This is a genomic window from Reyranella sp. (assembly GCF_036558665.1).
Lineage (GTDB): Bacteria > Pseudomonadota > Alphaproteobacteria > Reyranellales > Reyranellaceae > Reyranella.
The window spans coordinates 1-56,827 of record NZ_DATBFE010000154.1; the positions used below are offsets into that span (position 1 = coordinate 1).

Annotated in this window: 53 protein-coding genes, 1 tRNA gene and 1 pseudogene (1 of these 55 cut by a window edge); 29 read left to right on the plus strand and 26 right to left on the minus strand. The window is 65.9% G+C overall.

The features are described from left to right. Together VH499_RS22500 and VH499_RS22505 are read left to right on the plus strand one after the other, a co-directional pair. Positions 1 to 250 (plus strand): hypothetical protein (locus VH499_RS22500; protein WP_332055007.1); only part of this gene is annotated, 250 nt, incomplete at its 5' end. 125 nt (positions 251 to 375) lie between these two features. Next, entirely contained in the window at positions 376 to 1,464 is a 1,089-nt protein-coding gene (locus tag VH499_RS22505) for a site-specific DNA-methyltransferase (protein ID WP_332055008.1), read from the plus strand. On the opposite strand, the gene mutY is transcribed toward VH499_RS22505, so the two are convergent. Beyond that, a complete protein-coding gene (mutY, locus tag VH499_RS22510; protein ID WP_332055009.1) occupies positions 1,461 to 2,510 on the minus strand; it encodes an A/G-specific adenine glycosylase in 1,050 nt (349 codons plus the stop codon). The genes VH499_RS22505 and mutY overlap by 4 nt on opposite strands. 40 nt (positions 2,511 to 2,550) lie before the next feature. Between mutY and VH499_RS22515 the strand changes: the two genes are divergently transcribed. The 5 genes from VH499_RS22515 (at position 2,551) to VH499_RS22535 (ending at position 9,965) form a co-directional block, all read left to right on the plus strand. Continuing rightward, positions 2,551 to 3,657, plus strand: a complete 1,107-nt coding sequence (locus VH499_RS22515; RefSeq protein WP_332055010.1) for a DciA family protein — start codon at positions 2,551 to 2,553, stop codon at positions 3,655 to 3,657. A gap of 55 nt (positions 3,658 to 3,712) precedes the next feature. After that, a complete protein-coding gene (locus VH499_RS22520) occupies positions 3,713 to 4,381 on the plus strand; it encodes a DsbA family protein (RefSeq protein WP_332055011.1) in 669 nt (222 codons plus the stop codon). A 27-nt stretch (positions 4,382 to 4,408) separates the two neighbouring features. After that, positions 4,409 to 8,065, plus strand: coding sequence for an AAA family ATPase (locus VH499_RS22525; RefSeq protein WP_332055012.1), 3,657 nt, complete (start codon positions 4,409 to 4,411; stop codon positions 8,063 to 8,065). A gap of 120 nt (positions 8,066 to 8,185) precedes the next feature. Further along, entirely contained in the window at positions 8,186 to 9,373 is a 1,188-nt protein-coding gene (gene dapE / locus VH499_RS22530; RefSeq protein WP_332055013.1) for a succinyl-diaminopimelate desuccinylase, read from the plus strand. Between the two features lie 7 nt (positions 9,374 to 9,380). After that, positions 9,381 to 9,965: a hypothetical protein gene (locus VH499_RS22535; protein ID WP_332055014.1), complete on the plus strand. Its 585-nt coding sequence runs from the start codon at positions 9,381 to 9,383 to the stop codon at positions 9,963 to 9,965. Here VH499_RS22535 and truA read toward each other — a convergent pair. Then, positions 9,915 to 10,703 carry a tRNA pseudouridine(38-40) synthase TruA gene (truA, locus tag VH499_RS22540; protein WP_332055015.1) on the minus strand — a complete coding sequence of 263 codons (789 nt, stop codon included), beginning with the start codon at positions 10,701 to 10,703 and terminating at the stop codon, positions 9,915 to 9,917. The two genes, VH499_RS22535 and truA, sit on opposite strands and share 51 nt — an antisense overlap. A 3-nt stretch (positions 10,704 to 10,706) precedes the next feature. Beyond that, entirely contained in the window at positions 10,707 to 11,681 is a 975-nt protein-coding gene (gene fmt, locus VH499_RS22545) for a methionyl-tRNA formyltransferase (protein ID WP_332055016.1), read from the minus strand. Between the two features lie 51 nt (positions 11,682 to 11,732). Here fmt and zapE point away from each other — a divergent pair, with 51 nt between their 5' ends. From zapE to VH499_RS22560, 3 genes are all read left to right on the plus strand, one after another. Continuing rightward, a complete protein-coding gene (zapE, locus tag VH499_RS22550; RefSeq protein WP_332055017.1) occupies positions 11,733 to 12,896 on the plus strand; it encodes a cell division protein ZapE in 1,164 nt (387 codons plus the stop codon). A gap of 79 nt (positions 12,897 to 12,975) precedes the next feature. Further along, positions 12,976 to 13,857: a dienelactone hydrolase family protein gene (locus tag VH499_RS22555; protein WP_332055018.1), complete on the plus strand. Its 882-nt coding sequence runs from the start codon at positions 12,976 to 12,978 to the stop codon at positions 13,855 to 13,857. A 4-nt stretch (positions 13,858 to 13,861) separates the two neighbouring features. Next, entirely contained in the window at positions 13,862 to 14,722 is an 861-nt protein-coding gene (locus VH499_RS22560; protein ID WP_332055019.1) for an alpha/beta hydrolase, read from the plus strand. Between the two features lie 39 nt (positions 14,723 to 14,761). On the opposite strand, the gene VH499_RS22565 is transcribed toward VH499_RS22560, so the two are convergent. After that, positions 14,762 to 15,211 (minus strand): ester cyclase, encoded by a 450-nt coding sequence (locus tag VH499_RS22565; protein WP_332055020.1) that lies wholly within the window; start codon positions 15,209 to 15,211, stop codon positions 14,762 to 14,764. A gap of 172 nt (positions 15,212 to 15,383) precedes the next feature. On the opposite strand from VH499_RS22565, the gene mdh reads away from it, so the two are divergent. The 7 genes from mdh (at position 15,384) to VH499_RS22600 (ending at position 24,674) form a co-directional block, all read left to right on the plus strand. After that, positions 15,384 to 16,349, plus strand: coding sequence for a malate dehydrogenase (gene mdh, locus VH499_RS22570; RefSeq protein WP_332055021.1), 966 nt, complete (start codon positions 15,384 to 15,386; stop codon positions 16,347 to 16,349). Between the two features lie 165 nt (positions 16,350 to 16,514). Continuing rightward, positions 16,515 to 17,711: an ADP-forming succinate--CoA ligase subunit beta gene (sucC, locus tag VH499_RS22575; RefSeq protein WP_332055022.1), complete on the plus strand. Its 1,197-nt coding sequence runs from the start codon at positions 16,515 to 16,517 to the stop codon at positions 17,709 to 17,711. Continuing rightward, positions 17,711 to 18,586, plus strand: a complete 876-nt coding sequence (sucD, locus tag VH499_RS22580; protein ID WP_332055023.1) for a succinate--CoA ligase subunit alpha — start codon at positions 17,711 to 17,713, stop codon at positions 18,584 to 18,586. The genes sucC and sucD overlap by 1 nt, the downstream gene beginning before the upstream one ends. A gap of 80 nt (positions 18,587 to 18,666) precedes the next feature. Continuing rightward, entirely contained in the window at positions 18,667 to 21,567 is a 2,901-nt protein-coding gene (locus VH499_RS22585) for a 2-oxoglutarate dehydrogenase E1 component (RefSeq protein ID WP_332055024.1), read from the plus strand. A gap of 29 nt (positions 21,568 to 21,596) precedes the next feature. Beyond that, positions 21,597 to 22,856, plus strand: a complete 1,260-nt coding sequence (gene odhB / locus VH499_RS22590; protein ID WP_332055025.1) for a 2-oxoglutarate dehydrogenase complex dihydrolipoyllysine-residue succinyltransferase — start codon at positions 21,597 to 21,599, stop codon at positions 22,854 to 22,856. Between the two features lie 108 nt (positions 22,857 to 22,964). Then, positions 22,965 to 24,377, plus strand: coding sequence for a dihydrolipoyl dehydrogenase (gene lpdA, locus VH499_RS22595; RefSeq protein WP_332055026.1), 1,413 nt, complete (start codon positions 22,965 to 22,967; stop codon positions 24,375 to 24,377). A 30-nt stretch (positions 24,378 to 24,407) separates the two neighbouring features. Further along, positions 24,408 to 24,674, plus strand: a complete 267-nt coding sequence (locus tag VH499_RS22600; RefSeq protein ID WP_332055027.1) for a hypothetical protein — start codon at positions 24,408 to 24,410, stop codon at positions 24,672 to 24,674. A 16-nt stretch (positions 24,675 to 24,690) separates the two neighbouring features. Here VH499_RS22600 and VH499_RS22605 read toward each other — a convergent pair whose 3' ends face one another. From VH499_RS22605 to fsa, 6 genes are all read right to left on the minus strand, one after another. Continuing rightward, the gene (locus tag VH499_RS22605; RefSeq protein WP_332055028.1) at positions 24,691 to 25,497 is read right to left on the minus strand and encodes an anti-sigma factor; all 807 of its coding nucleotides are present in this window, start codon (positions 25,495 to 25,497) and stop codon (positions 24,691 to 24,693) included. Then, entirely contained in the window at positions 25,494 to 26,000 is a 507-nt protein-coding gene (locus VH499_RS22610) for a sigma-70 family RNA polymerase sigma factor (RefSeq protein WP_332055029.1), read from the minus strand. Before VH499_RS22610 ends, VH499_RS22605 begins: the two co-directional genes overlap by 4 nt. Before the next feature lie 78 nt (positions 26,001 to 26,078). Beyond that, positions 26,079 to 26,462 carry a hypothetical protein gene (locus VH499_RS22615; RefSeq protein WP_332055030.1) on the minus strand — a complete coding sequence of 128 codons (384 nt, stop codon included), beginning with the start codon at positions 26,460 to 26,462 and terminating at the stop codon, positions 26,079 to 26,081. 90 nt (positions 26,463 to 26,552) lie between these two features. After that, a complete protein-coding gene (locus tag VH499_RS22620) occupies positions 26,553 to 27,494 on the minus strand; it encodes a tyrosine recombinase XerC (protein WP_332055031.1) in 942 nt (313 codons plus the stop codon). 3 nt (positions 27,495 to 27,497) lie between these two features. After that, a complete protein-coding gene (locus VH499_RS22625; RefSeq protein WP_332055032.1) occupies positions 27,498 to 28,244 on the minus strand; it encodes a DUF484 family protein in 747 nt (248 codons plus the stop codon). Positions 28,245 to 28,261: 17 nt separating this feature from the next. Continuing rightward, positions 28,262 to 28,918, minus strand: a complete 657-nt coding sequence (gene fsa / locus VH499_RS22630) for a fructose-6-phosphate aldolase (RefSeq protein ID WP_332055033.1) — start codon at positions 28,916 to 28,918, stop codon at positions 28,262 to 28,264. 85 nt (positions 28,919 to 29,003) lie between these two features. On the opposite strand from fsa, the gene VH499_RS22635 reads away from it, so the two are divergent. The 7 genes from VH499_RS22635 (at position 29,004) to VH499_RS22665 (ending at position 37,180) form a co-directional block, all read left to right on the plus strand. Then, positions 29,004 to 31,211 (plus strand): primosomal protein N', encoded by a 2,208-nt coding sequence (locus VH499_RS22635; protein WP_332055034.1) that lies wholly within the window; start codon positions 29,004 to 29,006, stop codon positions 31,209 to 31,211. A 185-nt stretch (positions 31,212 to 31,396) separates the two neighbouring features. Further along, positions 31,397 to 31,960: a F0F1 ATP synthase subunit delta gene (locus VH499_RS22640; RefSeq protein ID WP_332055035.1), complete on the plus strand. Its 564-nt coding sequence runs from the start codon at positions 31,397 to 31,399 to the stop codon at positions 31,958 to 31,960. After that, complete coding sequence (gene atpA, locus VH499_RS22645; protein ID WP_332055036.1) at positions 31,961 to 33,487, plus strand: F0F1 ATP synthase subunit alpha; 1,527 nt, start codon at positions 31,961 to 31,963, stop codon at positions 33,485 to 33,487. A 4-nt stretch (positions 33,488 to 33,491) separates the two neighbouring features. Beyond that, a complete protein-coding gene (locus VH499_RS22650; RefSeq protein WP_332055037.1) occupies positions 33,492 to 34,370 on the plus strand; it encodes a F0F1 ATP synthase subunit gamma in 879 nt (292 codons plus the stop codon). A gap of 36 nt (positions 34,371 to 34,406) precedes the next feature. Continuing rightward, on the plus strand, positions 34,407 to 35,831 hold the full coding sequence (gene atpD / locus VH499_RS22655) for a F0F1 ATP synthase subunit beta (protein WP_332055038.1): 1,425 nt from the start codon (positions 34,407 to 34,409) through the stop codon (positions 35,829 to 35,831). A 3-nt stretch (positions 35,832 to 35,834) separates the two neighbouring features. Next, entirely contained in the window at positions 35,835 to 36,248 is a 414-nt protein-coding gene (gene atpC, locus VH499_RS22660) for an ATP synthase F1 subunit epsilon (protein WP_332055039.1), read from the plus strand. A gap of 113 nt (positions 36,249 to 36,361) precedes the next feature. Further along, positions 36,362 to 37,180 carry a ferritin-like domain-containing protein gene (locus tag VH499_RS22665; protein WP_332055040.1) on the plus strand — a complete coding sequence of 273 codons (819 nt, stop codon included), beginning with the start codon at positions 36,362 to 36,364 and terminating at the stop codon, positions 37,178 to 37,180. A gap of 1 nt (position 37,181) precedes the next feature. Here the strand turns inward: VH499_RS22665 and VH499_RS22670 are convergent, their stop codons facing one another. The 12 genes and pseudogenes from VH499_RS22670 to rplU all read right to left on the minus strand — a co-directional run. After that, the gene (locus VH499_RS22670) at positions 37,182 to 37,652 is read right to left on the minus strand and encodes an RNA pyrophosphohydrolase (protein WP_332055041.1); all 471 of its coding nucleotides are present in this window, start codon (positions 37,650 to 37,652) and stop codon (positions 37,182 to 37,184) included. Beyond that, the gene (locus VH499_RS22675) at positions 37,649 to 38,773 is read right to left on the minus strand and encodes a divergent polysaccharide deacetylase family protein (RefSeq protein WP_332055042.1); all 1,125 of its coding nucleotides are present in this window, start codon (positions 38,771 to 38,773) and stop codon (positions 37,649 to 37,651) included. The genes VH499_RS22670 and VH499_RS22675 overlap by 4 nt, the downstream gene beginning before the upstream one ends. A gap of 22 nt (positions 38,774 to 38,795) precedes the next feature. Further along, positions 38,796 to 40,214: a S41 family peptidase gene (locus VH499_RS22680; RefSeq protein WP_332055043.1), complete on the minus strand. Its 1,419-nt coding sequence runs from the start codon at positions 40,212 to 40,214 to the stop codon at positions 38,796 to 38,798. 130 nt (positions 40,215 to 40,344) lie between these two features. After that, complete coding sequence (gpmI, locus tag VH499_RS22685; RefSeq protein ID WP_332055044.1) at positions 40,345 to 41,940, minus strand: 2,3-bisphosphoglycerate-independent phosphoglycerate mutase; 1,596 nt, start codon at positions 41,938 to 41,940, stop codon at positions 40,345 to 40,347. Next, positions 41,940 to 42,536 carry a hypothetical protein gene (locus VH499_RS22690; protein WP_332055045.1) on the minus strand — a complete coding sequence of 199 codons (597 nt, stop codon included), beginning with the start codon at positions 42,534 to 42,536 and terminating at the stop codon, positions 41,940 to 41,942. Before VH499_RS22690 ends, gpmI begins: the two co-directional genes overlap by 1 nt. Before the next feature lie 56 nt (positions 42,537 to 42,592). After that, complete coding sequence (gene rlmH / locus VH499_RS22695; protein WP_332055046.1) at positions 42,593 to 43,051, minus strand: 23S rRNA (pseudouridine(1915)-N(3))-methyltransferase RlmH; 459 nt, start codon at positions 43,049 to 43,051, stop codon at positions 42,593 to 42,595. Between the two features lie 5 nt (positions 43,052 to 43,056). Then, entirely contained in the window at positions 43,057 to 44,109 is a 1,053-nt protein-coding gene (locus VH499_RS22700; RefSeq protein WP_332055047.1) for a nicotinate-nucleotide adenylyltransferase, read from the minus strand. A gap of 7 nt (positions 44,110 to 44,116) precedes the next feature. After that, complete coding sequence (locus VH499_RS22705; protein ID WP_332055048.1) at positions 44,117 to 45,397, minus strand: glutamate-5-semialdehyde dehydrogenase; 1,281 nt, start codon at positions 45,395 to 45,397, stop codon at positions 44,117 to 44,119. Positions 45,398 to 45,414: 17 nt separating this feature from the next. Continuing rightward, entirely contained in the window at positions 45,415 to 46,530 is a 1,116-nt protein-coding gene (gene proB / locus VH499_RS22710) for a glutamate 5-kinase (protein WP_332055049.1), read from the minus strand. After that, positions 46,527 to 47,552, minus strand: coding sequence for a GTPase ObgE (gene obgE, locus VH499_RS22715; protein ID WP_332055050.1), 1,026 nt, complete (start codon positions 47,550 to 47,552; stop codon positions 46,527 to 46,529). Before obgE ends, proB begins: the two co-directional genes overlap by 4 nt. Positions 47,553 to 47,624: 72 nt before the next feature. Further along, a complete protein-coding gene (gene rpmA, locus VH499_RS22720; protein ID WP_332055051.1) occupies positions 47,625 to 47,912 on the minus strand; it encodes a 50S ribosomal protein L27 in 288 nt (95 codons plus the stop codon). 31 nt (positions 47,913 to 47,943) lie between these two features. Then, positions 47,944 to 48,237 (minus strand): annotated as a pseudogene (rplU, locus tag VH499_RS22725) (50S ribosomal protein L21); the annotation flags it as partial. A gap of 237 nt (positions 48,238 to 48,474) precedes the next feature. Between rplU and VH499_RS22730 the strand changes: the two are divergent. Next, a tRNA-Ser gene (locus tag VH499_RS22730) sits at positions 48,475 to 48,564 on the plus strand. 163 nt (positions 48,565 to 48,727) lie between these two features. On the opposite strand, the gene VH499_RS22735 is transcribed toward VH499_RS22730, so the two are convergent. The 3 genes from VH499_RS22735 to VH499_RS22745 form a co-directional block, all read right to left on the minus strand. Next, the gene (locus VH499_RS22735) at positions 48,728 to 49,096 is read right to left on the minus strand and encodes a GFA family protein (RefSeq protein WP_332055052.1); all 369 of its coding nucleotides are present in this window, start codon (positions 49,094 to 49,096) and stop codon (positions 48,728 to 48,730) included. 8 nt (positions 49,097 to 49,104) lie between these two features. Next, on the minus strand, positions 49,105 to 50,277 hold the full coding sequence (locus VH499_RS22740; protein ID WP_332055053.1) for an iron-containing alcohol dehydrogenase: 1,173 nt from the start codon (positions 50,275 to 50,277) through the stop codon (positions 49,105 to 49,107). 174 nt (positions 50,278 to 50,451) lie between these two features. Next, complete coding sequence (locus VH499_RS22745; protein WP_332055054.1) at positions 50,452 to 50,784, minus strand: GYD domain-containing protein; 333 nt, start codon at positions 50,782 to 50,784, stop codon at positions 50,452 to 50,454. Between the two features lie 235 nt (positions 50,785 to 51,019). On the opposite strand from VH499_RS22745, the gene sbmA reads away from it, so the two are divergent. Beyond that, positions 51,020 to 52,276 carry a peptide antibiotic transporter SbmA gene (gene sbmA / locus VH499_RS22750; protein ID WP_332055055.1) on the plus strand — a complete coding sequence of 419 codons (1,257 nt, stop codon included), beginning with the start codon at positions 51,020 to 51,022 and terminating at the stop codon, positions 52,274 to 52,276. A gap of 99 nt (positions 52,277 to 52,375) precedes the next feature. On the opposite strand, the gene VH499_RS22755 is transcribed toward sbmA, so the two are convergent. Next, entirely contained in the window at positions 52,376 to 53,635 is a 1,260-nt protein-coding gene (locus VH499_RS22755; protein ID WP_332055056.1) for an acyltransferase family protein, read from the minus strand. 513 nt (positions 53,636 to 54,148) lie between these two features. Here VH499_RS22755 and VH499_RS22760 point away from each other — a divergent pair. From VH499_RS22760 to VH499_RS22770, 3 genes are all read left to right on the plus strand, one after another. After that, entirely contained in the window at positions 54,149 to 54,373 is a 225-nt protein-coding gene (locus VH499_RS22760; RefSeq protein WP_332055057.1) for a hypothetical protein, read from the plus strand. A 516-nt stretch (positions 54,374 to 54,889) separates the two neighbouring features. Beyond that, a complete protein-coding gene (locus VH499_RS22765; protein ID WP_332055058.1) occupies positions 54,890 to 55,894 on the plus strand; it encodes an aldo/keto reductase in 1,005 nt (334 codons plus the stop codon). Further along, positions 55,860 to 56,827 carry the 5' portion of a tetratricopeptide repeat protein gene (locus tag VH499_RS22770; protein WP_332055059.1) on the plus strand. Its footprint extends 946 nt past the window's final position, so only the first 968 of its 1,914 coding nucleotides appear in the window; it begins with the start codon at positions 55,860 to 55,862; the stop codon falls past the right edge of the window. The genes VH499_RS22765 and VH499_RS22770 overlap by 35 nt, the downstream gene beginning before the upstream one ends.

The window sequence follows — 56,827 nt, forward strand, 5'->3', positions numbered from 1 at the left end:
CATGGATGACAAGGGCAAGGTTCCAGCCGAGGCCGAGCATGGACAGCTCATCGCCGAGCTGCGCGCCTCGATCACCAGGCACACATCGGGAAAGAGGCGCGAGCGGCTGCTGGCACGGCTTGATCAGCTGGAAATGTCGGCAAGCACCTCGTCATTCGGCGAGCACGTGAAGGCCCTCGTCGAGGAGGCCGAGGAGGAGGCGGCCGCGATCGGTCCCTTCATGGCGAGACTCTCGAGCCTCCTGCCTTAGCGCTTCTCCCTAGCGCTGGTGTGTCTTCGCTCCGGGTCGACTCGATCTTGTGGATTGATGCTCTAAACAATTGAATCAATTGTAATTTCTTGACCGAGACTCGGTGGATGACTCATCTTCCACCGATGCCTGTGGATTATCTCGACCGCATTCTCGTCGGCGACTGTATCGAACTGATGAACAGCCTGCGGGAAGGCTCGATCGACCTGGTGTTCGCCGACCCGCCCTATAACCTCCAGTTGGGCGGCGAGCTGCTCAGGCCCGACAACAGCAAGGTCGATGCGGTCGACGACGAATGGGACAAGTTCGCCGATTTCGCGCGTTACGATTCCTTCACCCGCGCCTGGCTCGCCGCGGCGCGGCGTTTGCTGAAGCCCGAGGGCACGCTGTGGGTGATCGGCAGCTACCACAACATCTTCCGTATCGGCACGGCGCTTCAGGACCAGGGCTACTGGATCCTGAACGACATCGTGTGGCGCAAGTCGAACCCGATGCCGAACTTCAAGGGCAAGCGCTTCACCAATGCGCACGAGACACTGATCTGGGCGGCTCGCGAGCGGCGCACAAAGCGTTACACCTTCAACTACGATTCGATGAAGGCGCTGAACGAGGGTGTGCAGATGCGTTCCGACTGGCTGCTGCCGCTCTGCACGGGCGGCGAGCGGCTGAAAGGTGACGACGGCAAGAAGGCACACCCGACGCAGAAGCCGGAATCGCTGCTGTTCCGCTGCCTGATGGCGGCTTCCAATCCGGGCGACACGATCCTCGATCCGTTCTTGGGCACCGGCACGACCGGCGCGGTTGCCAGGCGCCTCGGCCGGCACTTCGTCGGACTGGAGCGTGACCGAACCTATGCGGCGCTGGCGCGCAAGCGCATCGCCGAGGTGACGCCGCTTACCATGGAGGACGTGACGCCCAAGCCCGCCAAGCGCCAGGAGCCGCGCATCCCCTTCGGCGTGCTGATCGAGGCGGGTCTGCTTCGGCCGGGCACGGTGCTGAGCGACCTGAGCGGTCGCCTGCATGCGCGGGTTCGCGCCGACGGCACGCTTTCGGCGGCCAACGCGCTCGGCGAGCATCGCGGCTCGATCCATCAGGTCGGCGCCGCGGTGCAGGGGGCGCCGGCCTGCAACGGCTGGACCTTCTGGCATTTCGACGGCGAGGGCGGGCGCCGGCCGATCGACCATCTCCGCCAGCAGGTGCGGGCGGGTCTCTAGCTCTTCACCGCGTGCGCGATCACCTTGCGCATGACCGTGGGCAGGGCGCGCTCGGTCATCCGATCGATCGTGCACCAGGCGCTGCCGGGCGCGAGCCGGGCCAGCCCCGAGGTCGTGGCGATGGCGTGCGCGACCGCAAGCTCGAGATGAAAATGCGTAAAGGTATGGCGCACGCCGCCCTCGAGGACTTTCCATTTGGCCGGCACGGGAGCTTCCTTCAGCGCCTCGGCGACCGACAGGGCGCCCTCGCGCCAGTCGCTCGACGGCACCTCGTCCATGCCGCCCAGCAGGCCCCTGGCCGGCCGCTTGCGCAACAGCACCGCGCCGTCCTTGCGCGACAGCACGAAGGCGACGCCCCGCCGCGTCGGCTTGTCCGCCTTCGGCGCGCGCCGCGGCAGCTCTTCGGCGTTGCCGCGTTTGCGCGCCTGGCAATCGGCCATTAAGGGGCAGATGACGCAGCGTGGGCGGCGTGGCGTGCAGACCGTGGCGCCGAGATCCATCATGGCCTGGGCGTAGTCGCCGGCGCGTTGCGTGGGCACCAGCTCCGCCGCGCGCAGGGCGATTACGGCCTTGGCGTCGGGCAGGGGCACTTCGATCGCGAACAGGCGCGCGATCACACGCTCGACATTGCCGTCGACCGCCGACGCCGGCTCGTCGAACGCGATCGCGCGAATGGCCGCCGCCGTGTAGGGCCCGATGCCGGGGAGGGCCCGCAATTCCTGCTCGCTGCGGGGGAAATTGCCGCCATGCTGTTCCGTCACGGCGCGTGCACATGCATGCAGGTTGCGGGCGCGCGCGTAGTAGCCCATGCCCGCCCAGGTCGAGAGCACGTCGTCGATCGGCGCTGCGGCCAACGCCTCGACCGTCGGCCAGCGCTTCACAAAGCGGTGAAAATAATCCCCGACCGTGGCGACGGTGGTCTGCTGCAGCATGATCTCCGATAGCCAGACGAGATACGGCGCAGCGCGTTTTCCGGCCACCGCCCGCCAGGGCAAGGTGCGGCGATGTCGATCGTACCAGTCGAGCAGGCGCGTGGCGTGGGTCATGGTCATGCGAGAGGCGGTGGCCTAGCATAAGGAGCAGGCTTTGAAAGGGTCCATGCGGGAAAACGGCTTTCGCGCCATCGGCGGACTTGCCCAGCAACTCGCCACGGGGCTCGCGCCGAAAGGCAGCAAGGGAGGAGCCGGGCGGCATGGCGTACCGCTCATGCGGCTCAAGGCCGAGTGGCCGGCCATCGTCGGTGCCGAGATTGCCCGCGTGTCGCGCCCCGAGGCCTTGCTTGCCGGTCGCGGCGCGCGCCTGGCGCAGGGATCGGGCAAGAAATTGCGGCTGCGCGTGGCGGGGAGCGCTTCGGTCGAGATCCAGCACATGACGGGCCGGCTGGTCGAGCGCGTGAATGCCTACTTCGGCTATCGCTTCATCGACGGGGTTCGGCTGGTCCAAGGCGGCATCGTGGCCTCGCCACCTGCAAGTGCCCTTCCCGCGCCTGACCCGGAGACGGCAAGGCGGATGGCCGAGCGGGCGAGCGCGGTGAAAGATCCCGACCTCAAGGCGGCGCTCATGCGGTTGGGCGCCCGCATCGCGGCGGGCCGCCGCTGTATGATGCTGGGCGGATTGGGGGCGCTGCTGTTCGCGCGCGAACCACATGCCCAGGACCTGACCGGGGAGCAGGAGAAAGCGCTGGCCGTCCGTCCCGGCGACCACGTTCTGGGCAAGGCCGAAGCGCCCAACCTGATCATCGACTATTTTTCGCTGACCTGTCCGCACTGCGCCAACTTTGCCGCCGCAGTCCTGCCGAGGGTGCGCAAGGAATTCGTCGATACCGGCCAGGCCCGTTTCGTCTATCGGCATTTTCCGTCCGACTCGATTGCCACCCACGCCAGCCAGCTTGCCGAATGCGCCGGCCCGGAAAAGTTCTTCGACACCATCGACGCCCTGTTCCGTTCCCAGGTGGATTGGCTGACCTCCGCGGAGCCGGAGGCGGAAATGGTCAGGATCCTGGAAAAGCGAGGAATGGCGGCCGGCCAGTGCCTCGCCAAGGACCAGCTTTTGGACAAGATCGTCGACGACGTGATGACCGGCCAGACGCTCGGCGTTCGCCAGACACCGACCCTGTTCATCAACGGCCAGAACTGCGGGAATCCTGGCGGGATCGATGCCATCGGCAAGATTCTGCGGGATATCGGCCGGTAAAGGTTTGACTCCCCACAGGCTAAATTCCCAAGATGTAGTAGAGAGGAAGTTGGGTATGCGGAATATCTTGATCGTCGCCGGCGGGCTCGTGGCGGTGGCCGCGATTGCGGCTGGCGTCTATTTCGGGACGCGCCCGGCTTCGACCGGTCCGGCGCCGACCCCGGCCGCTGCCACGGCGGCACCGGACAAGGCGGCGATCCTCAGCGTCCAGCCCGACGATCATGTCGAGGGTGACCCCAAGGCACCCATCACCCTGATTGAATATGCCTCCTTCACCTGCCCGCACTGCGCCCACTTCAACACGGTGGAATTGCCGAAGATCAAGGAGAAGTGGATCGATACCGGCAAGGTGAAGTTGGTCTATCGCGACTTCCCGCTCGACCAGACGGCGGCGCGCGCGGCGGAGCTCGCCCAGTGCGCGGGCAAGGACAAGTACTTCGCCGTGGTCGACATGATCTTTCGCGGCCAGGGCAACTGGGCGACGGCCTCTGATCCGATCGCCGAACTCTCGAAGTCGCTGCGCATCGCCGGCATGGGCGAGAACGAGGTCAAGGCCTGCCTCGCCGATCCCAAGGTCGCCGACGGCGTCATCGCCTCCTATCGCAGCGGCGAGGAAGTGGGCGTCGATTCGACGCCGACCCTCTTCGTCAATGGCGAGCAATTCAAGGGCGCGCGCTCGGTCGAGGAGCTCGAAGCGACCTTCAACAAGCTGCTGAACAAGTAACCCGGCAACCAGGCAGGCGTGGTGTAGATGGTCCAGTTCGACAAGCTCCGGCTCTCCGGCTTCAAGTCCTTCGTCGATCCGACGGAACTTGCCATCGAGCCCGGCATGACCGGGATCGTGGGCCCCAACGGGTGCGGCAAGTCGAATCTCGTCGAGGCGCTCAAGTGGGTAATGGGCGAGACCTCGGCCAAGCAGATGCGCGGCAGCGAAATGGAGGACGTGATCTTCTCCGGTGCCGGCACGCGGCCGGCGCGCAATATCGCTGAAGTCTCGCTGACGCTCGACAATCGCACCCGCACGGCGCCTGCGATGGTGAACGACGCCGACCAGCTCGATATCGCGCGGCGCATCGAGCGCGGGCAGGGCTCGGCCTATTCGGTCAATGGCCGCGAGATCCGCGCGCGCGACGTGCAGACCCTGTTCGCCGACTCGGCGACCGGCGCGCGTTCGACGGCTCTGGTAAGCCAGGGTCGCATCGGCGCGCTGATCGCCGCCAAGCCAGCCGACCGGCGCACGATCATCGACGAGGCTGCCGGCATCACGGGGCTCTATGCCCGTCGTCACGAGGCCGAGTTGCGCCTGCGCGCGGCCGAGCAGAATCTCGCACGCGTGCAGGACGTGCTGGTCGCGCTGGAGGAGCAGCACAAGGGTTTGAAGCGCCAGGCTCGTCAGGCTAGTCGCTATCGCAACCTGTCCGACCACATCCGTCGTGCCGAGGCCGCCGTGCTGGCGCTGAGACTCGCCGCGGCGGAACGCGAGCTCGCCGAAGCGGGCGAACGGCTGAAGGAGGCGGAGGCAGGGGTCGCCGATCTGACCCGGCTCGTTGGGCTGGCCACGACGGCGCAGGCCGACGCCGCAACCGCGCTGCCGCCGCTGCGCAACGACGAAGCCGCAGCCGCGGCGGCCCTCCAGCGGCTGCGCGTGGCCCACGATGCACTGGCGGCCGAGGCCGAACGTGTCGCCTCGGCCCAGCAGGACTCCCAGACCCGCCTGCAGCAGACCGACTCCGATCTTGCGCGCGAGCGCGGCCGCAAGGGCGACGCCGAAGCGGCCATCGCCGATCTCGCAGGGCAGCGGGCAAAGCTCGAGCAGGAGCGGGTGGGCGAGGACGACCGGGCCGCCGCCGCCCGGGCAGCGCGCGACGAGGCACAGGGCGCCACGAGCGCCGCAGAAGCCGAGCATGACCGGCTGACGCGACAGATCGCGGACGATGAGGCGTTGCGCGCCAGCGTCGGCCGCGAGATCGCCGAGTTGCAGGAACGCCTGGGCCGGCTCGATGCACGGCGTGCCGAGGTGGCGGGGCAGCAGCAGGCGATCGAGCGCGAGCTCAAAGCATTGCCGGGGCTGTCCGAGGTCGAGGCGGCGCTGGAAGCGGCGCGTGCCGCGCTCCACGAGGCGCGCCGTTGCAGCGCGCAAGCGGTCGAAAGCGCTCGCGAAGCCGAACGCTACGAGTCCGATGCCGCTCGCGCCGCCGTCGCCAAGGCGGAAGCCGAGCGCATCGAGATGGAGCAGGCGCGCGCTGCCGAGCGTCAGGCCGCCGAGCAGAGCCATGCCGCCGCCGCCGAACTGCTGCAGAAGGCCAACGCTCGGCTGACGAAGCTGCGTGCCGAGGAAGCGGGGGTGGCGGCGGCGCTGAAATCGGCCGCCGCCTCGCTCTGGCCGCCGCTACTCGATGCGCTGTCGGTCGATTCCGGCTTCGAGAAAGCGCTGGGTGCGGCTTTCGGCGAGGAGCTCGAAGCGTCGTCCGACCGCGGCGCACCGGTGCATTGGCTGCCGCTCGGTCCGATCGCCGATGCGCCGGCGCTGCCCGACGGGGTGACCCCGCTCTCCGCCCATGTGCAGGCACTGCCGGAGCTGGAACGGCGGCTCGCCTTCATCGGCCTCGTCGCCGACGATGCGACAGGTGCGGCCCTTCAGGAAAGCCTCAAACCCGGCCAGCAGCTTGTGACGGTGGAAGGCGCGGTGTGGCGCTGGGACGGCTACACGATACGCGCCGGCGCGCCTTCGGCGGCAGCCGTGCGCTTGAGCCAGCGCAATCGCCTGGCCGAGATCCGACAGCAGATCGAGGCCTTGGCGACCGAGCAGGCGGCGATCCAGACGCGAGTCGATGCGGAAGCCGGCTGGCTCGCCGCGGCGCGCGGCGCCGAGAAGGCCTGCGTCGAACGGGCGCGCCTGCACGAGCGGCGCATCGCCGAAGCGGCGCGTCGCAAGACCCAGGATGCGGGAGAGGCGACGCGCGCGGCGGAACGCGCGGCGCAGGGCGCCATCGCGGCGGCCGAGCATGTTGCGAGCGAAGCCCGCGACCGCCATGCTGATGTCGCGCGGCGCACCGACCAGCTCAATACGCATCTCTCGGCGATCGAGCGATTGGTTGCCGAGATCGCCGGCGAGTTCGCCGATGCCGAAATGCGGCGGACGTTTCGCCAGGCTCGGCTCTCCTCGATCTCCGACACCCAGACCGATCGCATCACGGCGGGGACGCTGCGGGCGCGGATCGCCGAGTTGCGCGCCGAGCTCGTCGAAGCCGAAAGCTCCTGCGACCGCCTCGCGCGCGAATGCGCGATGCGGGCCGAGCGGCTGAACCAGATCGGGCAGGACCATGACGGCTGGAGCAAGCGCCTTGCCGATGCCAGCGGCCAGATTGCCGAGCTCGACGCACGCCGCGAGCAGATCACGGCGGCGCTGGCCGAGCTTGCCGCGAAGCCGGCGGACATCGAAAGCAAGCAGCGCGCACTAGGCGAGGAGATTGCCAAGGCCGAAGACAAGCGGCGGGAAGCGGCCGACCGGCTCGCTGTCGGCGAGACGAGGCTGGGCGAAGCGGACAAGGCGCTGCGCCAGGCGGAAGGCGAGTTGGCCGGTGCGCGCGAGAGCCGGGTGCGCCGCGAAGGCCTGGTCGAGCAGGCGGCCAAGGACCGCGAGGCGGTGGTCGAGCGCATCGTCGAACGGCTGCGCTGCGAACCGGACGGCGTGCTGGCGCTGGCCGAAGTCCAGTCGCTGGAGGAACTGCCCGAAATCGAGAAGGCCGAGCACAAGCTCGAGCGGCTGATGCACGAGCGCGAAACGATGGGCGCCGTGAACCTGCGTGCCGAGGAGGAGGCGAACGAGCTCGAACAGCAAATCACCGGCATGACCACCGAGCGCGACGATCTGATCGCCGCGATCGGCCGTCTGCGCCAGGGCATCCAGAGTCTCAATCGCGAGGGCCGCGAGCGCTTCCTCGCCGCCTTCGACCAGGTGAGCGGTCACTTCCAGCAGCTCTTCACCAAGCTATTCGGCGGCGGCAAGGCCGAGCTGCGACTGACCGAGTCGGAGGATCCGCTCGAGGCGGGCCTCGAGATCCACGCCAGCCCGCCCGGGAAGAAGCTGCAGGTAATGTCGCTCCTTTCAGGCGGCGAGCAGGCGCTGACAGCGCTGTCGCTTCTATTCGCGGTGTTCATGACCAACCCGGCGCCGATCTGCGTGCTGGACGAGGTCGATGCGCCCCTGGACGATCTGAATGTGGAGCGCTTCTGTGCACTGGTGCAGGACATCGCCAGCCGCACCGACACGCGCTTCCTGATCATCACCCACCACCGCGTGACCATGGCGCGGATGGATCGCCTCTATGGGGTCACCATGGCCGAACGGGGCGTGTCGCAGCTCGTCTCGGTCAACCTGATGGAAGCCGACAGGATGGTGGCCTGATTTCGACAAGCAGGAGTTCAACAAGCAAAAAGACAATCTTCCTCTCACATCGACTTGGGCGTCGGCTTTGGCCAGCCGGCGCCCTTCTCTTTGGAAGGCGCCGGATGTAGTGTCCGGCCCATGCCCGACACACTGGTTCCTTCTGTCACCGACGTGGTCGAACTCACGCGTGCCCTGGTCCGCTGCGAGAGCGTGACGCCGCGCGAAGCCGGCGCGCTGCAGCTGCTCGAGCGCATCCTCACTCCGCTCGGCTTTCGCTGCGAGCGCATGGATTTCGCTCAGGTCGGCACGGATGACGTAGCGAACCTGTACGCGCGCATCGGCACCGGCGGGAAGCACTTCTGCTTTGCCGGCCATTCGGACGTAGTGCCGGTAGGCGATCTCTCGTCGTGGACGATCGGTCCCTTTGCCGCGGAATTGTCCGGCGGCTATCTGTTCGGCCGCGGCGCCGCCGACATGAAGGGCGCGATCGCGGCCTTCGCCGATGCAAGCGCTCGTTTCGTTGCCCGGCGTGGCCGCGACTTCGGCGGCTCGATCAGTCTCCTGATCACGGGCGACGAGGAGGGTCCGGCCGTCAACGGTACGGTGAAGATGCTGGAGCGGCTGGCCGAGCGCGGTGAGGCGATCGATGGCTGTGTGGTCGGTGAGCCGACAAGCGCCAAACGCTTCGGGGACATGATCAAGATCGGCCGGCGTGGCAGCATGACGGTCGACATGACGGTGCGCGGGGTGCAGGGCCATGTCGCCTATCCGGAGCGACTGGACAATCCGATCCATCGTCTCGCGGCCCTGATCGAGGCGCTGGTGCGCGAGCCGATCGACCAGGGCAGCATGCACTTCCAGCCGACCTCGCTGCAGTTCACGACCGTCGATGCGGGCAACAAGGCAACCAACATCGCCCCCGGCGTCGTGGCGGCACGCTTCAACACGCGCTTCAACGATCGCTGGAGCTCCGAGACCCTGCTGACACACTTGCAGGAGCGGATCGAGCGTGCCAATGCGGCGCTCGGCGGCAACGGCACCGTGGCATACAAGGTCGAGGTCTCGGGCGAATCCTTCTACACGCCGCCCGGGCCGCTTTCCGATCTCGTGGCTGGTGCAGTACGCGACGTTGCCGGCGTTGATCCCGAGCTCTCGACCACCGGTGGCACGTCGGATGCCCGCTTCATCCGCCGCTACTGTCCGGTGCTGGAGTTCGGTCTGGTCGGCGAAAGCATGCACAAGGTCGACGAGAAGAGCGCCATCGCCGATCTCAGGATGCTGGCCCGCGTCTACGAGACGGTGCTCGACCGCTACTTCGCGACCTGACGTCGTCGTGTTCGCGAAAGGCGAAATCGGCCGCAGCACGCAGGGCGTGCTCCGGCTCCTGCACCGCGATCCCGCGGCGCCATTCTACTTCGAGAACAGCACCGAAGCCTGCCTGCGCTCGTTCCAGGTCATGCTGCTGGTGGCGCCACTCTACATGCTCTATGTGGCGATTTCCTATTCGGGGCTCGAGGTTGCCGCAGATCCCGGCGAGATCGCGCTGGTCGAGGCGCTGCGCTACGTTGTCGACTGGCTGCTTTATCCGGTGGTGTTCTACGAGATCGCGCGTCGCCGCCGCTGGCTCGACCGCTATCCGCGGTATATCGGTGCGCTCAACTGGCTCGCCCTGCCGGCAATGACGGTGCTGCTGCTCGATTCCGTCGTCGCGAATGTGGCGCCCTCGCCGTTCCCCACGATCTTCGATCTCGCCGTGCAGGCGCTGCTGTTCTACTGGATCATCATCACGACGCGCATGATCTTGAGCGTCAACTGGTTCATTGCCGGCCTGTTGCTGATCGTGAACTGGGTGCCTTCGCTCTTCCTGTCACTCATCGTCAGCCGCATCCTCGGCGTGTCGGCCGCCGTCAGCGGATAGATCGTAGCGCACTTCCATCAGGCAGAGACCGAGCGGCGGGGCGGTCGGGCCGGCGCGTCTGCGGTCGCGGGCAGCCAGCGCCTCCTCGACATCCCGCTTGCTCCACTGGCCGCGCCCGACGAGCTGCAGCGTGCCGACCAGTATGCGCACCTGATTGTGCAGGAACGACCGGGCGCCGACCTCGATCCCGATCTCCTCGCCGTCGCGGCGAACACTCAGCCTGTCGAGGGTCTTGACGGGTGACGCTGCCTGGCAATTGATCGAGCGGAAACTGTTGAAATCGTGCCGGCCCACGAGCACCGACGCGGCCGACGCCATGGCCGCCGCGTCGAGCGGCAGGGGGACATGCCAGACGTGGCCGCGATCGAGCGCCGGCGGTGAACGGCGATTGAGGATGCGATAGCAGTAGCGCCGCCATGTAGCTGAAAAGCGCGCATGGAATGCGGCCGACACGATCTCGACCGTCGGCACGACGATAGGATGCGGCCGCAGATGAAAGCAGAGAGCACCGCGCACCGACTCGAGCGGCTGCTCGCGAGCGAGGTCGAAGTGAGCTACCTGGCCGAGTGCATGCACGCCGGCGTCGGTGCGGCCGGCGCCCTGCACGTGCACGCGCTCGCCCGTGAACGCGAACACCGCATCCTCCAGCACGGCCTGGATCGAAGGGCCGTTGTCCTGGCGCTGCCAGCCGACGAACGGGCCGCCATCGTATTCGACCGTGATCTTGTAGCGCGGCACGACTCAGCCGGGCCTGGTCTGCGGCAGGGGCACGACCGATGGCGAAGGCAAGACGGTGCCGGCGGGCATCGCGAAGCCCCGCAGGAACGCGTCGGCAGATTGGGCCGACTTGCCGGCACGCTGCAGCTTCAGGAGCCGCAACCCGCCATTGCCGCAGGCAATCACGGGATAGCCGTCGTCGCCAATGCGGACCGTGCCCGGAGCATTGGCCGCCAGCGCAAGACCGGCCTGCAGGACCTTGATGCGTTCGATGCCGCCAGCGTGCGGCGCATCGAACCACGTGCCAGGCCAGGGGTGGAAGGCGCGCACCTTGCGCTCCAGTTCCGCTGCCGGTTGCCGCCAGTCGAGGAGACCTTCTTCCTTGCCAAGTTTGTGGGCGTAGGTTGCGCCGTCCTCCAGCTGCGGCACGGGCTCGATCGCCCGGCGCATCAGTCCGTCCAGCGTGGAGACGATCAAGGTCGCGCCCAGGTCGGCGAGGCGGTCATGCACCGTCTCGGCAGTGTCGGCGGCCGAGATCGGCGTGCGTTCGGCCAGCAGCATCGGGCCGGTATCGAGCCCTTCGTCCATGCGCATGGTGGTGACGCCGGTCTCGGCATCGCCCGCCAGCAGCGCGCGATGGATCGGGGCCGCTCCGCGCCAGCGCGGCAGCAAGGAGCCATGGATGTTTATGCAACCCAGCACCGGCGCTTCGAGAAAGCCCTTGGGCAGGATATGGCCGTAGGACACCACCACCGCGGCGTCGAGATCGAGCGCCTCGAAGGCGGCTGCTTCCTCGTCGCTGCGCAGCGTCCTGGGTGTGCGTACGGGCAGGCCGAGGCTGGCGGCTGTCTTGTGCACAGGCGTCTTGCGTTCTTGCTGTCCACGGCCGGCGGGCTTCGGTGCGCGCGTATACACGCAGGCTATCTCGTGGCCCGCCTCGACCAGCGCCTCCAGGGCGGGAACGGCGAAATCCGATGTGCCGAGAAACGCAAGCTTCATCGCCGCATCTTATAGGCAGCCGAGCATGGGTGAGCTAGGTATCGGCGGCAAATGGACTCCGATACCCCCACCACCGGCAAGGGACCTGCCGCCAACCTTGCCGCCCGTCGCGCTGCGGGCCAGATCCGTGCCGATCCGGTGCAGGAAAAGGCCGTTCAGGGGCTCCAGCTCGTGCACGATCGACTTGCCGCACAGACCGCGCCGACTGCGCGGCCAAGCTTGCTTGCACGGCTGGGCCTGGGCCGGGCGGAGAAATCAATGGCCGGCCCGCGCGGGCTTTACATCTGGGGGCCGGTCGGGCGCGGCAAGTCGATGCTCATGGATCTGTTCTTCGCCGACGCGCCGATGGCGAGAAAGCGCCGCGTACACTTCCATGAGTTCATGCTCGAGGTCCACGATCGCCTGCATCGCCGTCGCGAGGCACTGGCGGCCAAGGGTGCGCCGCCCGAGGCGGATACGATAGTGCCGATTGCGAAGGAGATCGCGCGCCAGACCCGGCTCCTGTGCTTCGACGAATTCCAGGTCACCAACATCGCTGACGCGATGATCCTGGGCCGTTTGTTCGAGACGCTGCTGGACGAAGGCTTGATCGTGGTCGCCACGGCCAACCGTGCACCCGACGACCTCTACAAGAACGGACTGCAGCGCGACCGCTTCCTGCCCTTCATCGAGCTCATCAAGAAGCGGCTCGACGTCCTGGAGCTGGGCGGCGGACAGGACTATCGCCTCGGCCGAATGCGCAAGCTCGAACTCTACCTGACGCCGCTCGGTGCGTGGGCCGCCGCGAAGCTCGACGAATCCTTCCGCGCTTTGGCCGACGGCGCCGACGGCGAGCCCCGCGTGCTCCGCACGCAGGGCCGCGATGTCGAGGTGCCGCGCGCCGCGCCGGGCGTGGCCATGGCGCACTATGCCGATTGGTGCGCCAAGCCCATGGGAGCCGCCGACTTCCTTTGCATCGCAGACCATTTCCACACGGTGATCCTGGCGGAGATTCCCAGGATGGGACCCGAGAACCGGGACAAGGCGGCGCGGTTCGTGACCATGATCGATGCCTTTTACGAGCGGAGGGTGAAATTCATCTGCTCGGCCGCCGCAGCGCCTGACCGCCTCTATGTCGAGGGCGAGGGCGCTTTCGAATTCCAGCGCACGGTCTCGCGGCTGATGGAGATGCAGAGCCCGCAGTATCTCGCGCTCGATCACGCCGAGGCAGGCTGATCCTCTCCTACTTGTTACTGTAGCGCGAGCGCGGTGCGGCCCTAGGCTTCGGGTTCCGATCCACTCCAGGAGGCGCGGCATGGATGGCGATCGACGCTCCCTCGGCGATAATATTTCCCGCCGCGATGCGCTGTTCGGGACCGCTGCCTTCGGTGCCTCCTACGCGTTGGCGGTTCAGCCGGTCGAGGCACAGACGGTGATCGTGACGCCATCCGACGGTCTCGCCGCGGGCGCGGTCTCGGTAAAGACGTCGGACGGCAGGGAAATGATGGCCTATCGTGCCATGCCGGCTTCCGGCGAGGGCTTCGGCACGGTCCTGGTCGTGCAGGAGATTTTCGGCGTGCACGCCCATATCGCCGACATGTGCCGGCGCTTCGCCAAGGTCGGCTACTACGCGATCGCGCCGGATCTCTACTTCCGCCAGGGCGATGCCACGAAGGTTGCCGACTCGCAAGTCTTGATCAGGGACTACATGTCCAAGACATCCGATGAGCAGGTGATGGGCGATTTCGACTCCACGGTCGCCTTCGCCAAGGCCGAGGGCAAGGCCGACACGTCCAAGCTCGGCATCACGGGCTTCTGCTGGGGCGGCCGGATCACCTGGCTGTACGATGCACACAATCCCGGGATCAAGGCGGCGGTCGCCTGGTACGGACCACTCGGCAGCAAGGTCACACCGCTCACGCCCCGCAATCCGATCGACATCGTGAACCAACTGCACGGACCCGTCCTCGGCCTCTACGGCGGCACCGACAGCATCATCACAGCGGAGTCCATCGAGAGGATGCGCTCCGCCCTCAAGGATTCGAGCAATCCTTCGGCGACGAAGTCCGACATTCACATCTATCCGGATGCGGGTCACGCCTTCAATGCCGACAACCGCCCTTCCTATCGCAAGGAGGCGGCGGAAGATGGCTGGAAGCGCTGCCTCGCCTGGTTCAAGGCCAACGGTGTAACATGACCGGATGGTTGAAACCGTTGGATTGAAGACCCGTTCGGGATTCACGTTCACCGCTGACGTCACCGGTCCGGACGGCGGTGATCTCGTATTGCTGCTGCACGGCTTTCCCGAATCGCGGCACAGTTGGCGCGCCGCCCTGCCGGAACTCGCGAAAGCAGGCCATCGTGCCGTGGCTCCCGATCAACGGGGATACTCGCCGGGTGCGCGGCCGGATCCGAAGGTCCTTTCGAGCTATGCCTTCGGCAAGCTGATCGCCGATGCGGTCGACATTGCCGATGCATCGGGTGCCGCCGGCAAGCGCTTTCATCTGGTCGGTCATGACTGGGGCGGTCAGGTAGCGTGGGGCGTGGCGGGCAAGCATCCCGAGCGGCTCGCCTCGCTCACCGTCCTGTCGCGGCCGCATCCGTCATCGTTCCGCCGGGCGCTCCTGAAGGAGGACGGGGACCAGAAGCATCGCTCGCGCCATCACCGCAAGTTTCTCGAGCCCGAGACGGGACAGATGTTGCTCGAAGACAATGCCCGCCGGCTTCGGCGCAACCTTGCCCGGCAAGGCGTGCCGCAGGCAGCGATCGAGGAGCATCTCAGCGTGTTGGGAAGTCCGCAGGCGCTCGAAGCCGCCTTGGCGTGGTATCGCGCAAACAAGGGTCTGGCGGCCGAGGTCGGCGAGGTGAAAGTGCCGACGCTCTACATCTGGGGTGACGCCGATGCGACCGTTGGCCCCGATGCCGCCCATGGCACCAGGGAATTCGTCGGTGCCGCCTACGGCATGGAAGTGCTGCCGGGGGTCGGCCATTTCATCATGGATCAAGTGCCGGCCAAGGCCGTCGGCCTGCTGCTGGCGCATCTTGGCCGCCATCCGGTCTGACCCTTCCCCACCCAGCTGGGGAAGGGTCGTGGTGGCCGGTCAGGCCGCCTTCAAGAGGCCGAGTTGCTGGAGCGCCGTCACGCCGTCATCGAGGCCGATCTCCTCGGCGATCTTGCCGTTCGCGACGCGTAGCACCGTGGTTCCCGTGAAGTACATCTTGCGGCCGGACGCGGCAGGAAGGGAGCCGACGAGGAAATCGCTGAAGGCCGGCCCGGTGTGTGTGCCGCCGCCCTTCCAGCGCCCGACCACGTAGTCGTCTTCCGCAATGAGATCCGCTGCGCCCTCGAAATGCAGGTCGGGAAAGGCCTCGCGGAAGCCGATCATGAATTGCTTCACGTCGTCGCGACCGCGCCGCGGTTCATGCAGGGAATACTGCAGGAGAATATCGGATGCGGCGAGTTCCTCGACGATCGCGGGCCTCCAGGGATTGCCCCAGAAATCCTTGAACCAGCGACCAACGATGGCCTTGTTGTCCTGTTCCTTGGACATGGTGAGCTCCTTTGCGTTATTGCGGGCGTGGACATAGCCCGGCGGGAGTTCTCGAAATATCCGGCGGCCGCGCCGTATTCGGATGGGACGCGGTGAGACTCGAAGGAGCCTGCCTTGCCGCTTCAGCCGAATCGCGCTACCACGCGCCGCCCTTGGAAAAATGGAGATTCGCATGGCTCGCAAGAAGATCGCGCTGATCGGCGCCGGACAAATCGGCGGCACCCTCGCTCTACTCGCCGGCCAGAAAGACCTGGGCGACATCGTGCTCTTCGACATTCCCGACGCCGAAGGTATCGCCAAGGGCAAGGCGCTCGATATCGCGCAGCTCTCGCCGGTCGAGGGCTTCGACGCGAACTATTCCGGTTCGGCCAATTACAAGGACATTGCCGGCGCCGATGTCGTGATCGTGACGGCGGGCGTGCCGCGCAAACCCGGCATGACGCGTGACGACCTGGTCGGCATCAACGCCAAGGTGATCAACGCGGTCGGCAAGGGCATCAAGGAGAATGCGCCCAACGCCTTCGTAATCGTGATCACCAACCCGCTCGATGCGATGGTCGGGCTGATGCAGGAAGTCACGGGCTTCCCTGCCAAGCGCGTGGTCGGCATGGCGGGCGTGCTCGATTCATCGCGCTTCCGCCTGTTCCTCGCCGAAGAGTTCAAGGTGTCGGTGCAGGACGTCACGGCCTTCGTGCTGGGCGGCCACGGCGACACGATGGTGCCGCTGGTTCGCTATTCGACGATCGCAGGAATTCCGCTGCCCGACCTCGTCAAGATGGGTTGGACCTCCCAGGAGCGGCTCGACAAGATCGTTCAGCGCACGCGTGACGGCGGCGCAGAGATCGTGGGCCTGCTCAAGACCGGCTCGGCCTTCTATGCGCCGGCGGCTTCCGCGATCTCGATGGCCGAGGCCTATCTCAAGGACAAGAAGCGCGTGATCCCCTGCGCCGCCATGCTGAATGGCGAATATGGGGTGAAGGGTCTCTACATCGGCGTGCCGGTCGTGATCGGCAAGGATGGCGTCGAGAAGGTGGTCGAGGTGTCGTTCAACGCCGACGAGAAGGCGATGTTCGACAAGTCGGTCGCGGCCGTGAAGTCGCTGGTCGAGGCGACGAGAAAGATCGTTGCCGGAGCGTAGTTTGCACGCACCGTGCGCCGCGTTCGTGCGGCGGCAAAAGGGTCATCAGTCGGTCGTTGCAAAGCCGCTGTGGCACCCATAAAGTGCCGCAGGCATCGATAAGTTGCGTTTTGCAACTTAAAGCCTTCGACGCTTCTTGCACTCGGTCCCGAACGACAGGACTCCATGAATATTCACGAGTATCAGGCCAAGGCTTTACTGGCCAAGTTCGCCGTTCCCCTGCTGAAAGGGGGCGTTGCCTACACCAGGGACGAGGCGATGGACGTCGCGCGGAAGCTGGGCAGTCCGGTGACGGTCGTGAAGGCCCAGATCCATGCCGGAGGTCGGGGGGCGGGCAAATTCAAGGACGATCCCAAGGGCAAGGGCGGCGTGCGGGTCGTGAAGTCGCTCGACGAAGTGGGCGAGAACGCCGCTGCGATGCTGGGCCATGAACTCGTCACCAAGCAGACCGGCCCGGCCGGCAAGACGGTGAGGCGGCTCTATATCGAAGAAGGCTGCGACATCAAGCGCGAGCTCTACCTCTCGCTGCTCGTGGATCGCGCGGTCGGCCGCATCTCCGTCGTCGCCTCGACGTCCGGCGGCATGGATATCGAGACGGTGGCGCACGACACGCCGGAGAAGATCGTCACGCAGGCGATCGATCCCGCGGCGGGCTATCAAAGCTACCAGGGCCGCAAGATCGCCTTCGCGCTCGGCCTTGCCGGCAAGCAGGTCAACAATTTCGTCAACCTGCTGGGCGGCCTCTACCGGGCCTTCGTCGAGCTCGACTGCTCGCTGATCGAGATCAATCCGCTGGTCGTGACGGAAGCCGGCGATGTGATCGCACTCGATGCCAAGATTAACTTCGACGACAACGCGCTCTACCGGCACAAGGAGCTGGAGGATCTGCGCGACGTCGACGAGGAGGATCCGGCCGAGACCGAGGCCGCGAAGTATGCGCTGAACTACGTCAAGCTCGACGGCGAGATTGGCTGCATGGTGAACGGCGCGGGCCTCGCCATGGCGACCATGGACATCATCAAGCTCTACGGATCGGCCCCCGCGAATTTCCTCGATGTCGGCGGCGGCGCCACCAAGGAGCGGGTGACGGCGGCCTTCAAGATCATCCTCAAGGATCCCAATGTCGAAGGCATTCTGGTCAACATCTTCGGCGGCATCATGCGCTGCGACGTGATCGCCGAGGGCGTGGTGGCCGCCGCGCGCGAGGTCAATCTGCACGTTCCGCTGGTAGTGCGGCTGGAAGGGACCAACGTCGATCTGGGTAAGAAGATCCTGAAGGAGTCCGGCCTCAAGATCACCTCGGCGGAAAATCTCGCCGATGCCGCGCAGAAGATTGTCCAGGCGGTCAAGGAGTCCAACTGATGGCCGTCCTCGTCGACAAGAACACCAAAGTCATCTGCCAGGGCATCACCGGCAGCCAGGGCACCTTCCATACCGAGCAGGCGATCGCCTATGGCACCGCGATGGTCGGTGGTGTCACACCGGGCAAGGGTGGTACTACCCATCTCGATCTGCCTGTGTTCGACACGGTGGCCGAGGCGGTCGCCAAGACCGGCTGCACAGCGAGCGTCATTTACGTGCCGCCGCCGTTCGCCGCCGACTCGATCCTGGAGGCGATCGACGCGGGGCTTCCGCTGATCGTCTGCATAACCGAGGGCATTCCGGTCATCGACATGGTCAAGGTGAAGCGTGCGCTCACCGGCTCCAAGTCGCGACTGATCGGCCCCAACTGTCCCGGTGTCATCACGCCGGGCGAGTGCAAGATCGGTATCATGCCGGGCCATATCCACAAGCGCGGCAAGATCGGCATCATCTCGCGATCGGGCACGCTCACCTACGAGGCGGTGGCGCAGACCACTGCGGTCGGCCTCGGCCAGACGACCTGCATCGGCATCGGCGGCGATCCGGTGAACGGCACCAACTTCGTCGAATGCCTCGAGATGCTGCTCGGCGATCCCGAGACCGAGGGCATTGTCATGATCGGCGAGATCGGCGGCGACGCGGAGGTGAAGGGCGCCGAGTTCATCAAGGCATCCAAGACCACGAAGCCGGTCGTCGGCTTCATCGCCGGGCGCACCGCACCGCCGGGCCGCCGCATGGGCCATGCCGGCGCCGTTATCTCGGCCGGCCACGACACGGCGGAGTTCAAGGTCGCGGCCATGCGTTCCGCCGGCATCAAGGTTGCCGATTCGCCGGCCGCATTGGGCGCGCAAATGCTCAAGGCCATGAAAGGCTGACTATCTTTTGCGTTCGGCCCTCCGTTGCCGCGGAGCAGGGAAGATAGGACAAGGACAGGGCGCTGAAGGAGCTGACGGCCATGCAGGCAGAACAGACATCGTTCCTGTTCGGCGCTAACGCGCCGTTCATCGAGGAGCTCTATGCGCGCTTCCTCGATGATCCGAGTCGTGTCGACGCAGACTGGCGCACCTTCTTCGAGGCGCTGGCCGAAAAGCGCGGCGACGTCCTGGCCGAAATGCGTGGCGCTTCCTGGGCGCCCAACGGCGCGCGCGTGATCGATGTTCCCGACACCGAGATGCCCCGCGCGGCCGCCAATCTCAACGTCAAGGCCGGCAATGGCACCGCATTCGCAATGCCGCTCGCCGGCCAGGGCGAGGAAGCGATCCGCGCGGCCGCCTTCGACACGTCGCGTGCTTTCCTGTTGATCCGTTCCTATCGCATTCGCGGCCATCTCGAGGCGGATCTCGATCCGCTGGGCCTGGTGAAGCAGGCGCCGCATCGCGAGCTCGATCCCGCGACCTACGGCTTTGGCGAGACCGACTGGGAACGCCCGATCCTGATCTTCGGCGCCCTGGGGCTGGGCGACGCTGCCACGCTGCGCCAGATCATGGATCGGCTGCGCAAGACCTATTGCGGCAAGATCGGCGTCGAATACATGCACATCGCCGATCCGGACCAGAAGGCGTGGATCCAGGAGCGCATCGAGCATATCGAGAACCGAACCGATTTCACGCTTGAAGGCCGGCGCATGATCCTTCAGCGCGTGGTCGAAGCAGAGGGGCTCGAGAAGTACCTCGGCATCAAGTTCGTGGGGACGAAGCGCTTCGGCCTCGACGGTGGCGAGTCGCTGATCCCGGGCGTCGAACAGATCCTCAAGCGCGGCGGCCAGCTCGGCGTACGCGAGGTCGTGATCGGCATGCCCCATCGCGGCCGCCTCAACACGCTCGTGCACGTGATGCACAAGAGCTACACGGCGCTGTTCTCGGAATTCCAGGGGCGGCCCTCGCTGCCGGAGGAGATGCGTGGCTCCGGCGACGTCAAGTATCACCTGGGCGCCTCGGCCGACCGGGAATTCGACGGCAACGTCATCCACCTCTCGCTCGCGCCCAATCCGTCGCATCTCGAGGCGGTGAACCCTGTCGTGCTGGGCAAGGCCCGGGCCAAGCAGGACCAGCGCGGCGACGGCGAGCGCGGGCAGGTAATGGCGATCCTGATGCACGGCGATGCGGCATTCGCCGGTCAGGGGCTGGTGGCCGAGAGCCTCGACCTCAGTGATCTCGGCGGCTACCGCATCGGCGGCACGATTCATCTCGTGGTCAACAACCAGATCGGCTTCACGACGCTACCGACCTATTCGCGCTCCGGGCCCTACTGCACGGAAGTCGCCAAGATCGTGCAGGCGCCGATCCTGCACGTGAACGGCGATCACCCGGAGGCGGTGGTCCATGCCTGCCGCATCGCGACCGAGTTCCGCCAGCGCTTCAAGCGCGACATCGTAATCGACATGTTCTGCTATCGCCGCTACGGGCACAACGAGTCGGACGAGCCGATGTTTACGCAGCCGCTGATGTACAAGGAGATCGGTGGCCACAAGACGGTGAAGCAGGTCTATGCGGCCCAGCTCGAGGCCGAAGGCGTCGTGACGCCGGCCGATGTTGCGGCAATGGACGCGGAACTGCGCCAGAAGCTCGACGAGGCACTGGAGGCCGCCGCCAACTACAAGCCCAACAAGGCCGACTGGCTCGAAGGCAAGTGGACGGGCTTTACCGTTGCGCCAGGAGAGGAAGACCGCAAGGGCATGACCGCGGTGGAGATGGGGGACCTCGTCACTGTCGGTAAGGCGGTGTCGCAGCCGCCTGCCAACTTCGACCTCAACCGCAAGATTGCGCGTCTGCTGCAGGAGAAACGCAAGACCATCGAGACGGGCAAGGACATCGACTGGGCAATGGGCGAGGCGTTGGCCTTCGGCACGCTCCTGGTCGAGGGCACGCCGGTGCGTCTGAGCGGCCAGGATACCGGTCGCGGCACCTTCTCCCAGCGCCATTCGGTGCTGATCGACCAGAGCAACGAGAACAAGTACGTGCCGCTCAACAATGTCGCGGCCGACCAGGCGCGCTTCGAGGTAATCGACAGCCCGTTGAGCGAGGCCGGAGTGCTGGGCTTCGAGTACGGCTACTCCTCAGCGGAGCCCAATGCGCTGGTGCTGTGGGAGGCGCAGTTCGGCGACTTTGCCAATGGCGCGCAGGTCATCATTGATCAGTTCCTGTGCTCGGGCGAAAGCAAGTGGCTGCGCATGAACGGCCTCGTGATGCTGCTGCCGCACGGCTACGAAGGGCAGGGCCCGGAGCATAGTTCGGCGCGACTGGAGCGCTACCTGCAGCTCTCGGCCGAGGACAATTGGCAAGTGGTGGTGCCGACCACGCCTGCGAACTACTTCCACGCATTGCGTCGCCAGGTGCGGCGCACTTTCCGCAAGCCGTTGATCGTCATGACGCCGAAGTCGTTGCTGCGTCACAAGGAATGCGTTTCGACGCTGGCCGATTTCGGTCTCGGCTCGTCCTTCCGGCGCATTCTGATCGAGACCGAGACATTGACCGACCGGGAGAAGGTGCGCCGCGTCATTCTGTGCAGCGGCAAGGTCTACTTCGATCTGCTGGCCGAGCGTCGCAAGCGCGAGATCGACGACATCGCCATCCTGCGCATAGAACAGCTCTATCCGTTCCCGATCACGCGGCTCGGTGTGCGGCTCGCGCACTATCCGAACGCCGAGGTCGTGTGGTGCCAGGAGGAGCCCGAGAACATGGGTGCCTGGCACTTCGTCGACCGTCGCATCGAGCGTTCCCTGTCCGGCATCGAGGTCAGCAGCAAGCGGCCCGTCTATATCGGTCGCCCCGAGGCGGCGTCGCCGGCGACTGGCTCGCTGCGCACGCATCTCAAGGAACAGGCCGATCTGGTCGATCGCGCGCTCACCGTCGGCTGACGGCGCGGTGCCGAAGGAGGTTTGTCGTCATGGCCGTCGAGATCAAGGTCCCGGCATTGGGTGAATCCGTCACCGAGGCTACCGTCGCCAAATGGCTGGTGAAGGCGGGGGACCCGGTAGCGATCGATCAGCCGCTATGCGAGCTCGAGACCGACAAGGTGACGGTCGAGGTCAACGCGACGGTGGCCGGCACCATGGCCGACCTCGCCGTGGTCGAGGGCGCCACGGTCCAGGTGGGTGGCGTGCTCTGCCATATCGAGGCAGGTGGCGCGGCGCCTTCCGTGCCGGCCGATGCGGCGGCTGCGGCCGCGCCTCCGCCAAAGCCCACGGTCGCCGTGCCGCCTGCGGTCCACACGGCCCCGGCGCCCGTTCTGGCGGGTGTCGGACCGGGCGCCAACCTCGCCGCTTCGGGTCCCGCGGCACGCAAGCTCGCCGACGAGAAGGGAGTTGCCGAGTCGGCGATCGAGCCTACCGGCAAGGACGGCCGTGCCACCAAGGCCGACGTGCTGGCCGCCCTCCAGTCGGTTCCCACACCGAGCGCGGCGCCCGTGGCCAAGCCCGCCATTCCGGCCGGCCCGCGGCCGCGCGCCGACCGCGAGGAACGCGTGCGGATGACCCGGCTGCGCCGCACCATCGCCAATCGCCTGAAGGAAGCGCAGAACACCGCCGCCATGCTCACCACCTTCAACGAGGTGGACATGTCCAGCGTCATGGCGTTGCGCGAGCGGCTGAAGGAGGAGTTCGAGAAGAAGCACGGTGCGCGGCTGGGCTTCATGTCCTTCTTCGTCAAGGCCTGCATCGCCGGTCTCAAGGAGCTGCCGGCGGTCAACGCGGAGATCGAGGGCGACGAGCTCGTCTACAAGAACTACTACGACATCGGAGTGGCGGTGGGCACACCCAACGGCCTCGTCGTGCCGGTGCTGCGTGATGCCGACGTCCTGGGCTTCGGCGAGATCGAGAAAGGCATCGCCGATCTCGGCCGCAAGGCGCGCGACGGCAAGCTTTCCATTGCCGATCTGACGGGCGGCACCTTCACCATCTCCAACGGCGGCGTCTACGGCTCGCTGATGTCGACGCCGATCTTGAACCCGCCGCAGTCCGGTATCCTCGGCATGCACAAGATTCAGCAGCGGCCGATGGTGGTGGGCGGCGAGATCAAGGTGCGGCCGATGATGTACCTGGCGCTTTCCTACGACCACCGCATCATCGACGGCCGCGAGGCTGTGCTGTTCCTGGTGCGCGTGAAGGAATGCATCGAGGATCCCGAGCGATTGCTTCTGGGGATCTGAGGTCGACAACTGTGATCGCGAGGACGAGACCTGAGGGATCCTCGCAGGCCACAGGAAACATCCTCGTTGTGCGTTCGCGATGATATCGAGTGTGGAGCGGCATAGACGATGGCAAACGAAACCTTTGATCTTGTCGTGATCGGTGCCGGTCCGGGTGGTTATGTGGCGGCGATCCGGGCGGCGCAGCTCGGCATGAACGTCGCGGTCGTCGAAAAGCGCGCGACCCTCGGCGGGACTTGCCTCAATGTCGGCTGCATCCCGTCGAAGGCGCTGCTGCAGTCGTCGCATCTGTTCGAGCAGGCGGCGCACGATCTTGCGGTGCACGGCATGCTGCTCGACGCTCCCAGGCTCGACTTCGCGCAACTCATGAAGCGCAAGAACGAGGTCGTCGACGCCACGACCAAGGGCGTTGCCTTCCTGTTCAGGAAGAACAGGATCACGACGTTCCGCGGCAGCGGCCGCATCGAGAGGGCCGGGTCGGTGCTCGTTCTGGGCGAGGATGGCGCGGTCAAGGACACGCTTTCGACCAGGAATATCCTGATTGCGTCGGGCTCGGAGGCGACGCCTCTGTCGGGCGTCAGGATCGACGAGAAGAAGATCGTCTCATCGACCGGCGCGCTCGAGCTTTCCGAGGTGCCCAAGCGCCTCGTGGTGGTGGGCGCCGGCATCATCGGCCTGGAGCTTGGATCGGTCTGGCGCCGCCTCGGATCGGACGTGACGGTAGTCGAGTTCCTCGACCGTATCACGCCGGGCGTTGACGACGAGGTGACTAGGCACTTGCAGCGCACGCTCACCAGGCAGGGCCTCAAGTTCAGGCTCGGCTCGAAGGTGACCAGGGCCGAGCCGACCGCTGCGGGCGTTGCGCTCACCGTCGAACCGGCGAAGGGCGGCGCCGCCGAGACCTTGGAGACCGACGTCGTTCTCATCTCGATCGGCCGGCGGCCGTATGTCCAGGGCCTCGGCCTCGACAAGGCCGGGGTGAAGCTGTCGCCGGGCGGCCGCATCGAGGTCGATGCGCATTTCCAGACTTCGGTGCCCGGTATCTATGCGATCGGCGACGCGATCGACGGACCGATGCTCGCCCACAAGGCGAGCGAGGACGGGGTCGCCTGCGTCGAGACGCTGGCCGGCCAGAAGGGCCACGTGAACTGGGACTTGGTGCCTTCGATCATCTATACCCAGCCAGAGGTCGCATGGGTCGGCAAGACCGAGGAACAGCTCAAGGCGGCCGGCATCGGCTACAAGGTCGGCAAGTATCCTTTCACCGCCGATCCGCGCAGCCGCGCCAACGCCACCACCGAAGGCTTCGTGAAGGTATTGGCCGACAAGGCGACGGACCAGGTGCTGGGCGTGCACATCATCGGTGCCGAGGCGGGTACCATGATCGCCGAGGCGGCGATGGCGATGGAGTTCTCGGCCTCGGCCGAGGACATTGGTCGTGTTTGCCACGCCCATCCCACGGTGAACGAGGCGATGAAGGAGGCGGCGCTGGCCGCCTGGGACAAGCCGATTCATTTGTGAGCCGTTGACAACGACAAGGGTCAGGCAGTCATGCGCAAGCCGTTGATGGCGCTCGCGATCGCCGCCTGCCTGGCAATGGCGGTGATTGGCGGGCTGCTGCCGATCCTGCAGGGCTGGATCTTCTTCGTGCTCGCCCTCTACCTTTTCGCCACCGAGTTCGAAACCGGCCGCTCCTATGTGAAGGTCGCCCGCCGCCGCTGGCCAGTCCTGTCGCGCTGGATCGTCAAGGCCCGCAGCCATCGTTGGGCCCCGCGCCATCTGCAGGAGTTCGACGATCTCACCGATCCGTCGAAGTGACGCGGGCGACCCGCAGTCAGTTCTTCCTGGTTCCCGGATCGCCGCCGCTGAAGCCGTGATAGACCGCCTCGGCGATCGGCAACAACTCGTCGCGCGAGACGGCGCCGGTGACAGCAAAGCCGAATCCCCGGTCGATCCAGGCGAAGGTCGAGGTCTCGCCCTCGTGCCAGAAGCGGAACGCCGTCTCGCTGCCTTGGGCGGCGCGGACATAGACGGTAAGGCGCCTGCCCGTCGGATCGTCGTACATGAGCTGTGCTGCCGCGCCGCTACCCGACGGCAGGAGGCGGCCACCCATCAGGCGATAGCGGAACGGCGTGAGGTCGGGCGCGACCAGCGGCTTGCCCAGTCGGCGCGAGAGCCACTGCAGCAGATGCGCCTCGTGCTGCGCGTCGACTTCGACCGGATGGGCAACCTCGACCACGAAGGTGCGGTAGGCGGCCGAGGCATTTTCGGCAACTGCCGTCGCGGCCGGCGGCGCGCCAGGCGACCCCATATCCCGATCGTTTGCCATCCAACCCGTGCCGGCGCCGGCAGCGAACAGCAGCAGGCCCGCCGCGGCCGCGCCCAGGCCTCGCATCCACCGACGGCGCCTGGCCGCCTGGATATTGGCAATCCACAGTCGAGGCGGGACCGGTTCGGCGAACTTGCTCTCGAGCTGGCCGCGCAGTGCGGCCCGCTGGCGCTGCTCCAGCATCACGCGCTCGCGTACCTCCGGATGCCGGGCGAGATAGGACTCGACCTCGGCCAGCCGCTCGGTCGCGAGGCGGCCGTCGACTAAGGCCTGCAGGTCGTCCTCGACGATCGCGGCATCCTTGCCGGTCATTTCACTCTCCGAAGCAATCTCGTCCGACCCGTTTCGACGATCGAGCGCAGCCGCTGGCGTGCCCGCGAGAGGCTGGACATCACCGTGCCGACAGGCATGCCGAGGAGGCGCGCGGCCTCGGCGTAGGAAAAGTCCTCGACGCCCACCAGCAGCAGCAGCGACTTCTGCTCCTCGGGTAGCTGGTCGAGTGCCGCCAGCACGTCATGGACCTCGAGCGTGGTCTCCTGTCGCGGCGCGACAGCGGGCAGCGGCGCTTCCTCCATCGCGACGGGCGCGCCGCGGCGGCGGTCCTGCCGCCAGCGGCTCACATAGAGATTGCGCTGGATGGCGAACAGCCAGGCGCGCAGGTCGCCGTCCTGCCGACGCAGCGACCAACGGGACAGGGCTCGCTCCAGCGTATCCTGCACCAGGTCGTCCGCCCGGTCATGGTCGCGCAGCAGTGCATAGGCGTAGCGGCGCAACGCCGGGATCTGCTGCTCGAGAAGGGCTGCGATATCCGCCATTCGAGGCGATAGTCTACGCCGAAATCTTGGCGCGCCGGGGATGCGTTCGCGGATGCTCGCCCGGCGCCCCAGCCTCCATCAGGGCCGCGCGGTGTGCCAGGCTCCGTTCAGGAAACCGTCGCCCGTTGTGTCCCCGGGCTTGGTGTCCTTGACCCATCCGTAGAGCGGCTTGCCCTTGTAGGCCCACTGCTTCAGTCCGTCGTCGCGCGTGATCACGGACCAGTCGCCGGACGCCTTGGCGCCATCGGCGACCAGGAGTGGCGGCCAGTTCTTGGCGCACGGGCCGTTACAGGCCGACTTGCCCACGGTGTCCTTGTCGAAGGTGTAGAGCGTCATGCCCTTGGCATCGACGAACATGCCGTTCTTTGCCATCGGTGCCATCGCGGCCGGCTCGGCGGCCAAGACGGCGCCCGAGGCGGCGAAGGTCACGGCAAAGGCGGTGAAGGCGAACGATTTCAACATGAATCTCCTCCGTGCAGATGTTGATGCACGAGAGGGAGACGCTCGGAAGTGAGGTTTATTCCCGACTCCGTTCGAGAAATAATGCGCAGGTCACCGCCCTTTCGCCCGGGGATGGGCGGCACGATAGACAGCGTTGAGACGGGCGGTGTCTACGTCGGTGTAGCGCTGGGTTGTCGAAAGTGAGGCATGACCCAGCAACTCCTGGATCGTGCGCAGATCGCCGCCGGCGCCCAGCAGATGGGTGGCGAAGGAATGGCGCAGCGCATGCGGCGTCACGGAGTCGGGCAGGCCGAGCTGGCGGCGGATCTCACGCACCCGCTTTTGCACGATCGCGGGGTCGAGCGGGCCGCCGCGCGCGCCGAGGAAGAAGGCATGGCTACCGTCGAGCGCCGACAGATAGGGGCAGGCGTCGCGATAGGCGGCCAGCGCTTCCAGCGTTTGCGGCAGAAGGGGCACGATCCTGGTCTTGCGGCCCTTGCCTGTGACGGCCAGTGTGTCGAGGCGCGATTTGAGGAGGCTTTCGACCATCGCCTTGGTGAGTCCGAGCGCCTCGCCGATACGCAGACCGGCGCCATAGAGCACCAGCAAAACGGCGGTATCGCGCTTGTCGATCCACGGTTCGCGTTCCTGCTCGGACCCGGTCTCGAGCAATTCGTCCATATCGGCTTCCGAAAGCGCCTTCGGCACCGAGTGCGGCAACCTGGGCGTCTGAAGCACGCCGATGCTGGCGTTGTGCGCGAGCCGGTTCTTGTCGAGGAAACGGAAGAAGGAGCGCACCGAGGACAGAGCACGGGCGGTCGAGCTGCGCGCCAGGCCCTGACGCGTGCGCTCGGCCAGCCAGGCGCGAAACTCGGCCGGCTTCAGCTCGGCCAGCGAAGCGAGCGTCGGCGGCTCGCCGAGATAGCCACTCATGAAGCCGAGGAAGTGCGCGACGTCATGCTCGTAGGCGACCAGCGTATGTGCGGCGAGGCGACGCTCGCTCTTCAGCCAGTCCAGCCACGCCTCATTTGCCGCCGCGAGACTCTTGGGCACCTGCTACTCGGGCAGGTCGAGCCAGGCTCGGATGGTGTTTTCCAACACCTTGGCCAGGAAGAACAGAAGCTCGGTCGCCATATCGGGACCGAACGCCTCGGGGTTGCGCGAGCCGAAGCACATCACGCCGTCGGGCGAGCCGGAGGAAACACGCAGCCGCAGCAGAACGTCGGACTGGACGAAGCGGGCGATCTCGCCGAAGAAGGCTTGCTCGCCGCTGACGTTGCTGCGCAGACGGGCGTGCTTTTCCGGGCCGATCGCCGCATCGATCGCACCCGGCGCCAGCACGTAGACACCGCGCACCGACGTCGCTTTCTTCGGCGCGTCGGCCGTGGCCTCGATCGCGAGCGTGATGAAGTCGACATCCAGGAGCTCCGGCAGCTCGTGGGTGACGACATGAATCATCTTCTCGAAGGTCGTGGCCTGGATGATGCTGATCACTGCCGCCTGGATGCGGTTCTGGACGATCTGGTTCTGCTTGGAGTTGGCGATGATCTCGGTGCGTTCGCTCTTCAGGCGATCGATCTCCGAGCGCAGGCGCTTCAGGATCGCCTGTTGCATGTCGATGACGCCCGGTCCCTGGACCGCGGAGGCGAGACCGAGCTCGCCCGCGAGATCGGCGTGCTTGGTGAAGAAATCCGGATGGGCCTTGAGATAGGCTACGACGTCGTCGGCCGTGATTACCTTCACCTGCCGGCCCGACCCGTCGGGCGCGGTCACGGTGCCGTCAGTCCCTCTCCCGCTCGCCATGCCCCTGCGCCTCGTGGTCAGAGGATCGACTGGCCGGTCTTGGCCCAGTCTTCGAGGAAGGCCTTGAGGCCGTTGTCGGTCAGCACATGCTTGAAGAGACCTCGCAGCACATTGGGTGGCATGGTCGCGACGTGCGCGCCGAGCTTGGCGGCTTTCACCACGTGCTGGCCATGCCGCACCGAGGCGACCAGTACCTGGGTCTTGAAGTCGGGGTACTGACGGAAGATCGTCATGATCTCCGCGATCAACTCCATGCCGTCCTGTCCGATGTCGTCGAGACGACCGACGAAAGGCGATACGAAAGTGGCGCCGGCCTTGGCGGCCAGCATCGCCTGTGCCGCCGAGAAGCAGAGCGTGACGTTGACCATCGTGCCTTCGGACGAGAGCGTCTTGCATGTCCTGAGGCCGTCGGGCGTGAGCGGCACTTTCACCGCCACGTTCTTGGCGATCTTGGCGAGCTTCCTGCCTTCCTCAAGCATTCGCTTGTGGTCGGTCGAGACCGTTTCGGCGCTGACCGGGCCCGGTACGATGGCGCAGACTTCCTTGATCACCTCGAACATGGGCCGGCCGGACTTCATGATCAGCGAGGGATTCGTCGTGACGCCATCCAGGAGGCCCGAGGCGGCGAGGTCCTTGATCTCGGCGACATCGGCGGTATCGATAAAGAACTTCATATAAAATACCCCAATGGCCAGTGGTTCCGATCAGCGTGCCGCCACAATTTCTAGCGATTCACCCTCGCAGCCACAAGACGAGGGGATGGAATCGGCGCGCCCGGGATCGGTGGAAAACACCGGCGTCAGAACAGTGCGCGTCCTGCTGCCGCTGCCCCTTGCCGACGCCTACGACTACAGCGTGCCCGAGGGCCTCGAGGTTGCGGCAGGAGCCTTTGTGATCGTGCCGCTGGGCAGGCGCGAAACGGTGGGTGTCGTGTGGGGCGAGGGTACGGGCGAGGTGGCACCCGAGAAGCTGCGCGATATAGCGGATATCCTTCCGGCGGCGCCGATGGCCGATGCGCTGCGGCGTTTCGTCGATTGGGTTGCGGCATACACGCTCACGCCGCCCGGCGCAGTGTTGCGCATGACCATGAGCTCGGCGTCAGCCCTACAAGCCCCCAGAAAGGAAATGGTTTATCGTCCGGCACGGGCGGCCATCGACGGAGACCCGAGACTTACGGCCGGACGCCGGCGCGTGCTGGAGGTGCTGAAAGACGGCCCGGCAATGCCGGCCACCGAGCTTGCGCACCACGCGGGTGTCGGTACGTCCGTGGTGAAGACGATGGCTGCAGCAGGGCTGCTGCAGGCCGTAGAGCGCGAGGTGCGGCGCTCCTTTCCGCAGCCGGACGGCCTGCGAGACGGCCCTGCTCTTTCGGAGGCGCAAGAGCACGCGGCCGAAGCTCTTGCCTCGAAAGTGAAGGCGCATGCCTTTTCCGCGACGCTGCTCGACGGCGTGCCCGGCGCCGGCAAGACCGAAGTCTACTTCGAGGCGATAGCGGCCGCTCTTGCCGAGAGCAGGCAGGTGCTGGTGCTGCTGCCCGAGATCGCGCTTACGGCGCAATGGCTGAAGCGCTTCGAGGATCGCTTCGGTGCCATCCCCGCCTCATGGCACTCCGATCTTACGAGCCTGGAACGGCGCGAGACGTGGCGGGGCATCGCCGACGGTCGGGTGAAGGTCGTGGTAGGCGCGCGCTCGGCCTTGTTCCTGCCGTTCCCGAAGCTGGGCCTGATCGTGGTCGACGAGGAGCATGACAGCTCCTTCAAGCAGGAAGACGGCGTGACTTATAACGCACGCGACATGGCCGTGGTGCGCGCTCGGCTCGTCTCGGCACCGATCATACTGGCATCGGCGACGCCGTCGCTCGAGAGCATCACCAACGTGACGGCCGGTCGCTACGGTGCGCTGCATCTGCCGGCGCGGCATGGTGGCCAGCAGCTTGCCTCCTTGTCGGCCGTCGATCTGCGCAAGAACCCGCCGGCGCGCGGCCATTGGCTGTCGCCGCCGGTCGTCGAGGCGATGAAGCAGACGCTGGAAACCGGCGAGCAGGTTCTTCTGTTCTTGAATCGCCGCGGCTATGCGCCGATCACGCTGTGCCGCGCCTGCGGGCACGGGCTCGAGTGTCCGCAATGCTCGGCCTGGCTGGTGGAACATCGCTTCCGTCGCACGCTCATCTGTCATCACTGCGGCTACAACGAGCCGCCGGCGATCGCCTGCAAGCATTGCGGCACGACCGACCAGTTCGTGGCCTGCGGCCCCGGCGTCGAACGTCTGGCGGAGGAAGCGCATGCGCTTTTTCCGGACGCGAGGCTGGAACTGTTCACCTCGGACACGCTGGCCAGCCGGCACGAGGCGACGGCGGCCGTCGAGCGGATGATCGCGGGCGAGATCGACATCCTGATCGGTACCCAGATGGCGGCGAAGGGCCATCACTTTCCCAGTCTCACGCTGGTCGTCGTGGTCGATGCCGATCTCGGGTTGAACGGCGGCGATCTGCGCGCGGCCGAGCGCACTTTCCAGCTCCTCTACCAGGTCGCTGGCCGCGCCGGGCGCCAGGATCGTCCCGGCCGCGCATTGGTGCAGACGCATATGCCCGAACATCCGGTGATGCAGGCGCTGGTCGCCAACGATCGTGACCGCTTCGTCGCAGCCGAGTTAGCTGATCGCGCAGCCGCCGGAATGCCACCATACGGGCGGCTGGCGTCCCTCATCATTTCCGGCGGCGATCCGGCGGCCGTGGACAATGTCTGCGCTGCGCTCGCGCGCCGCGCACCGCACCAGCCGGGGGTCACCGTGCTCGGACCTTCGACTGCGCCGCTTGCGCTGTTGCGGGGTCGGCATCGGCGTCGACTCCTGCTCAAGGTTGGTCGCGATGTTGCAGTGCAACCGCTGCTGCATGCGTGGCTTGCGCAAGTCGGCCTGCCCGGGTCGGTGCGGCTGCAGATCGACATCGATCCCTACTCCTTCCTGTGACCCAAGGGATGCCGAAAAGGCAGGTAATACGGGCCTTTAGCAATCTTGCGCCGGGAAAGGACGCATGGTAGCACCGCGCGCTTTTCCGGCCCGGGGCGGCACGTGACGAGGGGCGTTCTTCCGGAAAAGATTTAGTATTTCCAAGAGCTTATCGGCCGGCCAACGGCAGGGGAGAGGCCTTCGACGTGTCAGACGCTACCTCCGCCACATCAGGCGTTGCCGGACGCTATGCCAGCGCCCTGTTCGAGCTGGCAGACAATGCCCGTGCGCTCGATCAGGTTGCGCAGGACCTCACGACCCTCCGCAAGTTCGTCGGCGAAAGCGCCGAGCTTGCCCATCTGATCGCCAGTCCGATCATCGGCCGCGAAATGCAGGGCAAAGCGCTGCTGGCGGTGCTCGATGCCGCGGGCATCCAGGGTCTCACGCGCAACTTCATCGGCACGGTCGCCGCCAACGGCCGCGCGCGCGAGTTGCCGGCGATGGCGGCGGCCTTCCTCGCCGAGCTGGCGCGACGCCGCGGCGAGACCACGGCCATCGTGACCACCGCCGTGCCGCTTTCCGATGCCCAGTTGCAGCAACTCGCCGACACGCTGCGCGGCGTCTTGGGCGGTGCCAAGATTTCCATCGATGCGCATGTCAATCCCGACATTCTCGGCGGCCTCGTCGTCAAAGTCGGCTCGCGCCTGTTCGATTCGTCCATCCGCAGCAAGCTGCAGCGCCTGCAGCTTGCCATGAAGGGAGTTGCCTAAATGGATATCCGTGCCGCTGAAATCTCGGCCATTCTGAAGCAACAGATCGCCAACTTCGGCACCGAGGCCGAGGTCGCCGAGGTTGGTCAGGTCCTCTCCGTCGGCGATGGCATCGCGCGCGTCTACGGCCTCGACAGCGTCAAGGCCGGCGAGATGGTCGAGTTCCCCGGCGGCATCAAGGGCATGGCGCTCAACCTCGAGAAGGACAATGTCGGCGTCGTGATCTTCGGTGAAGACCGCACCATCCGTGAAGGTGACACCGTCAAGCGCACCGGCGCGATCGTCGACGTACCGGTGGGCAAGGGCCTGCTCGGCCGCGTGGTCGACGGTCTCGGCAATCCGATCGACGGCAAGGGCCCCATCCAGGCGACCGAACGCCGCCTCGTCGAGGTGAAGGCACCGGGCATCATTCCGCGCAAGTCGGTGAACGAGCCGATGCAGACGGGCCTCAAGGCCCTCGACTCGCTGGTGCCGATCGGACGCGGCCAGCGTGAGCTGATCATCGGCGACCGCCAGACCGGCAAGACCGCCGTCGCGGTCGATACCTTCCTCAACCAGAAGACCATCAACAAGAGCACCGACGAGAGCCGCAAGCTCTACTGCGTTTATGTCGCGGTCGGCCAGAAGCGCTCGACCGTGGCCCAGATCGTGAAGACGCTCGAGGACAACGGCGCGATGGAATATTCCATCGTCGTCGCCGCCACCGCGTCCGATCCGGCGCCAATGCAGTTCCTGGCGCCCTACACGGGCTGTGCCATGGGCGAGTATTTCCGCGACAACGGCATGCACGCCGTGATCGTGTACGACGACCTGTCCAAGCAGGCCGTCTCGTACCGCCAGATGTCCCTGCTGCTGCGCCGGCCGCCGGGCCGTGAAGCCTATCCGGGCGACGTGTTCTACCTCCACTCCCGTCTGCTCGAGCGCGCCGCGAAGCTCAACGAGAAGAACGGCTCGGGCTCGCTGACGGCGCTTCCGGTCATCGAGACGCAGGCCGGCGACGTCTCGGCCTACATCCCGACCAACGTGATCTCGATCACCGATGGTCAGATCTTCCTCGAGGCCGAGTTGTTCTACGCAGGCATCAAGCCCGCGATCAACGTCGGTCTGTCGGTAAGCCGCGTCGGCTCGGCCGCGCAGATCAAGGCAATGAAGCAGGTTGCCGGCACCATGAAGCTCGAGCTGGCGCAGTACCGCGAGATGGCGGCTTTCGCCCAGTTCGCCTCCGACCTCGACGCCACCACCCAGCGCCTGCTGGCGCGTGGTCAGCGGCTGACCGAGCTTCTGAAGCAGGGCCAGTACCAGCCAATGCCAGTCGAAGAGCAGGTCGCCTCGATCTACTCCGGCACGCGCGGCTTCCTCGATGGCCTGCCGGTCGGCCGCATCGGCGACTATGAGCGCCAGATGCTCGACGCGCTGCGCGCCGAGGGCTCAATCCTGGCCTCGATCCGCGACAAGCGCGAGATCGTGAAGGAGACCGACGAGAAGCTGAAGGCATTTCTGACCGACTTCACCAAGAAGTTCGCCTGAGCCGATGCCCAGCCTGAAGAGCTACCGGCTCAGGATCCGAAGCGTCCAGTCGACGCAGAAGATCACCAAGGCCATGAAGATGGTGGCGGCCGCCAAGCTGCGCCGCGCCCAGGAGAACGCCATGGCGGCGCGGCCCTATGCCGAGGCCATGGACAAGGTCATGGCGACGCTGGCGTCGAGCTTCAAGGGGGGGGCGGGGCCGAAGCTCCTGTCGGGCACCGGCTCCGACAAGGTCCATCTGCTGATCGTCGCCACCGCCGACCGCGGCCTGTGCGGCGCGTTCAACAGCTCGATCGTGCGCGAGGCACGGCGGACCATCCGCGCGCTGCAGGCTGAGGGCAAGACCATCAAGGTGCTGGCGGTCGGCCGCAAGGCGCGCGACCAGCTACGCCGCGACTATGGCGCACTGATCATCGACACCATCACCGATCTTGGCCGGCCACGCGTCTCCTTCGCCGACGCTCAAAAGGTGTCGAACCGCGTCACGGAGCTCTTCGAAGAGGGCGAGTTCGATGTCGCCACGGTGATCTTCAATCGCTTCAAGTCGGCGATGACGCAGATCGTCACCGTCCAGCAGCTTATCCCTCCGCCGGCACCGGAGACGGCGGCGCCCGCCACTTCGGGTGGCGCGGTCTACGAGTTCGAGCCCGACGAGGCCGAGATCCTGGCCGACCTGCTGCCCCGCAACCTCACCGTCCAGATCTTCCGCGCGCTGCTGGAAAACGCGGCGAGTTTCTTCGGCTCGCAGATGACGGCGATGGACAACGCCTCGCGCAACGCCGGAGAAGTGATCAAGAAGCTGACGCTGCAGATGAACCGCTCGCGCCAGGCATCGATCACCAAGGAGCTCATCGAGATCATTTCCGGCGCCGAGGCCGTCTAGGCCGCGCCGCACGCAATCGAAGGAAAGGGAACCGTCATGGCCTCCAACAATATCGGCACGATCACCCAAATCACGGGCGCGGTCGTCGACGTGCACTTCGACGCCGATCTGCCGAACATCTTGAACGCGCTGCATGTCGATGCCGGCGGCCGCAAGCTGGTACTCGAAGTGGCGCAGCATCTGGGCGAGTCGGAGGTACGCACGATCGCGATGGACACCACCGACGGTTTGGTCCGCGGCGAGAAGGCGATCGATACCGGCGGTCCGATCGCCATGCCCGTCGGTCCCGAGACGCTTGGCCGCATCCTGAACGTGATCGGCGAGCCGGTGGACGAGCGCGGCGCGGTGAATGCGAAGTCGACGTTGCCGATTCATCGCGGCGCGCCCGAGTTCGTCGAGCAGTCGACGGAGGCCCAGATCCTGGTCACGGGCATCAAGGTCATCGATTTGCTGGCTCCCTACGCCAAGGGCGGCAAGATCGGCCTGTTCGGCGGCGCCGGCGTCGGCAAGACCGTGACAATCATGGAGCTGATCAACAACGTCGCGAAGGCGCACGGCGGCGTGTCGGTGTTCGCTGGCGTCGGCGAGCGCACCCGCGAGGGCAACGACCTCTATCACGAGATGATCGAATCGGGCGTCATCAAGCTCGACGGCCCGGGCTCGAAGGTGGCGCTGGTATACGGCCAGATGAACGAGCCGCCTGGTGCGCGTGCACGCGTCGGGCTGTCGGGCCTCACCGTGGCGGAGTACTTCCGCGACGCCGAGGGTCAGGACGTGCTGTTCTTCGTCGACAACATCTTCCGCTTCACCCAGGCAGGCTCGGAAGTGTCGGCGCTGCTCGGCCGCATTCCGTCCGCGGTGGGCTATCAGCCGACGCTCTCGACCGACATGGGTGCCCTGCAGGAGCGCATCACCTCGACCAAGAAGGGTTCGATCACCTCGGTGCAGGCGATCTACGTGCCGGCCGACGACTTGACCGATCCGGCTCCCGCCACCTCGTTCGCCCATCTGGATGCCACGACGGTGCTCAGCCGCTCGATCGCCGAAATGGCGATCTTTCCCGCTGTCGACCCGCTCGATTCGACCTCGCGTATGCTCGATCCGCGGATCGTTGGCGAGGAGCACTATCAGGTGGCGCTGTCCGTCCAGCGCGTGCTGCAGCAGTACAAGTCGCTGCAGGACATCATCGCGATCCTGGGCATGGATGAGCTCTCCGAAGAGGACAAGCTGGTCGTGGCGCGCGCCCGCAAGATCCAGCGCTTCCTCAGCCAGCCGTTCCATGTCGCCGAGGTCTTCACCGGCACTCCGGGCGTTTTCGTGAAGCTCGAGGACACGATCAAGGCCTTCAAGGGCATCGTCGCGGGAGAGTACGACGAGCTGCCGGAGGCCGCCTTCTACATGGTCGGTACCATCGAGGAGGCCGTGGCCAAGGCCAAGAAACTCGCTGGCGACGCGGCCTAGCCGATGGCGAAGATCTCCTTTCGTCTGGTCATGCCAGAGCGCGAGTTGCTCGCCACCGACGCCGACATGGTCGTGGTACCCGGCAGCGAGGGCGACTTCGGCGTCCTGCATGGCCATGCACCCCTGATCTCGACCGTCCGTCCGGGGGTGCTCGAGGTCATCCAGGGCAACAAGGTCGAGCAGCGCTTCATCGTGGTGGGCGGTTTCGCCGAAGTGACGCCGGAGCGTTGTACGGTGCTGGCCGACGAGGCGATCCCGTTCGCCGAGGTGACGGCCGAGCAACTCGCCGAACGCGAGCGTGCGGCCGAGCGTGACCTGGTCGATGCGGCGAACGATGCCGAAAAGGCTGCCGCACAGAAGGATCTCGCGGTCGCGAAGGACCTGCGTCGCGCCCAAGCCTACTATGCCGCTCGCTAACTTCACTCCCGACGCGAAATAATCTGTCCGAATTGTCCCCTTCCGGCCCCATTGAAACCGGGCGCCGGCTGGCTTTATTAAAATTGGACGACGGTCGCCGGGAGCTCTGAACCATGGGTAACTGGACACTCGATTCGATTGCGTGGGATCGCTTCGATGGCTCGAAGGTCGATCCGGAGATCCTGCGCAACATCAAGGCGGCCGCCATGGTGGAGCGCAACGGCGCGGACTACGGCACCTATCTCGGCCGCGTGTTCGTCGACGATCCGATGGTCGTCGAGGATGTCGACCGCTGGGCGGTGGAGGAGATACAGCACGGCATGGCGCTCGGGCGCTGGGTACAGCTTGCTGATCCGGCATGGAATTTCGACGCCGCTTTCGAGCGCTTCCGCCGAGGCTACAGGCTGCCGCTCGAGGCGACGGCGTCTGTCCGCGGCAGCCAGGCCGGCGAGATGATGGCGCGTTGCATCGTCGAAACCGGCACCAGCTCCTACTACAGTGCGCTCCGGGATGCCACGGACGAGCCGGTACTGAAGCAGATATGCGCCAGGATCGCGGCCGACGAGTTTCGCCATTACAAGCTCTTCTATGATCATTTGCGGCGTTGCCTGAAGCGCGACCGGCTGAGCAGATGGAGTCGCTTGCGCATCGGCTGGAGCCGGCTGGCCGAGAGCGAGGACGACGAGCTGGCCTACGCCTACTTCGCGGCCAACGAGCCTGCGGATGCGGTCTACGACCGCAAGCGCTACAGGGAAGCCTATGCTCGGCGCGCCTATCCACTCTATCGGCGGACGCACGTGCAGCGCGCGATGGCGATGGTGCTGAAGGCGGTGGGCCTCGAGCCGCAGGGCCGACTCAACACCCTGATGACGCGTGCCGGCCTCTGGTTCCTGCGCCGCCGCTCGAGCCAGCTTGCCGCCAGCGGCCTTTGAGCTAGGAAATCAGATCGGAGAACTCCTCCAAGACCCTTTCGTACACCGGGCGCTTGAAGGGGATGATCCAGCCGAGCACGTCGGCAGGCCTGGCCCATTGCCATGCCTCGAATTCATGGTCGTGCGTGCGGATGTCGATATCGGCGTCAGTGCCGGTGAAGGCGAGCGCGAACCATTTCTGCGCCTGGCCGCGCCAGCGACCCTCCCAGCGCCCGAGATCGATCTCGGGCGGAAAGTCGTAGGTCAGCCAGTCGCTGCTCTCGCGCAGGAGCAGCGCGCGGGTCGTGCCGACTTCCTCGGCGAGCTCGCGACAGGCAGCCTCGACCGGCGTTTCACCATGGTCGACGCCGCCCTGGGGCATTTGCCAGGCGCCCCGCATGCCGGTGCGCTCTCCGACGAAGATCCGCCGGTCGCGGGCGATCAGTACCAACCCGACATTCGGCCGGTAGAATTCGGGGATGCCCCGGATCACGGCCGAAGCTGGTCAGGCTGGGCACGCAGCCGGGCCATGCAGGCAGCGCGGCATTCGAAGTGGCCAATGATCGGCACCAGTGAAACGGCGTGCTGGTTGGCCAGCCGCTTGCGCCACGCCACGATGGCGTCGATGGCTGCATCGTCCGGCTGCAGCACGCCGAAGTCGTGACGCGGTGGCCGGCCGGGCCAGTTCTCGCCGGTCCATTCGGCCAGCCGATCAAGATTGCCCTCGAGCCCGTTACGCGCCAGCTTGTAGTCGAGTATGGTCGAGGTGCGGGCGTAGCCGACACCGAGCTCGGTCGCGAGCCGATGCATCACCGTCGGCGCCGGTCCGGGATTGACCTCGACCAGTCCTAGGCCTCGACCGGCAATCTCCTCCATCAGAGACCGGGCAATTTCCTCGGATTGCGAGACCGGCCCTGCATCCGGCATGACGAAGCCGACATAACCCTCGCCGCGCGCCATCGCCTCCCTCAGGCGCTGCACGTTTTCGCCGCTATCCGCTTTCGCGGAAATGGGACGGATGCCGCGTTCGCCGACGCCCTCCGGATCCTCCACCGGCATCATCAGATACGTTTCGTGGTTGTGCGCATGCGCACGCTTCATCCATTTCGGCAGGTCGGGTGTTCCCGGCATGAAGGCAAGGCTGACTTCACCCGGCAACTCGTTGATCATCCGCATCATCAACGCTTCGTCGGCCCCGACATTGATCATCAGGAGCCCGACCCGGGCCGCCGGGCCATCGGGATCATAGCGGCGGGCATAGGCGATCCACGGCATCCAGCCATCGGACGAAATCTTGGGCAGGCGCAAGCCGTCAGGCGTGGTCTCGATCATGTCGCCGCGTTCGGCAAGCGTAAGCATTCGGAAATCGAGGGACTGGGGTCGCCGGGACGGCAACTTCAGGGAATTGACCGGCTGGGACGGGGCCGGCGCCAGCGCGGCAGCCGCGGCCTCCTCGACGAGCGGCGGCGGCCGGTCGACCTCAAGATAGACCAGCGCCGCACAAGCCATCGTCAGCCCGATGACCAGCCCGTAGGCGGCGAACGGGCCGCTGAGCAGGCTTGCGAGAGATCGCCAGCGGACGAGGGGCTTGCCGGTGCGCGGCTCGTCCGCCATGTCGGGTCGCGCGCGTGCCGCGTCAGTTGGGGCGGTTGCTCGCGTAGAGCGAGATGCCGCGGATCAGATCGACGGCGCGCAGCAACTGATAGTCCTGCACCCCTTCCTTCGGCGGCTCGTTCGGGTCGGTGGTCGCCTCGGGGGAGGGCGCTCCGCCTGGCGTCGTCTCGCCGGAGGGCTGCTTGTCGCCGGGCTTCGCGGGCTTGGCGTTGGCGTCCGGCGGCGGCGTCACCGACTTCTTGTCGGCCGGCTTGTCGATGGGGTTGGCGATCGAGCGGCGCAGGTTCTCCTCGCGGAAGCCCGGACGCGACTCGATGTTTTCGACCTTTGCCTGCTGAACCTCGATGTCGGGCTTGATGCCTTCTTTCTGGATCGAGCGGCCGGACGGCGTGAAATAAAGCGCCGTGGTGAGGCGGATGGCGCCGCCGCCGGTCACCTGCATGATGGTCTGCACCGACCCCTTGCCGAAGGTGCGGGTGCCGAGAATGATCGCGCGATGGTGATCCTGCAGGGCACCGGCCACGATCTCCGAGGCCGAGGCCGAGCCGCCGTTCACGAGCACGACGATCGGTAGCCCGTTGGCGACGTCGCCCGCCTTGGCGTTCCAGCGTTGCACATCCTCCGGCTTGCGCGCCTTGACGGAAACGATCTCGCCCTTGTCGAGGAAGGCGTCGACCATCGAGATGGCCTGATCCAGGAGGCCGCCGGGATTGTTGCGCAGATCGAGGACATAGCCCTTCAGCTTGTTGCCCGCCTCCTTCTTGATGTGATCGACGGCATCGAGCACGCCCGACGTGCTCTGCTCGGTGAAGGAGGTGACGCGGATGTAGCCGACATCGCCCCCCTCCATATGCCAGCGCGTCGACTTCACCTTGATGTTTTCGCGCGTCAGGGTGACATCGAACGGATCCTTGTTGCCGCGCTTCACCGAGATCTTGATCGACGAGCCGATCTTGCCGCGCATCTTTTCGACGGCTTCCTGCAAGGTCAGTCCCTGCACCGGCTGTCCGTCGAGCGCGAAGATCAGGTCGCCCGACTGGAGGCCGGCCTTCGAGGCGGGCGTATCGTCGATCGGCGACACCACCTTGATGATGCCGTTCTCCATCGTGACTTCGATGCCGAGCCCGCCGAACTCACCCCGCGTCTGGACCTGCATATCCTTGTAGTTCTTCGGGTTCATGTAGCTCGAATGCGGATCAAGCGAGGCCAGCATGCCGTTGATCGCGTTCTCGATCAGGGACTTTTCGTCGACCGGCTCGACATAGTCGCGGCGGATGCGCTCAAGAACGTCGCCGAAGAGATTGAGCTGCTGATAGAGCTCGCTCTTGTCGCTGCCGGGCCCTTTCTTGTCGGTCTTGTCCTGCGCCGAGACAGGTACGACGGCCGGCACGGCGAGGAACGCCAGGGTCGCGGCGATGGAGACGAAGCGCAAACGGGTCATTGGGGAGCCTTTGTAAAACGATGCCTGCCGGCAGCCGGTCGGGCGAAAAGGATCAACGGGCGTTGGAAACTAGGATACCCGCCCGTCTTTGGCGGGATCAAGGCGAGGGGCGGCTCGGAGGCCTTCACATTCATGCCAGTGCCGCGACGGCGTGATGCGGCACCGCAAGCACCGGAGGCCGCGATGCTTCGGACAGCAGGGAATGACCCGTCATTTCCTTGGGTTGCGGCACGCCCATCAGGGCCAGCATGGTCGGGGCGACGTCGGCCAGCTTGCCGTCGCCCAGCGAGCGGACCTTGGCCGGGGCGTTGAAAAGCAAGGCCGGGACCCGGTTGAGGGTGTGCTGCGTATGCTTCTGGCCGGTCGCCTCGTCGAACATCTGCTCGGCATTGCCGTGATCGGCCGTAACTAGGAGCACGCCGCCGGCCTTCTTCACCGCGTCCATGAGGCGCCCCAGGCAAGCATCGACCGCTTCCACCGCCTCGATGGCCGCCGGAAGCTCGCCCGAATGGCCGACCATGTCGGAATTGGCGTAGTTGACCACGATCAGGTCGAACTTGCCTGAACCGATCGCCTCTACGAGCTTGTCGGTTACCTCCGGCGCGCTCATCTCCGGCTTGAGGTCGTAGGTCTGAACCTTGGGCGAGGGCACGAGGATGCGCTCTTCGCCCTCGAACTGCCGTTCCTCGCCGCCATTGAAGAAGAAGGTGACGTGCGCGTACTTTTCGGTCTCGGCGATGCGCAGCTGCTTGAGACCGGCGCGCGATACCGTCTCGCCCAGCCCCATCGGGATGGTCAGAGGCGGAAAGAGCGTTTTCAGGAATTCGTTCAGCGCCGCGGAATATTCAACCATGCCGACGGCGTCGGCAAACTTGACCAGCCGGCTGCGCCTGAAGCCGTCGAACATGGGATCGACCAGCGCCGTGAGGATTTCACGCGCCCGGTCGGAGCGGTAGTTGAACATCAGGATGGCGTCGCCATCCTTCATCCCCTTGTAGCCATCGATGACGGTGGGCTCGACGAACTCGTCGTTCTTGTCGGCGGCATAGGCCTTGTCGACGGCCTCGTCGGCGGTCTTCGCCGCCTGCTTGCCCCGGGCATCGACCAGCGCGTCGTAGGCGGCGTTCACACGGTCCCAGCGCTTGTCGCGGTCCATGGCATAGAAGCGGCCGGTCACCGTCGCGAAGCGGATCGGGAGACCCTGCTTGAGGCCGGCCTTGATTTCCTTCAGGCAGTCATGCGCGCTGCGGGGCGGCATGTCGCGACCGTCGAGGAAAGCGTGGATCCAGACCGACACGCCGGCGCCCGCGATCATGTTGGCGAGCGCGACCAGGTGATCTTGATGGGCATGCACGCCGCCCGGCGAGGCAAGCCCCATCAGATGGCAGGCGCCACCGCTCTTCTTCAAGTCGGCGATCAGCTCGGCCAGGATCTTGTTCTTTGCCAGCGAGCCGTTCTCGATGGCCTTGTCGATGCGCGGCTGGTCGGGTACGGCCACCCGGCCGGCGCCGAGATTCATGTGGCCGACTTCCGAATTGCCCATCTGACCCTTGGGCAGGCCAACGAACGTTTCCGAAGCGTCGATCAGGCCCTGCGGACAGGTGGCGATCAGCCGGTCATAGTTCGGCGTCCTCGCGTCGAGGATGGCGTTGTCGCGGGGATCGGTGCGGAAGCCCCAGCCATCCAGGATGCAGAGGATGGCGGGGCGAGGGCGGGAACCCGGCATCACGAGGCCTTGGGAAGGCTGTAAGGTCGCCCGCGCTCGACCGAGTTGAACTTGTTGGGACAATGCAGGTCGCGCGGGTCGATGTTCGGATTCTGGTCGGGAATTTCGATGGCACAGAACACGAACTCGCCGCGCGGCTCGCCGTCGATCGTGATGTCGTAGGTATAGGTGCCCGGCGGGTCGCCCGGGATGATGCACCAGGAGCGCTGCAGGATCCCGTCCTGGACCACCTCGCGCATGCGGGTAGTGGCCTTGGTCTTGTCGGCGCTCACCTCGGTCTCGGGTCCGGCAATGACCTGTTCCGCGGGCTTCGACGTGGTCAGCACCTCGGTGAGCGACACGGTACGGGTGGGGCCGCCGAGATACATGCGCCAGCCGAAGCAGGCTCGGTTGAAAAGCAGCGGAATGGCATTGGTCTCGTAGTTGCGCTGTCTGCCGTCCTCGCCGGTGATCGACACGTAGGGGATGCTGCGCACCGGCTTGGCAGCGGGTGTGTCCGCAGCCGGGGTCTGGGCGACCGACGCCGTGGAAAGCGCCGCTACCGCCGCGGCGAGCGCGACCACGGCGATGGCGGACCGGGAACGGAGGGGATGCATGGAAGCCAATGTAGCCCGGGTTTTTCGTCAGAACAGAGGCAAATCGACACCAATTCTCAGGCCCGGTGATAAGGATGGCCGGCCAGAAGCTGCTGGCTGCGGTAGATCTGCTCCGCGAGCATTGCCCGGGCAAGCTGGTGGGGCCACGTCATGGCGCCAAACGACAGCACCAGCGCGGCTTTCTGAAGCAATGCCTCGGCATGGCCCTCGGCGCCGCCGATCAGGAAGGCGACATCGGAGACCGACTCGTCGCGCCAACGACCGAGCTGGCGGGCGAAGGCCTTGCTGTCCATGTCCTTGCCGCGCCGGTCCAGGGCCACCAGCATGGCCCCAGGCGGTGCGGCGGCCAGCAGAAGCTCGCCCTCCCGACGTATCAGGTCCACGGTTGGCAGCTTGCGCTTCTCCTCGACCTCGCGCAGGACAAGTGGCCAGCGGATGCGATCGGCATAGTGATCATAGAGATCGCGCCCCGGACCGCGGCCGGCGCGGCCGATCGCGGCGATCGTGAGCTTCACGGCGACTAGCGCGCCCGAGTGCGGCGCGCCGACTTGATCGCCTTGGGCTTGACGGCGGCGTCATTCTCCAGCGCCCACATCTTCTCCAGTGCGTAGAAGGCTCGCGGTTCCGGCCGGAAAATGTGAACGACGACATCGCCGGCGTCGACAAGGACCCAGTCGCCGCCCGGCTTGCCTTCGACCGGGATATAGCCCTGGCCCGCCTGTTTCAGCCGCTCGGCGAGATGATCCGCAATGGCCACGACCTGACGGTTCGAGCGGCCCGAGGCGATCACCATATAGTCGGCAAAAGACGACTTGCCTTTGAGATCGATGACGATGACGTCCTCGGCCTTGTCGTCTTCGAGCGAGCGGCGCACCAGCGCAAGCTGGGCGCTGGCCGGGTTGCTTCCGTCAGGAAGCGGGCGGATCGGATCGGAGATGGTCTTTCCTTTCGTTCTGGTCCGTTTCGGCCGGACGGCCCGGATCGCCGTGGCCGAATGGCTGTCGAGACGGCTCGGGATAAAGCACCAGGCCGGCGGACCGCGATCCGCGAGCTGCCGCGCCTGTCCCGCATCAAGGCGGTAACGTGCGAAAGCGCGGGGGGCTGCCGACTGCAGGGCGGCGTATCCCCACCCGGGTCGGGCAAAGGCGGCGATCACAATGGCACCGAACAGGTCGCGCCAGCCTTCCCAGTGCACGAGCTGCGGTAGGATGTCGGCGCCCATCAACCAGACGAAGCGCGCGCGCGGATAGAGCCGCTTCAACGCCTGGACGGTATCGAGGGTATAGCGCGTGCCGAGCAGCAGTTCCGGCGCTTCGACCCTGATCCGCGGGTGGCGGCCGAGCTTTCTGGCGCGCGCCAGCCGTGCCGCGAGCGGCTCCATGCCGTCGCCGCTCTTCAGCGGATTTTGCGGCGAGACCAGCCACCAGACCTCGTCGAGGCCGAGTCGTTTCAACGCCTCGAGGCTCACATGGCGATGGCCTTCATGGGCGGGATTGAACGATCCACCCAAGAGTCCGACGCGCCGCCGTGTGTCGCGGGGCACCCCGGGCATGGGATGATGGGTCGAACTCACGACGAACTCATGGACGCAGTGTGCCCTTGCCCCGCACGACGTTCTTGTAGGTCGTGAGTTCCACCAGGCCGACGGGACCGCGCGCATGCATGCGGTTGGTCGAGATGCCGATCTCCGCGCCCAGTCCGAACTCGCCGCCATCGGCGAACTGGGTGCTGGCATTGTGCATCACGATGGCGCTGTCGACCTCGTTCAGGAACCGGTCCGCGGTGGCCTGATTGGCGGTCACGATGGCCTCGGTATGCTGGCTGCCGTAGGTCGCGATGTGACGGACCGCACCCTCGACGCCGTCGACCGCAGCCACGGAGATGATCGGCTCGAGATATTCGCTGCGCCAATCCTTCTCGGTGGCCGGCAATGCCCTGGTATCGCGTTTGCGGACCTCGGCGTCGCCCCGCACCTCGCAGCCCAGTTCGTGCAGCTTCGCGAGCACCGGCATCAGGTGCGTGTCGAGCGCGGCGCGATCGATCAGCAGGGTCTCGGCGGCGCCGCATACGCTGACACGCCGCATCTTGGCGTTGGCGACAAGATCGCGCGCCATGTCGATATCGGCGTCGCGGTCGACATAGACATGGCAGATGCCGTCATAGTGGCGCAGGACAGGCACACGGCTTTCCTGCGTGACACGGTCGATCAGCGACCGGCCGCCGCGGGGTACGATCAGGTCGAGCCAGTCCATCGCCTTCAGGAGTTCGCCCACGGCGGCGCGATCCGTCGTCGGCACGAGTTGCACGCAATCCTCCGGCAGGCCCGCCACCTTCAGGGCCCGACGCAGCAACTCGACGATGCTGCGGGAGGAATGGAAGCTGTCGGAGCCGCCGCGCAGCACGACGACGTTGCCCGACTTGATGCAGAGCGCACCGGCGTCGGCGGTTACGTTGGGCCGGGCCTCGTAGATCACGCCGATGATGCCGATCGGGACGCGCACGCGGCTGATGACCAGTCCATTCGGCCGCTGCCAGCGCTCGATCTCGACACCGACCGGATCGGGCAGGGCGACGATGTCATCGAGACCCTTTGCCATACTCTCGATGCGCGCGTCGTTCAGCAGCAGCCGGTCCTGCAGGGCGCTCGCCATGCCGGCCGCCTTGGCGGCCTCGATGTCGCGCGCATTGGCCGAGAGGATCGCAGCCTTCTCGGCGCGGATCAGGCGCGCGCCCTCGACGAGCGCGCGGTTCTTGGCCTCGGTCGTGGCATTGCGCAGCGCGGCGGCTGCCGCTTTGGCGCGCTGGCCGAGCACGGCTGTCACCGCAGCGGCATCCTCTGGCGTCTTCGTCTGGACGTTCATCCCGGCACCAGTATAGCTCATTCGACCACGAGGTCGTCCCGGTGAACCATCTCGTCCCGGCCACGGAAACCCAGCAATTCTTCGATTTCCGCGCTCTTGCGACCGGCGATGCGACGGGCATCCTCGGCGGCGTAGGCGACCAGGCCGCGCGCCAGGAGTCGGCCGGAGCGATCCTTCACGTCGACCACGTCGCCGCGCTTGAACTCCCCGTCGATGGCGGTGACGCCGGCCGGCAGCAGGCTCTTGCCGGAAGAGAGGGCCCGCACCGCGCCGTCATCGACGACCAGCGCGCCAGCCGACTTCAGCGACCCCTTGATCCACTTCTTGCGCGCCGAGAGCGGCGAGGCATCCGGCAGGAACCAGCTGCAGCGCGCCTTGCCGTCGATCAATGCGCCGAGCGCGCCGACCTGCCGCCCGTCGGCGATCGCCATGCGGCAGCCGGCGGCCATGGCGATGCGGCCGGCGATCAGCTTGGTCACCATGCCGCCGTTGGCGAATTGCGAAGCGGCGGCGCCGGCCATCGCTTCGATCTCCGGCGTGATCTCACGGATTTCGGGAATATACCGGGCGCTGGCATCGGCTCGCGGGTCGCCGCTGTAGAGGCCGTCAATGTCGGACAACAGCACCAGCGTGTCGGCCGAGATCATCTCGGCGACGCGTGCCCCCAGCCGGTCATTGTCGCCGAAGCGGATCTCGTCGGTCGCGACCGTGTCGTTCTCGTTGATCACCGGCACCGCGCCAAGTCTGAGCAGTGTCGCCATGGTCTGCCGGGCATTGAGATAGCGCCGGCGCTCCTCCGAATCGTCGAGCGTCAGCAGCACCTGTGCCACGGTGATGCCGTGCCGGGCGAGGGCCGCCTGGTAAGCATGGGCGAGCCGGATCTGGCCCGTCGCGGCGGCGGCCTGGCTCTCCTCGAGCTTCAGCGGCCCCGAGGGGAGCTCGAGAGAGGTCCGGCCGAGCCGGATGGCACCGGACGACACCAGCACGACCTCACTGCCCTTGCGGTGCAGGCGCGCCACGTCGTCGGCGAGTGCTTCCAGCCAATCGCGGCGGATCTGGCCCTTGGCTTCATCGACCAGAATCGAGGAGCCGATCTTCACGACCAGCCTCCTGGAGCTGGTCAGCGCGGTCATGCCGCTTCCTTCGCGCCGTCGCGCTGCCCGTGGCGCTGCTTGTCGACGAGCTTCATCAGCTCGTGCAACAAAGGCTGCACGCCGCGGCCGGAGACGCCGGAGATCAGGTGCACGGTCTTGCGACTCGCCTTGGCGAGTGCGGCGCGCCTGGCCTCGATATCTTCGTCGGTCATGGCGTCGGTCTTGTTGAGCGCCACGATCTCCTTCTTGCGTGCAAGCGTGCCGCCATACGCCTTGAGCTCGGTGCGAACGGTGCGGTAGGCAGCGGCGACGTCGTCCTGCGTGCCATCGACCAGATGGAGGAGCGCGCGGCAGCGCTCGACATGACCGAGGAAGCGGGTGCCGAGGCCCGCGCCTTCGTGCGCGCCTTCGATCAGGCCTGGGATGTCGGCCATCACGAACTCACGGCTGCCGACCTTCACCACGCCGAGGCCGGGATGCAGCGTGGTGAAGGGATAGTCGGCTATCTTGGGCCGGGCATTCGAGGTCGCCGAGAGAAATGTCGACTTGCCGGCATTGGGAAGACCCACCAGGCCGATGTCCGCGATGAGCTTCAGACGAAGCCAGATCCAGCGCTCCTCGCCCGGCCAGCCCTTGTCGGCGCGGCGCGGCGCGCGGTTGGTCGAGCTCTTGTAGTGCAGGTTGCCGTAGCCGCCATCACCGCCCTTGGCGAGCACGATGCGCTGGCCCACCGCGGTGAGATCGGCGAGCAGGGTCTCGTTGTCCTCGTCGAAGATCTGTGTGCCGCGCGGCAGGCGCAGGACGACGTCCTTGCCCTTGCCGCCCGTGCGCTGGCTGCCCATGCCGTGATGGCCGGTCTCGGCCTTGAAATGCTGCGCATAGCGGTAGTCGATCAGCGTGTTGAGGCCGTCGACGCATTCGGCGATCACGTCACCGCCGCGTCCGCCGTCGCCGCCGTCCGGTCCGCCGAACTCGATGAACTTCTCGCGGCGAAAGCCCACGCAGCCGGCGCCGCCATTGCCGGAGCGGATGTAGATCTTGGCCTGGTCGAGGAATTTCATGGTGGGTCCGGAAACGAAAAAAGGGGAACGGCCGAGCCGCTCCCCCTCAGGATTCCTTTGGTGCGGGAAGGGCTATTCGGCAGCCATCTTGCCCGGGGCCTGGGCCGGCGCCGGGAACACGTTCACCTCGACCTTGCCGCCGCTGCGGGTGCGGAAGGTCACGACGCCGTCGACGGTGGCGAACAGCGTATGGTCGCGGCCCACACCGACGTTCTCGCCGGCGTCCATCCTGGTGCCGCGCTGGCGGACGAGAATGTTGCCGGCCAGGACCTTCTGGCCACCGAAGCGCTTCACGCCGAGGCGCCGCCCATCCGAGTCGCGGCCGTTACGTGACGAGCCGCCTGCCTTCTTGTGTGCCATCGTAGTACTCCGGTCGCTCTCTCGATCAGGCGACGATCTGTTCGATCTTGACCACCGTCAGATCCTGGCGGTGACCGTTCTTGCGCCGCGAATTCTGGCGACGGCGCTTCTTGAAGACGATCAGGTGCGGCCCGCGGGCCTGCTTGACGATCGAGCCAACGACCTTGGCCCCCGCGACCGTCGGGGCGCCCACCTTGTCGCCCACCATCAGGACGTCGGTGAATTCGACCCTGGCGCCGGCCTCGCCCGCGATCCGCTCCACGGTGAGCGTGTCGTCGGCGGCGACCGTATATTGCTTTCCACCCGTGCGGATAACGGCGATCATAGGGACACCCGGCTGAGGCCCGCCTGTCCCGGACGAGACCACCATTCCTTGGGGAATTGGCGGGTTGGAGCCCAAGATGCCGGCAAGCGCGAAAGAGCGCGGCGGGCCTGTGACCCGCCGGAGAAGGCGCGGAATATACGCAAGGCAGACCCCAAGTCAACGCCGGAAAGTCTTTACTTTCCAACGCCCAGCGGCGTTGTTGCCGCGCTGAACGCCGCCCCCTATAAGCGGGCCGCGGGAGAGGTGCCGGAGTGGTCGATCGGGACGGTCTCGAAAACCGTTGTGCGTGCAAGCGTACCGTGGGTTCGAATCCCACCCTCTCCGCCATCGCGGGCGCTTCACACTTTCGACCTGCTCGACCTGTCCCTCCGCCCGAGGGGCCTGACGGGGACATCGCGCCGAATTCACCGAAGGCGCCAGCAAGAACTCCATTGTGCGCATGCGCGATTTTCTGCAGCGGATAATCGCGGGACAGTGATTCCCGGCCGGATCAGGACAAGTGCAGCCAGGGCAGTTGCTCGTCGCGGAAGAAATGCTTCGCTGGCACGAGCCGGTGCGGGTTATCGAACGCGCCAACATGAAAATGTGTCTCGGTTGGCATCTGCTCGACCTCGCAGGTGAGCGTGGAACCGCAGGTTCGGCAGAAACCGCGCGTCGTTCCGGGAGAGGACTTGAACTTCTCGATCGCCCCATCCGTCACGGTGTAAGCTTGGCGGTCGAAGGCGACGAACACGGAGACGGGCGCGCCGCTGTGCCGTCGACAGCTCTGGCAATGACACCAGAACACCCCTTTTGGGCTACCCGTCGCCCGGAAGCGAACTGTGCGGCAGAGACAGCCGCCTTTGAACGTCTCGTCCATCGATGACCTCAATAGACCGATTCGAGGATGGGCACGATTTCCTGAGCCGCGTGGATCGGCCTTGGATTGCTGAAGGTCCAGTCGTCGAGCATGCAGTTCGTGGCGATGCGCTGCAGGTCGTCGCGCTCGATGCCGACATCGCGTAAACGCCGCGGCAGGCCAAGCTCCGTGATGAAGCGGTCGAGCACCTTGGCCGCCGGCTGACTGGCCATGCCGAGCGCGGCGCTGATCTCCGTCTGGCGGTCGGCATTGACCACGGCATTGAACGCGAGCACGGCCGGAAGCATGACGCAGGAAGTGTAGCCGTGCGGCACTCCGGCACTGCCACCGAGCACATGTCCGATCGCGTGGCTGGCACCCATGCGCGTGCCGCTGACGATGCCGGTCATCGAGATCCAGGCGCCGATTTGGCAGTCGAGCCGCGCCGCGAGGTCCGCCGGATCGCGTTTTACCGCGGGCAGCCCGCGACCGAGCAGACGCAGGGCCTGCAGCGCGGTGCTGTCCGTGTACGCGTTGCCATCGATCGAGCAGTACGTCTCGACCGCATGATCGACCGCGCGAATGCCGGTCGAGAGCCACAGCCGTTCCGGCGTGTGCACGGTGATGGCGGGATCGAATATCACCACAAGCGGGATGATGCCTGGATGAATGTAGGCCTGCTTCAGCCGCAGCCGGGGCTCGGTGACGCCGGCACGCGCATTGAATTCGCCGCCGCTCAGCGTGGTCGGTACGCAGATCTGCCTCACCCGCGGCGCCCGATATTGCGGGAAGCGTCGTTTGCCCGTCGTGTCGTCGACCACGGTACGGAACGGCTCGAGCCCGTCCGGTTCGCGAATGTCGTGTTCGAGGCAGATGGTGACGGCCTTGCCGCCGTCGGTCGTCGACCCGCCGCCGACACTGACGAGCAGGTCGCAACCGGCGGCGCGTGCCTTGTTGGCGCAGGCGATCACCGCGTCGCGCGGACTGTGAGCGGGCATTTCGTCATGCACGCCGGCATAGCGCGGCCCGAGTGCCCGGGCGATCTGCCGGACCGCATCGGTTTCACGGTTGAGCGTGCGCCCGGCGAGGATGAACACCCGCTTGGCGCCGCGCCGATCGGCCGCTTCGGCCACAACCTCGGCGGCCGGGCGGCCAAACACCACGCGTTCCATTCCAGTGAAGATGATCTCGCCCGCACGCATCGGATCAGAGGCTATCGGTTGGCCACGCGGAGGGGAAGGTGAGCGTTCTGCCACCGCAGCCGGGCGGGCAAGACAAATCGGCGCGCGGGGCAACGACCGCACGCGAGACGACATGCGCCGACGTCGTCCGCCTTAAAAGACCTCGAACCGTCGAAGTCTGCAGATCCGGATGATCTAGCGGGCAGGCTTGTAGGTCTTGGCGACGGCGGATGCCTTCTTCAGCGCCGCCAGGATTTCCGCACCCGGCATCAGCACGGTCGTCTTGCTGGACTTGATGGCACCACCAGCGGCGATCGCCAACGCGATGGCAGACATGGCTTCGTTGCTGGGCACGTCGGCGATGATGATCAGGTCGTAGTCGCCAAAACAATACCAGCCACCAAGCAATTTGCCGCCAACGGCCTCGCACGCTTGTCGGCCTACGGCCTCGACACGGTTCTGCGGCTGCTTGATCTGTGCAGCCCACGACTCGGCAGTGTATGCCGCCTGGTACATGTAGATCGCCATGTTCCCATCCCCTCTTGGATTGGCCATAGCCAGCAAGCACTCAGCCTGACCGACTGCAGCGTACGGTCGATTGGTCGCCGACGGCAACAACTCCATCCCTGGCGGACATGCAGACCGAGTGTCGTCCCGTGCCAGCGCCCCGATCGAAACGTTCGAGGGCCCCACCTGTCTGCCGGCCCGATCCAGCGTAGGAGCCCACATGGCCGGCGCGTGGTTCCGGCGCTATTGATGAGTGATGTTCTCCTCGTTCTTCCCGAACCCGAGGCTTTTGTTCCCGGCGGCGGTCCTGTGGACGGCGCTCAGCATAGCCTTCTGGTACGGCTCCGCCCGTGACCTCGGCCCTCAGCTCAGCCTCGGCGGGCTGGTCAGCTTTTCCTATCCACCGGCCGGCGCCGACGGGACCGCCGTCGCCGTCGAGACCGCGCGCAACATCTGGCTCTACCAGTACATGATCGTCGCCGGCGCTCTCTTCGTCGGATTGGTCGGCTGGCTCATGCCGCATCGCTGGTTCCGTTGGTCGATCGGCGTTTCGGCATTCATCGTCTTCTTCCTCTGGTTCCAGGTTCAGCTCGACGTGATGATCAACAGCTGGTTCGGCACCTTCTACAATATGGTCCAACAGGCTCTGGGAAAGCCGAACGCCGTCACGCAGGAGCAGTTCTTCGGCCAGCTTGCAACGTTCGGGGGCATCGCGCTCGTCTACATCACTACCGCCGTGTTGACCGCCTTCGTCACCAGCCACTACGTCTTCCGCTGGCGCACGGCGATGAACGACTTCTATGTCGCCAACTGGCACCGGCTGCGGCACATCGAAGGCGCCTCGCAGCGCATCCAGGAAGACACGCAGCGATTTGCATCCACCCTGGAACAACTCGGGGCGAGCCTGATCGATGCGCTGATGACCCTGATCGCGTTCCTGCCGATCCTGTGGGGACTATCCGCATACGTGAAGGAGTTGCCTCTCGTCGGCGAAGTTCCACAGGCGCTCGTCTTCGTCGCGGTCATATGGGCGGCGATCGGCACTGCCGGCCTCGCTTTTGCCGGCATCCGGCTGCCGGGGCTCGAATTCCGCAACCAGCGCGTGGAGGCGGCCTATCGCAAGGAGCTCGTCCTGGGCGAAGACAACGCCGACCGCGCGCAGCCGCCGACCTTGCAAGGGCTGTTCCGTGACGTACGGGCGAACTACTTCCGCCTCTATTGGAACTTTCTCTATTTCAACATCGTCCGTTATGGCTACTTGCAGGCCGGCGTGCTGGTCCCCTACGTGGCCCTCGCGCCTTCGATCGTTGCCGGAGGTCTGACCCTGGGCGCCATGCAGCAGATCATTCGCGCCTTCGGCCGGGTCGAGGGATCGTTCCAGTACCTGGTCAAGTCCTGGACGACGATCGTGTCGTTGATCTCCATCTACAAGCGATTGCGTGCCTTCGAGGCCCTGATGCGGGACGAGCCGCTGGATGTCATCGAGGCCGAAGTCATTCTTGGGCAACGGTAGAACGGGTGCAGCGCAACTTTGCCCAGCCGCCCCCTCTGGCGGACATGGAGGGCATTACCGAAAAGATCGTGCATGCGCCGATGCGCGCCGTCGGCAAGGCTAGGGCATTTCGCGGAGGTTGGGGGCGATCCGGTTCCGCCAGTGCCGCAGGCGCGGCCACGCCGCGTCGCGCTCGCCGGAGCGTGCGGGCTTCAGGCCGAACCACGGCCGCAGCAGGGAAACGCGGCGCACCACCTCGAAGGTGAGCGCACATATCACGCCCGTCGAGCCGATGAGGATCGTCGCCTCCAGCGCCAATGGCAGACGAAGCTTGGCGAGTTCGTAGGCGACGAAGATGATCGCCGGCTGATGAACGATGTAATAGGGAAAGATCGCCTCGGTCAGGTAACGGCGCACCGCTCCGTCGCTGCTTGCAAGATGACGCCGCGCAAACCCGAAGGCCACGACGATCCAGGCCCATTGCTCGAAGCCATACACGAGGGACAGCGGCACCTTCACGTCGAGCGGGATGAACGAGGCACCCTGGAAGTGCAGGATGTAGGCGGTATGAGCGGCATACGAGAGCAGGGCGATTGGCAGGGCGATCCATCGAAGAATCACGAAATCGCGCCACACCTCATCGGAAAAGATGAACAGGTATCCGAACAGGAAGGCAAGAAAGAAGATCGCGTGCAGGTACCAGTCGTCGACCAGGTCGTGCGTCTCGGGAAAGAAGTGCTCGAGGCAGATGTGGGCGAGGCCGAGCACGAGTGCCGGCACGACCAGAAGGCGCCATCCGCCAAGCTGACGGCCCGCGAGATGTCTCATGCGCGTCAACAGGCCCGGGACGCAGGCTTGCAAGGCAAGAAGCAGGCTCGTGTAGATCCAGAGATAGGCAACGAACCACAAATGGTTCCAATTGGGCATCGTCAGGCAGTCGTCCGGCCGGCAGAAGCTGCGGTCGAAATCGAAATAGCGCCGCAGGAAGTGGCCGAAATCGCCGTGATAGCCGAACTGCTCGATCGCCCTGAGATACATCTGCGGCGGCGTCAAAACCACGACGGCGAAGAGGAGCGGCGGCAGAAGGTGCAGACTGCGCGACTGCCAGAGTGCGCGCGGGGCCAGCCTGACGCTCATGAAACGCGTGGCGGCGCCCGATATGACGAACAGAAGAAGCAGTCGCCATGGCGTGCTCCAGTCCATGGGGATCTGCAGCCACGGCACGAGGCGAGGGCTTTTAATCTCCCATTCCCACGGCACGTAGAACATGCCGATATGGAAGAGGATCAACAGCGCGAAGGCGCCGATGCGCAGCCAGTCCAGCTCGGTACGGCGGTTCGTCGTGACGTTGTCCTCTGGCGCCGTGCGCGCGATCGTCAAAAGCGGTCCTCACCCGGTTTCACCGCATCAAAGCCGCGCGGTCATGGCGATGTGAGGCCGCGCATGCACCGGGGGCCAGAGACCAAACTGTGTTGGCTCGTGCGGGCGGTAACAAATTCGCGACCCGCGATCCGCAGCGAAGCTCACCGGTCTTGGCTGTCGGTCCATTTTTAAGCACAGCGTCACTGCGACATTTTGGATTGATTGTCTGTAGTTTGAACGCGGAAGGTGACACTCCGGATGTGAAGGCGGGTCTTGCCCCGAAGCCGAAGCCAATTAGTCCATAGTTCTGAAGGGATTAAAGGCGCATACAGGTCTGGCAGAGTTTACGACTGATACCAAGAACAGCGTCCAAGCCTTTAAGGACAATGCTGAATTTTCTGGCGTTACGCGACAACCGGAGATATTACTGCGGCGGAAGTGCAGAGACTTGTGGAACCTCTGTATGGCATTTGGGATGGCGCGATCGGCAATGGAGCGCGGGCGGCGCCGGACATCTTGGGAAGGTGTGGGATGAGGCATTTGGTCGTGGCCGCAAGCATGCTGCTGGGAGCATTGGCGATCACATTTGGCGCGGCGAACGTTCTGCAGGGTGTTGCGACGGCCGGGGCGAGCAAGCCCGCCGAGCCGTTCGTCGTCGACGCGGCAGGCCCCGCCACCAAGCCTTTCGGGATCACGAAGCGGATCAGCCAGACGCATGAAAGCGTTCGCGTCGAGGCTCGGCTCACCAACTGGTAGAAACCTCGGCCAGCGCCCGCAGCACGCCACTCCCGATCAAAGGCCAGCAAGCGCTCCGGGCTTTGTCCGGGCGCTTTTTGATTTGTTGTCCATCCCGCGTGGCGTGCCTCGTCCGACCGCATAGTCCTGCGATCGCTTCCACGTATTGCATCGATGGATGAAGGGTCCGGGCGTCGCCAAACCTTGACGACGATGCCATCAGCGATGAACCCGTTCCACACGATCGCCGGACTTCCGGTGACATCCATCCGCTTGTCGACAAGCTCGTGGCAGGCCTTGCCCCGCCCGGACGAGGACGAGGCGACGGCGACGCGTGACAGCGTGTTCGGTGACTGAGCTGCGCCCGACGTCATGAGCGGCCCCGCCTCGATCCTGCAGTTCGTCAGCTCATAGCTGCGCGGCCCGCCAATTGAGAAGGGCGGACCCAAATCCGCCTTTTTCACGCCGGCATTCGACGGCCCCGCCGGGCGGCGCTTCGCGGCGGCTCGTGCTAGCGTTGTGCGGAAAGGAGGGGCCATGACCCAGACCTTCACGCGAGAGCCCCGCCGGCTTGGCGCCAGCACCCTGACTGTTTTTCCAATCGGCCTTGGCTGCATGTCGTTGTCCGGCGCCTATGGCAAGAGCGATGACGCCGAGGGAATCCGCGTCATCCACCATGCCATCGATCGTGGTGTGACCTTGCTCGACAGCTCGGACATGTATGGCTGGGGCCATAACGAGACGCTGATCGGCAAGGCGCTTGCGGGCGGACTTCGCGGCAAGGTGGTGCTGACGACGAAGTTCGGGCAGGTCCAGCGGCCGGGCGGTGCGAACGGCGTCGACGGGCGGCCGGAGTACGTGAAGGCTGCCTGCGATGCGAGTCTCAAGCGCCTGAGCGTCGAAATCATCGATCTCTACTACCAGCACCGTGTCGATCCCTCGGTGCCGATCGAGGAGACGGTGGGCGCGATGGGCGAACTCGTGAAGGCAGGCAAGGTCAGGGCAGTGGGGCTGAGCGAGGCGAAACCACAAACGATCCGCCGTGCCCACGCCGCCTTTCCGATCGCGGCGGTGCAGAGCGAGTATTCGCTGCTCTACCGCAAGGAGGCCGAGGAGACGCTACAGACGACGCGCGAGCTCGGCATCTCGTTCGTCGCCTACTCGCCGCTCGGCCGCAGCCTGCTGACCGGCTCGGTGCGGCAGGTGTCGGACATTCCCGAGGGCGACGGCCGTGGGCGTCATCCGCGCTTTGCCGCCGACAATCTGGCGCGCAACCTTCAGCTTGTCTCGGCGATCGAAGCGATGGCGAGGACCAAAGGCTGTACGTCGGCGCAAGTTGCGCTGGCGTGGCTGCTGGCGCAAGGGCCTGACATCGTGCCCATCCCCGGCACCAAGCGCATCGGCCGCGTCGACGAGAATCTGGCCGCGCTCGATGTCGCGCTCTCACCCGACGACGTCGCGCGCCTCTCCTCGGCACTGCCACCTGGAGCGGCGGCCGGCACGCGCTATGCTGAGGCACAGCTCAGGGCCGTCTACCTCTAGGAGCAACTCCATCGCGACGACGGGTTCCAACGGCAGCCGCCGCCTCGCTACCATCCTGTTCGCCGACATGGCGGGCTACAGCCGGCTGATGCGCGCCGACGAGGAGCAGACTCTTACCGACTTGCGTGCGCACCTGGCCGAGCTGGTGGGTCCCGTCGTCGAGCGCTTCCACGGGCGGATCGTGAAGACCGTCGGCGACGGCTTGTTCGTCGAATTTGCCAGCGCGGTCGAGGCCTTGCGCGCTGCGGTGGAGCTGCAGCGCGGCATGGCTGAACGCAATGTCGGCGTTCCGGAAGGTCGGCGGCAGACGTTTCGGATCGGCCTGCATATGGGTGATGTGATCTTCTCGGACTCCGACGTGTACGGCGACACCGTCAATGTCGCGGCACGCCTGCAGGGACTGGCAGAGCCCGGTACCATCGTGCTGTCGAGCAGCACCCATGAGCAGGTAAGGGACAAGGTTGCGGTGCCATTCCGCGATCTCGGCCGGCGCAGCTTGAAGAACATAGACCGGCCGGTGCGGGCCTACTCCGTCGATCCCGTTACGTTGCGATCGGCGTCGTCGATTCGGTCCCGTTCTCGATGGGCGATACGGGCCGGCGCGGCCGTCGCGGTCGCGATAGCGCTCGCGGGCGGGGCCTATCTCCTGGCACCGTTCTTGCGGGCCTGGAACGGTGAAAGTACCGCCTTGCCGCTTCCGGAGCGCCGTCCGTCGGTTGCCGTTCTTCCTTTCGCCAATCAGACCGATGATCCGGAACGCGACTATTTCTCGGACGGCCTGACGGAGGACATCACCGCGGCGCTCGGTCGCTTCAAGCAGCTCACTGTCATTTCCCATGCCGCGGTGTTGCCCTATCGCGACAAGCAGTTGCCGGTTGCCCAACTTGGGCTAACGCTCCACGCACGCTATCTGGTGAGCGGCAGCATCCGGCG

Excerpts from the sequence above, each read along its gene's own strand:
- VH499_RS22505 (WP_332055008.1), top strand. The coding sequence starts at position 376 with ATGCCTGTGGATTATCTCGACCGCATTCTCGTCGGCGACTGTATCGAA.
- mutY (WP_332055009.1), bottom strand. The coding sequence starts at position 2,510 with ATGACCCACGCCACGCGCCTGCTCGACTGGTACGATCGACATCGCCGC.
- VH499_RS22520 (WP_332055011.1), top strand. The coding sequence starts at position 3,713 with ATGCGGAATATCTTGATCGTCGCCGGCGGGCTCGTGGCGGTGGCCGCG.
- VH499_RS22525 (WP_332055012.1), top strand. The coding sequence starts at position 4,409 with ATGGTCCAGTTCGACAAGCTCCGGCTCTCCGGCTTCAAGTCCTTCGTC.
- dapE (WP_332055013.1), top strand. The coding sequence starts at position 8,186 with ATGCCCGACACACTGGTTCCTTCTGTCACCGACGTGGTCGAACTCACG.
- fmt (WP_332055016.1), bottom strand. The coding sequence starts at position 11,681 with ATGAAGCTTGCGTTTCTCGGCACATCGGATTTCGCCGTTCCCGCCCTG.
- zapE (WP_332055017.1), top strand. The coding sequence starts at position 11,733 with ATGGACTCCGATACCCCCACCACCGGCAAGGGACCTGCCGCCAACCTT.
- VH499_RS22555 (WP_332055018.1), top strand. The coding sequence starts at position 12,976 with ATGGATGGCGATCGACGCTCCCTCGGCGATAATATTTCCCGCCGCGAT.
- VH499_RS22560 (WP_332055019.1), top strand. The coding sequence starts at position 13,862 with ATGGTTGAAACCGTTGGATTGAAGACCCGTTCGGGATTCACGTTCACC.
- VH499_RS22565 (WP_332055020.1), bottom strand. The coding sequence starts at position 15,211 with ATGTCCAAGGAACAGGACAACAAGGCCATCGTTGGTCGCTGGTTCAAG.
- mdh (WP_332055021.1), top strand. The coding sequence starts at position 15,384 with ATGGCTCGCAAGAAGATCGCGCTGATCGGCGCCGGACAAATCGGCGGC.
- sucC (WP_332055022.1), top strand. The coding sequence starts at position 16,515 with ATGAATATTCACGAGTATCAGGCCAAGGCTTTACTGGCCAAGTTCGCC.
- sucD (WP_332055023.1), top strand. The coding sequence starts at position 17,711 with ATGGCCGTCCTCGTCGACAAGAACACCAAAGTCATCTGCCAGGGCATC.
- VH499_RS22585 (WP_332055024.1), top strand. The coding sequence starts at position 18,667 with ATGCAGGCAGAACAGACATCGTTCCTGTTCGGCGCTAACGCGCCGTTC.
- odhB (WP_332055025.1), top strand. The coding sequence starts at position 21,597 with ATGGCCGTCGAGATCAAGGTCCCGGCATTGGGTGAATCCGTCACCGAG.
- lpdA (WP_332055026.1), top strand. The coding sequence starts at position 22,965 with ATGGCAAACGAAACCTTTGATCTTGTCGTGATCGGTGCCGGTCCGGGT.
- VH499_RS22600 (WP_332055027.1), top strand. The coding sequence starts at position 24,408 with ATGCGCAAGCCGTTGATGGCGCTCGCGATCGCCGCCTGCCTGGCAATG.
- VH499_RS22605 (WP_332055028.1), bottom strand. The coding sequence starts at position 25,497 with ATGACCGGCAAGGATGCCGCGATCGTCGAGGACGACCTGCAGGCCTTA.
- VH499_RS22610 (WP_332055029.1), bottom strand. The coding sequence starts at position 26,000 with ATGGCGGATATCGCAGCCCTTCTCGAGCAGCAGATCCCGGCGTTGCGC.
- VH499_RS22615 (WP_332055030.1), bottom strand. The coding sequence starts at position 26,462 with ATGTTGAAATCGTTCGCCTTCACCGCCTTTGCCGTGACCTTCGCCGCC.
- VH499_RS22625 (WP_332055032.1), bottom strand. The coding sequence starts at position 28,244 with ATGGCGAGCGGGAGAGGGACTGACGGCACCGTGACCGCGCCCGACGGG.
- fsa (WP_332055033.1), bottom strand. The coding sequence starts at position 28,918 with ATGAAGTTCTTTATCGATACCGCCGATGTCGCCGAGATCAAGGACCTC.
- VH499_RS22635 (WP_332055034.1), top strand. The coding sequence starts at position 29,004 with ATGGAATCGGCGCGCCCGGGATCGGTGGAAAACACCGGCGTCAGAACA.
- atpA (WP_332055036.1), top strand. The coding sequence starts at position 31,961 with ATGGATATCCGTGCCGCTGAAATCTCGGCCATTCTGAAGCAACAGATC.
- VH499_RS22650 (WP_332055037.1), top strand. The coding sequence starts at position 33,492 with ATGCCCAGCCTGAAGAGCTACCGGCTCAGGATCCGAAGCGTCCAGTCG.
- atpD (WP_332055038.1), top strand. The coding sequence starts at position 34,407 with ATGGCCTCCAACAATATCGGCACGATCACCCAAATCACGGGCGCGGTC.
- atpC (WP_332055039.1), top strand. The coding sequence starts at position 35,835 with ATGGCGAAGATCTCCTTTCGTCTGGTCATGCCAGAGCGCGAGTTGCTC.
- VH499_RS22665 (WP_332055040.1), top strand. The coding sequence starts at position 36,362 with ATGGGTAACTGGACACTCGATTCGATTGCGTGGGATCGCTTCGATGGC.
- VH499_RS22675 (WP_332055042.1), bottom strand. The coding sequence starts at position 38,773 with ATGGCGGACGAGCCGCGCACCGGCAAGCCCCTCGTCCGCTGGCGATCT.
- VH499_RS22680 (WP_332055043.1), bottom strand. The coding sequence starts at position 40,214 with ATGACCCGTTTGCGCTTCGTCTCCATCGCCGCGACCCTGGCGTTCCTC.
- gpmI (WP_332055044.1), bottom strand. The coding sequence starts at position 41,940 with ATGCCGGGTTCCCGCCCTCGCCCCGCCATCCTCTGCATCCTGGATGGC.
- VH499_RS22690 (WP_332055045.1), bottom strand. The coding sequence starts at position 42,536 with ATGCATCCCCTCCGTTCCCGGTCCGCCATCGCCGTGGTCGCGCTCGCC.
- VH499_RS22705 (WP_332055048.1), bottom strand. The coding sequence starts at position 45,397 with ATGAACGTCCAGACGAAGACGCCAGAGGATGCCGCTGCGGTGACAGCC.
- proB (WP_332055049.1), bottom strand. The coding sequence starts at position 46,530 with ATGACCGCGCTGACCAGCTCCAGGAGGCTGGTCGTGAAGATCGGCTCC.
- obgE (WP_332055050.1), bottom strand. The coding sequence starts at position 47,552 with ATGAAATTCCTCGACCAGGCCAAGATCTACATCCGCTCCGGCAATGGC.
- rpmA (WP_332055051.1), bottom strand. The coding sequence starts at position 47,912 with ATGGCACACAAGAAGGCAGGCGGCTCGTCACGTAACGGCCGCGACTCG.
- VH499_RS22735 (WP_332055052.1), bottom strand. The coding sequence starts at position 49,096 with ATGGACGAGACGTTCAAAGGCGGCTGTCTCTGCCGCACAGTTCGCTTC.
- VH499_RS22740 (WP_332055053.1), bottom strand. The coding sequence starts at position 50,277 with ATGCGTGCGGGCGAGATCATCTTCACTGGAATGGAACGCGTGGTGTTT.
- VH499_RS22745 (WP_332055054.1), bottom strand. The coding sequence starts at position 50,784 with ATGGCGATCTACATGTACCAGGCGGCATACACTGCCGAGTCGTGGGCT.
- sbmA (WP_332055055.1), top strand. The coding sequence starts at position 51,020 with ATGTTCTCCTCGTTCTTCCCGAACCCGAGGCTTTTGTTCCCGGCGGCG.
- VH499_RS22760 (WP_332055057.1), top strand. The coding sequence starts at position 54,149 with ATGAGGCATTTGGTCGTGGCCGCAAGCATGCTGCTGGGAGCATTGGCG.
- VH499_RS22765 (WP_332055058.1), top strand. The coding sequence starts at position 54,890 with ATGACCCAGACCTTCACGCGAGAGCCCCGCCGGCTTGGCGCCAGCACC.